The organism is Streptomyces sp. NPDC005574, from assembly GCF_040605435.1.
Taxonomy (GTDB): Bacteria; Actinomycetota; Actinomycetes; order Streptomycetales; family Streptomycetaceae; genus Streptomyces.
The window spans coordinates 1-57,671 of sequence record NZ_JBEXCW010000053.1 but is presented as its reverse complement, the minus strand read 5'-3'; the positions used below and the strand labels follow the sequence as shown (position 1 = coordinate 57,671).

The following is a 57,671-nucleotide window of genomic DNA, read 5'->3' as shown; positions in this document are numbered from 1 at the left end:
GAAGTTGCCCTGTTGCTCGCCGGTGTGGCTGATCTCCTCGGCGTACAGGCCCAGATGGTTGGCGTAGGTGAGCATCTTCTCGAAGGCCAGGCGGGCCTCGTCGACGCGGCCGGCGTGCACCATCGCCTCGACGTACCAGAACGAGCAGATGGAGAAGGTGCCTTCGTCGCCGCGCAGTCCGTCCGGGCTCGCCAGCGGGTCGTAGCGGTAGACCAGGGAGTCGGACACCAGCTCCTGGGTGAGCGCGTCCAGGGTGGACAGCCACTTGGGGTCGGTGGGCGCGATGAACTTGGTCAGCGGCATCATCAGGACGGCCGCGTCCAGCACGTCGCCGTCCTCGTGCTGGACGAACGCCTGGCGGCTCTCCGACCAGCCCCGGGTCATGATCCGCCGGTAGATCGTGTCGCGGGACTCCTGCCAGCGGGGCAGGTCGGCGGGCAGACCGCGCCGGTTGGCCATCCGGATGGCGCGCTCTATCGCCACCCAGCACATCAGGCGCGAGTACAGGAAGTTCTTACGGCCGCCCCGCGTCTCCCAGATGCCCTCGTCGGGCTGGTCCCAGTGCTCGCACACCCAGTCCACCAGCGCGCAGACGTCGTCCCACTGGTCGCTGGAGATGGGCTTGGCCCACTTGTCGTAGAGGTAGATCGAGTCGATCAGCGCGCCGTAGATGTCGAGTTGGAGCTGGTCGGCGGCCGCGTTGCCGATGCGTACCGGCGCGGAGCCCTGATGGCCCTCCAGATGGGGGAGTTCGCGTTCGGTGAGGTCGGTGCGGCCGTCGATGCCGTACATGATCTGCAGCGGGCCGGAGGGCTTGCCGTCGCCCGGACTGACGTGCCGGGTCACGAACTTCATGAACGCCTCGGCCTCGCCGGTGAAGCCGAGGCGCAGCAGGGCGTACACGCAGAACGCGGCGTCCCGCACCCACACGTAGCGGTAGTCCCAGTTGCGCTCGCCGCCGAGCTGCTCGGGCAGGCTCGTGGTCGGAGCCGCCACGATGGCGCCGGTCGGCGCGTAGGTGAGCAGCTTCAGGGTGAGGGCCGAGCGGTGCACCATCTCCCGCCAGCGGCCACGGTACTTGGACGCGGACAGCCAGTGCCGCCAGTACGCCACCGTCGTCGCGAACTGCTCCTCCGCCTCGGTCCTGGCGCACCGGCGCGGGGTCACCTCGCCCCCGACCTGGTCCAGCGCGAACACCGCCGACTCGCCCTCGGAGAGCTTGAAGTCGGCCCGTGCGTCGAGGCCGTCGGCCTCCACCGGCACGGTGGCGGTCAGCGCCAGCGACAGCTCCGCGGACTCGAACACCGCGACCTCGCCGTCCATCCGCACGATGTGCGGCCGGGTGCCGTAGTCGAACCGCGGTGCCACGCGGGTGCGGAACGGGATGGAGCCGCGCACGCACAGGACGCGCCGGATCAGCCGGTGGCGTTCGGACTCCGTCGACTCACCGTCGACGGGCATGAAGTCCTGCACCTCGCCGACACCGTCCTCGGTGAAGAAGCGGGTGATCAGGACGTTGGTGTCCGGGAAGTAGAACTGCTTGGTCTTCGCCGGGACGGTCGCCGCGAGCTCGAAGCGGCCGCCGCGCTCCGCGTCCAGGATCGACGCGAACACGCTCGGAGCGTCGAAGGACGGGCAGCAGTACCAGTCGATCGTGCCGTCGGTCCCGACCAGGGCCACGCTGCGCAGGTCGCCGATCAGGCCGTGCTCGGCGATCGGCAGATAACGGGAGGTATCCGGTTCGTCCCTGTCGTTCGGTGTTCCGCTCATGGCAGCCTCCCTGGTCCCCCGACGCCGGTCAGGACTCAGCCTAGGCCGGAACGGGGGCCGGGGCGCCAAAAACGCGATCAGTCCGTCACAACGCGGATTCCGGGGTCCGGGAAGGGGCGCGGCACCTCGGGTCCGCCGCGCTGTCGGTGCCCGGTGCGCGGGCCGTCCCGGTGGCGCACCCGCCTCGATCCTGGGTGATCCTGGCGCACATCCGTATCGGCCGAATGCTTGATTCTGCTCGAAAGTCGGCTCTATCTTGCAGGAACAAGCAACAGGGCGAGGGTGTCGCGAGGACACCCACAGGGAGGGGTCCGGTATGACCCATGTCGAGGACGAACTGGCCACCCAGCCCGACTGCTGGACGAGGGCCGCCGCGGAGGCGCACCGGCACCGTGCGGCGCTGCCGGCGCCGGGGGAGCGGGTCGCCGTCGTCGGCTGCGGCACCTCCCACTTCATGGCCCAGTCGGCTGCGGCGCTGCGTGAGGGCTCCGGCCAGGGGGAGACGGACGCCTTCGCCGCCTCGGAGTTCCCGCACGGCCGGCCCTACGACCGGGTCGTCGCCCTCACCCGCTCCGGCACCACCACCGAAGTGCTCGACCTGCTCGGCCGGTTGAGGGGCCGCACCCGGACGGCCGCCGTCACCGCCGACCCGGGCTCACCCGTCATGGCGGCGGCCGACGACCTCGTCGTACTGGACTACGCGGACGAACGCTCCGTCGTCCAGACCAGGTTCGCCACCACCGCGCTGACCCTGCTCCGAGCGCATCTGGGGCTGCACACCGACGACGCCGTCGCCGACGCCCGCACGGCGCTCACCTCCGACCTGCCCGAAGACCTCGTCACCCGCACGCAGTTCACCTTCCTCGGCCGCGGCTGGACGGTGGGCCTGGCCAACGAGGCGGGGCTGAAGATGCGCGAGGCGTCGCTCGCCTGGGCCGAGGCCTATCCGGCGATGGAGTACCGGCACGGACCGATCAGCGTGACGACTCGGGGGAGCGCCACCTGGATGTTCGGGCCGGCCCCGGACGGCCTGGCCCAACAGGTGCGCGACACCGGCGCGTTGTGGGTGGCGAGCGGTCTCGATCCGCTCGCCGAACTGGTCCGCGCGCAACGCCTCGCCGTCGCCCTCGCCGCCGCCCGCGGCCTCGACCCCGACCGCCCGCGCCACCTCACCCGCTCGGTGATCCTCACGCGGTGAGGCGTGCGACCACCACCGACCAGGCGTGCGATCGCCCGCCGACCTGGCCGGCACACCACCCGCCGACTCGGCTGGCACACCATCCGCCGACCTGCCTGACGCGCCACCCCGTCGACCTGGCCGGAGCACCCGCCCCGCGCGGGGCGGGGCCGCCCCTCCCTGACCGGGGAGGGCCGGGGCACCCCGTGCCCGCACCTCGTCAAGCCGCCCCGGCACCTGAGCGGGTCCCGATCCGGACCCGATCGGCGCCCGGTCCCGTCGTGGACCCGGGCTTCCGGAAAGGACAGCCATGCCCCTGGCGACCACCGGCGAACTCGTCACCCGTGCCGCCGCGGCCCGCTCCGCCGTCGCCGCGTTCAACATCATCACGCTGGAACACGTCGAGGCCGTCGTCGCCGGCGCCGAGAGCACCGGCACGCCCGTCGTCCTGCAAGTCAGCGAGAACGCGGTCGTGTTCCGGCAGGGGCGGCTGCTCCCGCTCGCCCGCGCGGCGGCCGCCGCCGCCGAACGCGCCGCCGTACCTGTCGCGTTGCACCTCGACCACGTGCGGAGCGAGTCCCTGCTGCGGCAGGCGGCGGACGCCGGGTTCAGCTCCGTGATGTACGACGCGTCCCGCCTCGCCTACGCGGACAACCTCGCGGCGACCCGGGCGGCCGTCGACCGGGCGCACGCCGAAGGGCTGTGGATCGAGGCCGAGTTGGGGAAGGTCGGCGGCAAACACGGGGAGCCGGCGCTCGACGCACACGCGGCCGGGGCCCGCACCGACCCGACCGAGGCCCGCGCGTTCGTCGCGGACTCCGGGGTGGACGCCCTCGCCGTGGCCATCGGCAGCGCCCACGCCATGACCACCCGTACCGCCGCCCTCGACCACGCTCTCCTGGCACGCCTCACCGCGGCCCTGGACGTGCCCCTCGTACTGCACGGCTCGTCCGGCGTCCCCGACGGCGAGCTGGCCGCCGCCGTCGCCAACGGCATCACCAAGGTGAACGTCGGCACCGCCCTGAACCTCGCCATGACCGGCGCCATCAGGGATTTCCTCACGGCCCATCCCGAGGCGGTCGACTCGCGCGCGTATCTCGGCGCGGGCCGGGAGGCGATGGTGCGGGCGGTGGCCGGCATCATCCGGGTGGTCCACCGCCCGGACGTGCGGCGCGGCGCGCCGGCTACTCCCTGACCGCCCTCAGCACCACGAACTTCGGGTCACCGGCGATCACTTGGCTGTTGCCGAACAGGCGCCGCAACTTCACGTGGTACCCGAGGTGCCGGTTGCCGACCACCCACAGCTCACCGCCCGGCGCGAGCGCCCGCCGGGCACCGGTGAACATCCGCCACGCCGTCGCGTCGGTCGTCGCCTGGTGCGAGTGGAACGGCGGGTTGTTGAGGACCAAATCGACACTGCCGTCCGGCACCCCCTCCAGCGCGTCCCCGACCCGGAACTCGGCGTGTCCGGGCGCACCGCTCGCCTTGTACGTGGCCTCGGCCGAGGCCACCGCCTGGAACGACTCGTCCACGAACAGCACCTCGGCGCCGGGGTCGGCCAGCGCCACGGCCGTACCGACGACTCCGTTGCCGCACCCCAGGTCCACGACCCGCCGGGCGCCCCCGCCGGCCGGCAGGTGGCGCAGGAAGAACCGGGTGCCGATGTCGAGCCGCTCGGCGCAGAAGACGCCCGCGTGGTTGACGACCGTGCGGCCCGAGACGGGACCGACGTCCTTCGGAAGCCGGTAGCTGTGCGGCCACGGGTTCGTCCCCCGAGGCCGCCGCGGGTCCGGGGCGCAGAAGATCAGCCGGGCCTTCTTCTCGGCGAGCGAGGTACGGGTCGGGCCGAGGATCCGCTCGAACAGCTTCAGCGTCGAGGTGTGGATCTCCTTCACCATCCCGGCGCCCACCACGACCGTGTCCGCGTGCACGGCGGGCGCCAGCCGCAGCAGCTGGTCCTCCAGCAGCGCCAGGCTCTTCGGCACCCGGACCAGGAGCACGTCGATCCGCTCGGGCGGCGGGTCCTGCGTGGTCAGCAGTGTCGCGGCGGCGTCCGCCCGGGCCCGCGCGAGGTTGGCGCGGGTCGCCTCCCGGGTGAGGTGGGAGTCGGTGATCTGTACCGGCCGGTGCGCGGCGAGTGCCGTGACCAGCGCGCCCCAGCGGTCGCCGAGCACCACGACCGTGCCGTCCAGCGACACCTCCTCGTCCGCGAGGTACCGGAGCAGGTACTCGTCGGAGGCGTCCCAGGCGCGCAGCCGCTCGCGCGGGTCCTCGGGGAAGCGGGTGGGCTCCAGCTCGCCCCAGGGCGTCGTCATTCGGTCGTTCATCGTGCGCCCAGGCTAGCCGAGCCGGGCCCACGGCCCCCGCCCGGCAGGTCGGGCAGGTCGGGCAGGATGGAAAGTGTGGAAGGCACGGAAGGCAGAAGCATGGACGCCGAGCTGTTCCCCCGCGCCCGCGCGCAGGTCGCGCCAGGCGCGGTGCACCTGCCGGACTGGCTGGACGCCGGCCGGCAACGGGAGCTGCTGGCGGCCTGCCGGAGGTGGGCGCTCCCGCCGGCCGGCCTGCGCACGGTCCGCACACCCGGCGGCGGCACGATGACCGCCCGCCAGGTCTGCCTGGGCCGCCACTGGTATCCCTACGGCTACGCCCTCACCGTGGTCGACGGCGACGGCGCCCCCGTCAAACCGTTCCCGCCGTGGCTGGACGAGCTGGGCCGCCGCGCGGTGAGCGACGCGCTCGGGGAAGGGGCGGCGCCGCCGGACCCGTACGACATCGCACTGATCAACTTCTACGACGGGGACGCCCGCATGGGCATGCACCGGGACAGCGACGAGAAGTCCCCCGCGCCGGTGGTGTCCCTGAGCCTGGGCGACACCTGCGTCTTCCGCTTCGGCAACCCCGAGACCCGCGGCCGGCCGTACACGGACGTCGAACTGCGCAGCGGGGACCTGTTCGTGTTCGGGGGCCCGTCCCGGCTCGCCCACCACGGCGTGCCGCGGGTGCACGCGGGCACCGCGCCGCCCGAGTTGGGGCTGACGGGACGGCTGAACATCACCCTCAGGGTGAGCGGGCTGTAGGACGCGGCGGCGGCCCCGGGAACTTCGGATCATGGGAGACTCGCCCTCATGAGCGGCAAGGCGGACCCCCGGACGCCGGGGGAAGGGACCACCTCGAGAGCGCGGTTGGACCGGGGGCGCGGTGCGCTCGGTCCCGCGTTGGAGCTCGTGCACACCGGGCGGGCGCCGACCCGTGCCGTCCTCACCGCCGAACTGGGGGTGACACGGGCGACGGCCGGCGCCGTGGCCGCCGAGCTGGAGGCGCTCGGCCTGATCCGGGTCGACGCCCGGCCCGGCGCGGCGGCGGGGTCGCAGGGGCGGCCCTCGCACCGGCTGGCCGTCGCCGAGGACGGCCCGGTCGTGCTCGCCGCGCAGGTGCACGCCGACGGGTTCCGGGCCGCGCTGGTCGGCCTTGGCGGCCGGATCGTGGCCACCGCGCCCGGCTGCGAGACCGTCGACCCCGACCCGGCGAAGGTCCTCGGGTCCGTCGTGGAGGCCGGCGCCGAACTGCTGCGCACGACCGGGCGGCGCTGCGTCGGCGCCGGCCTCGCCGTGCCGTCCGCCGTGGCCGAGCCCGACGGGCTGGCCCTCAACCCGCTGCACCTGGCCTGGCCGGTGGGGGCGCCGGTGCGCCGGATCTTCGCCGAGTGCGTGCGCGAGGCGGGGATCACGGGTCCGGCCTTCGCGGGCAACGACGTCAACCTCGCCGCGCTCGCCGAGCACCGGCACGGCGCGGGCCGAGGCGCCCGCGACCTGCTGTGCGTGGCCACCGGGCACCGCGGGGTGGGCGGCGCGCTGGTGCTGGACGGGCGCCTGCACACGGGCAGTTCGGGCCTGGCGCTGGAGGTCGGCCACCTCACCGTCAACCCCGAGGGCCGCCCCTGTCACTGCGGCAGCCGCGGCTGCCTGGACGTCGAGGCCGACCCACTGGCTCTCCTCACGGCCGCCGGACGCGACCCCGGCCCCGAACCGTCCCTGCTCCAGCAGGCCGACGACCTGATCCGCGACCGCTTCGACGACCCGGCCGTCCGTACGGCCGTCGAGGCCCTGATCGAACGGCTCGGCCTCGGACTCGCCGGCCTGGTCAACATCCTCAACCCCGACCGCATCATCCTCGGTGGGCTGCACCGCACGCTCCTGGACGCCGACCCGGACCGGCTGCGCGCGGTCGTCGCCGACCGAAGCCTGTGGGGGCAGAGCGGCGGCGTCCCCATCCTGGCGTGCACGCTGGACCACAACAGCCTGGTCGGCGCCGCCGAGTTGGCGTGGCAGCCGGCCCTGGACGACCCGCTGGGGGCACTGAGCGGTGCGTGAACACCTGCCGGTGCCAGGCGGTTTGGCCCTGCTGGAACCCGAACGGCTGCGTCTGGTCGAGGTGATGGCGCCCTCACTGCGGGCGGGGGAGCGGGCCGCCATGAACCGCGCGTGGGCGGACGCGGTCGCGGCCAACCCGAGCCTGTTCGACGGCCCGGTGGTGGTCTGCGCCGGCCTGGACAGCGAAGGGCCGGACGGCCTGGTCGTCTCCTGGTCCCGGACCACCTACCGGTACCTCGCCCTGCGCCGGGTACCGGGCGCCGCCCCGCTGCCGTCCCTCTTCGTGAGCGTCGTACAGCCCACGGACGACGGACGTGTCGTGGTGGGGCGGATGTCCTCGTCCACCGCCGCCCCCGGCCGCTGGCAGCTGCCCGGCGGGTCCGTCGAACCACCCACCGGCCGGGAGCCCCTGGACGAGGCCGCACTGCGCGGACACGCCGCCCTGGAGCTGGCCGAGGAGACGGGCCTCGACACCCCGCCCGCGGAACTCACCCGCTGCCTGGTCACCCACGCGGCGACCGGCCAGATCGGCGTCCACTACCTCGCGCCGCGCAGACCGGCGCCACTGCTGCGCGAACGGTTCGCGGCCCTGGTGGCCACCGAGACGGCCCTGGGACGGGACCCGGAGTTCGACGAGCTCGCCCTGATCGGCTCCCCGGCCGAACTACCAGGCCTCACCGGCCCTCACGTCGCCTACCTCGAAGCGGTCGTCAGCCGGCACACGGCCCCTCTCGGCGGTGGCCGTGACCGGCGTCGGGGGTGAGGCGGCGGTTCTCGTCGTGTCAGCGTGCGCGGCGCAGGGCGCGCGGCCGTTGTCAGCCGCCGCACGGCCTGGCGCGGGGCGTCCTCGGCGCACGCCGTCACATGCGTCCGGGGTGGGCGGTCCTGCCCGGTCCCGGGCGGGGCCGACGGGTGGGCCCGGACGGGGTCCTACGCCACGGGGTCGCCGTCCTACAGGACGGGGTCGCGGTCCACGCCGGACGCGGTCCCCCACCACGGGCTCATGGCCCCGAGCCGGGACGGCTGTGCGTCGCCCCGAGTACGCTCGCCCCATGCGGATCTCCGTTTCCTCGGACATGGACGAACCAGTGGCCCGCTCCCTGGTCGCCGAACTGCGCGACCGCGGTCACGAGGTGGCGGCGCACGGGGCGCTGAAGCCCGGCGACGACCCCGGGTGGGCCACCTGTTCCCGGGCCGCGGCCGCCGAGGTCGCCGCCGGGACCGCGGACCAGGCCGTCGTGTGCTGCTGGACCGGCACCGGCGCCTCGATCGCCGCCAACAAGGTGCCCGGAGTGCGCGCGGCCCTGTGCACGGACGCGTACACGGCGGACGGCGCCCGCCGCTGGAACGACGCCAACGTCCTGGCCCTCAGCCTGCGTCTGACGTCCGAGCCCCTGCTCAGGGAGATCCTCGACGCCTGGTTCGCCGCCGAGCCGAGCCAGGACACCGAGGACCGGGCGAACGTGGCGCACCTCGGACGGCACGACCTCACGCGCACCCTCCCGTGACCCACCGCCGGTGACCGACGGGTTCCGGAGCGACGGGGCGCGGCCTGCGCGTACCCGCAGGCCGCAGCAGCCGGGGCGGGGCGGGGAGCAGTCGCGGGAAGCCGCCGTACTCCCCGGGAGGTACGCGCACTGCCGCCGGACGCACGACGACCTGGACCCCGGTCCGGCGCGAGTCTCGAGACAGCACCAGAAGACCCACCTGGGAGATGACTCGAGATGCTGACACTTGCCCACTGGGGCGGCGGTCCCGGCCCGTGGATCCTCCTCTTCCCGCTGGTCTGGGCGGCGGCCGTGGCCGGCGTCGTGACCGTCCTGCGCCGAACCGGCCCGCGCGGCCGGCGCGGACCGTGGCGGACGCCCGACGACCCCCGCCCGACCGGCGACGCGCCCCTCGCCGTGCTCGGCCGCCGCTTCGCCTCCGGTGAGATCGACGAGGACGAGTACTGGCGCCGGCTGTCCGTCCTGGACGAGCAGTTCGGCCGTACGTCCAAAAAGGGCGGCGCGCTGTGACGACCACGACCACCACGCGCACGGCCGCCGGAGTCACCGACGCCGTGAAGGTGTACGGCACCGGTGACACCGCCGTGCGGGCCCTGGACGGGGTGAGCGTCGACTTCCCGGCCGGCCGCTTCACCGCGATCATGGGGCCCTCGGGCTCCGGCAAGTCCACCCTGATGCACTGCGCGGCCGGCCTCGACACCCTGACCTCGGGAACCGCCCGCATCGGGGACACCGACCTCGGCGGCCTGGACGACCGGCGCCTGACCCTTTTGCGCCGCGACCGCGTCGGTTTCGTGTTCCAGGCTTTCAACCTGGTGCCGACGCTGACCGTCGCGGAGAACATCACCCTGCCGCTCGACCTCGCGGGCCGCACCGGCGACGACGAGTGGATCGACGCCCTCGTCGACGCCGTCGGCCTGCGCGACCGGCTCCGTCACCAGCCCGCCGAACTCTCCGGCGGGCAGCAGCAACGGGTCGCGGTGGCGCGGGCGTTCGCCGGACGACCGGACGTCGTGTTCGCCGACGAACCCACCGGCAACCTCGACTCCCGCTCCGGCGGCGAGGTCCTCGGGCTGCTCGGCCGGACCGTCCGCGGCACGGCCCGCACGGTCGTCATGGTGACCCACGACCCGGTCGCCGCCGCCCACGCCGACGAGGTCGTCTTCCTCGCCGACGGACGGCTCGTCGACCGGATGGAGGCCCCGACCGCCGACCGCGTCCTGGACCGGATGAAGGCGTTCGAGGTGCGGTCATGAACACCGCCGTACGCCTGAGCGTGTCGTCCTTGCGCGCGCACGGACGGCGCTTCGCCGGCACGTTCCTCGCGGTGTTCCTGGGCGTCGCCTTCCTCGCCGGGACCCTCGTGATGGGCGACACCCTGCGCGCCGGCTTCGACACGATGTTCGGCGACGCGGCCCGGGGCACCGACGCCGTGGTCCGCGGCGCCGACGCCATCACCACGCCCGGCGAGAGCCAGGGCGTGCGGCAGCCGGTCCCTGCGGGCCTGGTCGGTGCCGTCGAGAAGGTCCCGGGGGTGGCGGCGGCCGCCCCCGACGTCGAGGGCGCGGGCCAGCTCGTCGGCGCCGACGGCGAGTCGATCGGCGGCCAGGGCCCGCCCACGCTGGCCGGCAACTGGATCACCGACCCCCTGCTCAACGCCTACCGGCTCGCCGAGGGCCGTGCCCCGCTGCGGTCCGGCGAGGTCGTCGTCAACCGGGGTGCGGCCAAAAAGGGCGGGCTGCGCGTCGGCGACACGACGACCCTGCGCACGCCCGATCCGGTGCGGGTGACGATCGTCGGCCTCGCGACCTTCGGCGGCGCGGACGGCATGGCGCAGGTGACCTTCACCGGCATGACCCGCGCCGACGCCGAGAAGTACCTGACCGCCACGCCGGGTCTCGCCGCGAGCATCCGGGTGCGTGCCGGTCCCGGGGTGAGCCAGCGGGAACTCGTCGACCGGCTGACTCCCGTACTGCCGAAGGGAGTCGAGGCCGTCACCGGCCAGGAGTCCGCCGCCGAGAACACCGACATGATCTCCAGCCGGTTCCTCACCCTCTTCACCACCTTTCTCCTGGTGTTCTCCGGCATCGCCCTGCTGGTGGCCACCTTCTCCATCCACAACACCTTCGCCATCGTCACGGCCCAACGCACCCGCGACAACGCCCTGTTGCGAGTTCTCGGCGCGTCCCGCAGGCAGGTCACCGCGACCTCGCTCGTCGAGGCGGGTGTCGTGGCGGTCACGGCCTCGGTCGCGGGACTGGTGGGCGGCATCGGTGTCGCCGCGGGACTCCAGGCGCTGTTCCCGGCCATCGGATTCCCCTTCCCCGAGGGCGATCTGGTGATCCGCTCGCTGTCCATGCTGCTGCCGCTCGCGGTCGGCGTTTTCGTCTGTCTCGGCTCCGCGCTGATGCCCGCCGTCCGCGCCGGCCGTATCGCGCCACTGGCCGCTCTGCGCGAGACGGCCGTCGACCGGTCGGGCGCCTCACGGCTGCGCGCGGTCACCGGCGCGGTGACGGCGGCCCTCTCGGTCGCCGTGACCCTGACCGGTGTCCTGGCGTCGCCGTCCCTGTGGCTCGCCGGACTGGGCGCGGTGCTGGCCCTGGCCGCGTTCGTGGTCCTCGGCCCGGTCGCCTCCTCGACGGCCGTACGCGTTCTCGGCGCACCTCTCGACAGGCTGCGCGGGGTTTCCGGCGGCCTGGCGCGACGCAACGCGCTGCGCGACCCGCGGCGCACGGCCGCCACGGCCGGCGCCCTGATGATCGGCGTCGCCGTGGTCTCGCTGTTCACGGTGTTCGGCGCCTCGCTGAAGGCGACCATGGACCAGACCGTGTCACGCTCGTTCGCGGGCGACGTCGTGGTGAGCACGCCGTCCTTCGGCGCGGGCGGCAGCGGACTCAGCCCCCGCCTCGCGGCGGCCGTCCAGCAGCTGCCCGAGGTGGACACGGCCGTCGGCCTCGGCCGCGGGGTCGCCGAAGTCGACGGTAGCGGGCGGGCGTTGACGGTGACCGACCCGGTCGCCCTGCAGCGCACCTTCGACCTCGGCACGGTCCGGGGCTCCCTGCGCGCCCTCGGCCCCGACGGCCTCGCCATCACGCGGCAGGAGGCCGAGGAGCGGGGGCTGACGACGGGGGACACGACCCGGCTGACCTTCACCGACGGCCGGACGGTGACCTTCACCGTCCGCGCGGTCTACGGCCGGTCCGAACTCGCCGGCGACTACGTCATCACCCGCGCCGCCTGGGCACCGCACCGTACGCAGGACTCCGACACCCTCCTCGCGGTGTCCTTCAAGGACGGCGTGGGCATCGACCGCGGCACGGCTGCCGTGCACAGGGTCGCGGAGCGCTACGGCAACCCCGAGGTGCAGACCCGCGCGGAGTACGCGCAGTCCTCGGCCGGTGGCATCGACATGATGCTGACCCTCGTCTACGCGCTGCTCGCCCTCGCGGTGCTGATCGCGCTGTTCGGTATCGCCAACACGCTGAGCCTGGCGGTCCACGAACGAACCCGGGAGCTGGGCCTGCTCCGGGCCGTCGGCCAGACCCGTTCGCAGCTGCGGGCCATGGTCCGCTGGGAATCGGTCCTGGTCGCGGCCTTCGGCACGGTCGGCGGACTCACGCTCGGCGTCTTCCTCGGCTGGGTGCTGGTCAAGGCGTCCGACGAAACCACCGACAGCGCATTCGCCTTCGCGCTGCCGCCCCTCCGGCTGGCGATCGTGGCCCTCGTGGGCCTGACCGCGGGCGCCCTGGCCGCCCTCCGCCCGGCCCGCCGCGCATCCCGCCTGAACATGCTGAGGGCGATCGCGACGGAGTGAGACGCAGATCCCGTCAACGGCGAGGGCGCCCGCCAACGGTGAGCCATGCGCCCCAACTTCGGAATGCGGCCGAGAGTGCCGCCCGTCAAAGGCGGGAGGCGGGCGCCCAATGGCGGGGGACACGCGGGCGCTTGGGGTGCTGCCCGTCGACGGCGGAGGCGAGCGCCAGTCTCGGTGGCGCGCCTTCGGGCGGCATGGGCTGCCCACAAACGGCGGGAGGCATGCGCCCTATGGCGGGGCGCGCCCGGGTGCTGCGGGTGCCGCCCGTAGAAGGCGGAGAGTGCCGCTTGCCAACGGCGGAACCTGCCCGCCGGCCGCGCGTGCCGCCCGCCAGCGGCGGAACGCGGCGGAACGTGCCCGCCGACCGCGCGATCCGCCCGCCAACGGCGGGAACCGTGCACCAGCCGTGAGGGGCGTGCGCTCGCCAGCCGCGCGCCCTCAACCGCACCCAGGCGCCCGCAGAAGGGCACGCGCCGCCGGGTGAGGGTGGCGCCCGTCAGCCGACCACGGCCGATCGGGCGGGAGCGTGTTCGGGCCGGCGCAGGTCGAGGTCGTGCTCGACCTCCGCGAAGACGTGCACCGGCTTCTCCGTGGTGACCCGGCGTGGCGGCCGGGCCGCGGCGGGCCGTGGGGCCGAGGGCGTCGGCAGCGTGAACCAGACGACCTTCCCGGACTCGCCGTCCGGTCGCACGCCCCAGCTCTCGCTGACCGCCGCGACCATCGCCAGCCCGCGTCCGCGGGTGGCGAGCGCGTCGGTGTCCGCCGCGTCCGCGAGGTCCTCCACGACCGGCAGACGCGGATCGTGGTCGTACACCGAGACCATCAGCCGGTCGAGCAGCAGCTCGATCTCCACGGTGCACGTCTTGTCGGGCTGGGCATGGCGGTGGACGTTGGTCAGCAGCTCTGTCACACCGAGCGCGGCCCGGTCGATCAGAGGGTCCAGATGCCAGTAGCGCAACTGCGCCGATACGATTCTGCGGACCTGGCCGATCCGCGCCGGCAGAGCTTGGAGCTCCACCGCGCAGTGCCTGTTCGGATGAGTGATCACGGCTGCGACTCCCCGACTGAAGAGGCCCGGAAGAACACGGAGTAGGGATCCAGCAGGACCTGTGCGTGGCATGGCCGCCTGCTGTCGTGGCCGGCGGGCTGGTTCGCAGCGTTATCGCCGGTAAACCCAGAGTGACGTGAGAACAGCGTGACGCAGGGGACGACACCCCGCAACTCGCGCCGTTCAGCCGCCCCGGCCGGCCGCCTTGCGTACGGCCTCGATGAACCGGCGGGCGGCGGGCGGGCCCGGTTCGCCGGGGGCCGGGTCGTGGTCGCCGAGGGTCAGCAGGTAGCGGTTGCCGTTCAGGTCGGCCTGTGCCCGGTCCTCGGTGGCGAACCAGGGCTTGGACGCGCGCACCGCCTGCACCGGCGCGCTGTCGATCTCGCTGCCGTAGCTGGTGAGCAACTCCAGCCTGCCGTCATTGATCCGGACCTGTCCGGCCCGGGTGAGTGACCGCAGCCGCTTGCCGATCCGTACGCCCGTGGCCGTGAACTCCGGCTCCGCCATGCCGTTGCGCCCCCTCGTGCCCGTCGCTCCGCCGGTGCCCCCGGCCGCGGGCCGGGATACGGCTCGCGGAGGGCCCGGTCGCGTGATCCGGTCTCCTGATCCAGTGTGCGCCCCCGTACGGGACCTTCGTCCCGCCGGGCAGTCTGCCCGCCCGGGAGGTCGAGCACCAGTGCGCACGGCGTCCCGGAGGCGGGCGCCCGGAGCACTCGCGCGAATGCGCCCCCCATCCGCGCGCCGTTCCGCCCCAGGGTCCGCTTTGGGCTGCCCAAAGGAGTGTTTATGCAGGTGAGAAGCGTGTGGCAGGTGTCTATGATCGGTATGTCGGCCACGCGACGCGTCGTCGGCGCGAAGCCTAAGGAGCCCCGCCGTGAGCACCACCCAGCAGACCCGGACCGGCGCCACCCTCGATGTCGACCGCAGTGACAGCGCCTACCGGGGCTGGCTGAAAGAGGCCGTCCGAAAGGTCCAGGCGGACGCCAACCGCTCGGCCGACACGCATCTGCTCCGGTTCCCCCTGCCGGACGACTGGGGCATCGACCTGTACCTGAAGGACGAGTCGACCCACCCCACCGGCAGCCTCAAGCACCGGCTCGCGCGCTCCCTGTTCCTCTACGGCCTGTGCAATGGCTGGATCAGGCCCGGCCGCCCGGTGATCGAGGCGTCCAGCGGCTCGACCGCCGTCTCCGAGGCGTACTTCGCGAAGCTGATCGGCGTGCCCTTCATCGCCGTGATGCCGCGCACGACGAGCGCCGAGAAATGCCGTCTCATCGAGTTCCACGGCGGACGGTGCCATTTCGTGGACGACCCGCGCAGGATGTACGAGGCGTCCGCCGCACTCGCGGCCGACACCGGCGGCCACTACATGGACCAGTTCACCTACGCCGAACGGGCCACGGACTGGCGCGGCAACAACAACATCGCCGAATCCGTCTTCAGGCAAATGGAGTTGGAACGTTTCCCGGAGCCCGCGTGGATCGTCGCCACGGCCGGCACCGGTGGCACCTCGGCGACCATCGCGCGGTATGTGCACTACATGCAGTACGACACCCGCATCTGTGTCGCCGACCCGGAGAACTCGTGTTTCTTCGAGGGCTGGACCACCGGCGATCCGGACGTCACGTGCGACTGCGGCTCACGCATCGAGGGCATCGGCCGGCCGCGGATGGAGCCCAGCTTCGTGCCCGGCGCCGTCGACCGCATGATGAAGGTCCCCGACGCGGCGAGCGTCGCCGCCGTGCGGGCCCTGGAGCAGGCCATCGGCCGCAAGGCGGGCGGCTCCACGGGCACCGGGCTGTGGAGCGCGCTGAAGATCGTCGCCGAGATGGTGGCCGAGGGGCGCACCGGGAGCGTGGTGACCCTGCTGTGCGACCCGGGGGACCGGTACCTCGACAAGTACTACTCCGACGCCTGGCTCGCCGAACAGGGTCTGGACATCGAGCCGTACACGGCGGCGATCCGCTCCCTGCTGAGGACCGGCGTCTGGCCCGCCTGACTCACCCGGCGGCCAGCCGCCGCTCCAGCGCCGCCACCGCGCCCCGGAAGGTCCGCCCCATGCCGCCGCGCGCGAGCCGCAGGACGAGCCGCACCGGGGCCGGCGCGTCGGCCGCGAACGTCCACCGTAGAAGCGTGCCGGTGTCCGCCGGGGTGAGCCGCCACTCCTCGACCAGGGCCCGCAGGCCGGGTGCGTTGGTGGCGTCCACGCGGTAGGCGTACACCTCCGCCTCCTTCGCCACGAGAACCGTCTCCTCGAAGCGGGTGCCGCCCCGCAGCCGGATCTCCCGCCGGCCGCCGTCACCGAGCGGCCGGGCGAGCGTCACCGCCGAGAACCACTCGGCCCAGCCGGGCACGTCCTCGGCGAGGGCGCGGAAGACGGCCGCGGGGGAGGCGGAGACCTCCCGGGCGAAGACGAGCCGCAGGGGAGCGTGCTCGAGGAACTCGGTTCCCACCGGTCGCAGCGGACGAGCCATGGACACAACCCCCTGGTGTGCGGCCCGGCGCAGGACGGGCGGGGCGGACACGGGCGGTACCCCGCCGGCGCCCGTCACCCTAGCTGACGGTCAGTCAGCTGTCTGCTCCTCGTCGGTCTCTCCCGCCACCACCAGCCGTCGCAGATGCTCGGAGACCTCCGCGCGCGCCCCGGCCGGCAGTCCGGCATCCGTCACCAGGGTGTCGACCTGCTCCAGGGCCGCGAACGAACTCAGCCCCACCGTGCCCCACTTCGTGTGGTCCGCGACCACCACGACCCGCCGCGCCGACTGCACCAGACGCCGGTTGGTCTCGGCCTCCGCGAGGTTCGGCGTCGACAGGCCGGCCTCGACCGATATCCCGTGCACGCCGAGGAACAGCACGTCGAAGTGGAGCGCGGCGATCGCCTGGTCGGCCACCGGACCCACCAGCGAGTCGGACGGGGTGCGCACGCCACCGGTCAGCACGACCGTGGCCGCGCCCTGCCGGGGGCCCGAGGTGCGCTGCGCCGCGTGGAACACGTCGGCCACCCGGACCGAATTGGTCACGACGGTGAGGTCCGGCACCTCCAGCAGGTGATGGGCCAGCGCGTAGGTCGTCGTACCGCCCGACAGAGCGATCGCGCTGCCCGGCGCGACCAGTTCGGACGCCGCCTGCGCGATGTCCTCCTTGGCGGTCAGCTCAAGACCCGACTTCGCCTCGAAGCCCGGCTCGTGCGTGCTCGCCTCGACCACGGGCACGGCGCCGCCGTGCACCTTCTCCAGAACGCCCTGCCGGGCGAGCGCGTCCAGATCGCGCCGCACCGTCATGTCCGACACGCCGAGCTTGCGGGTCAGCTCGTTGACGCGGACACCGCCACGGCGCCGGACCTCGTCCAGGATCAGGGCGCGCCGCTGCTCCGCGAGGAGGTTCTGATTCTCACTCACGTACGCTCCGGTCCTTTCGCCTCAAGCCGTCCGACACGCTCCGCGCACCCCCTGCGACAAGGACATTCCTCCCGCTTCCGGTGCGCGGGCGTCCCATCCTTGCACGGGTCGCCGCCGGTGGCGCCACCGACTGCCGGACGCGCGCATGTCATCTACGCGTCATCCTCGGCCCGCGTGTCGCACGGATCGGGGAGATTCCGTGACGGGAGGTGTGTGCCCCCGCCCCGATGGAGATCCTTGTGCCCGCGCGGCAGATGCCGACGGAGCGTCACGGGGGAAGTGCGAACAGTGGAACGTGCACGCGAACATGGCCCGACCGGACCCGGTGACCACGCCGAGCCGCCCGGGGAGACCGGAGCCGCCCTGGAACTGCTGGTCCACGGCGTGGGCGGCGCCACGCCCGGGAAGATGCTCGGTGATCCGCGCACCGTGCGGATCACCGGTGACGACACGGCGGCCGTCTTCCGGCGCGCCGGGGACGCCGACGCGGAGTCCAGGCCGGGCGCCCACCGCGGCGGCCCGGTGCCCGAGGCGTACGTCTGGTGCAACCTCACCTCCGGCAACGGCAGCCGCGCCCTGTGGCTGGTGCTGCTGCCCTTCATGGTCGTCAACCTCGCCCACTGGATGCGCCCCACCGCGCGCGGCAGCACCCGGACGGTGCGTCTGTACGGACTGCTCGTGCGGCTCGCCGCCCTGACCCTGACCGTGCTGCTGGTCGCCGCCGTCTGCGAGGTCGCCCTCGACCTGACCGCCTGGCAGTGCGCGGGCACCCGCGCCTGCGCCGGACGCCACTCCTGGCTGGGCTTCCTGTCGCCCGAATCCTCCGCCGGCGGCTGGTGGAGCCGCCCCGGCCGCCGGCTCGCCCTCGCCGCCCTGCTGCCCGCCGGGCTCACCGGCCTGCTGTGGTACCTCTCGCACCGCACCTGGAGCGCCTACGAGTCCCAGCGGCCGCTGCCCCGCCGGCCCGAACCCGACGAGGAGACCGTCCGCACCGCACTGAGCAGGCCCGGCTTCTGGTACGGCCGCCGTCTGGTGGCCGGCTGCGCGCCGCCCACACCGCCGCGGGCCTGCTCACGGTCGCGGCGGCGGTCGGCTCCGCGGCGGCCCGCTTCGACCGCCGGCCCGGTGGCCCCGCCCTGCTCGACATCGTGGGCCGTCTCCTGGAGGCGGGCCTGGTCGCGGGCGCCCTGGCCGTGGTGTGGGTCGTCTGCCGCCGCGGCCGCAGCGAGCGGCGCCCCGACCAGAAGGTCGACCGGCACCTCGTACGGCTGCTGCCGCTCGCCGCCGTCGTCCTGCTCGCCTGCTCCCTGGTGTACGCCGGCTGGGAGCGCCCGGGCTGGGAATCGACCGGCCGGCTGCCGGGGGACGCCACCTTCGGCGCCCTCGCCCTGGCCCAGGGTGCAGTGGTCCTCGCCCTCGCCGTGGTGGCCCGCCTGCTGCACCGCACCCACCCCGACTCCCGGGCGGCGCTGCGCGGCCTGGGCGGACCCGCCGTCGCGCTGCTGGCCTGCGCGCTGGGCGGCGTGATGTCCGCGGGCGTCGCGCAGCGGACGTCGGACTGGCTGGACGGCACCGGCACCTCCATCGACGGCCCACCGGTCCTGCTGACCTGGCAGGCGTCCGTCATTCCGCCGCTGCTCGCGGTGCTGCTGGTCCTCTGCGGCCGGCTGGCCCGGCGGACCTGGCTGCTGCGCCGCGCGGAACTGCCTCTGGTGGGCCGCGACCATCCCGGCGAACCCGGGGATCCGCAACGCACCCGCCGCATCGCCAGAACGCGCGCGACGGCCACCCTGACCGACCGGGCGCCGCTCATCACGGCCGTCACGTCCACCGCCACGCTGATCCTGGGCGCCGGCGCGCTCGTGGGCGCCCTGACGACCGGCCGGGCACCCGCGAGCGCCGCCCGGCACGCCCACCCCTTCGTGCACGGCGCCGCCGCGACCGCGCAGGCCCTGGGCTCCTGGCTGATCGGCGTCGGCTTCGTCCTGTTCGTCACCTGGGGCCGGCGCGCCTACAAGGACCCCGCCGCCCGGCGCACCATCGGCATCCTCTGGGACGTCGGCACCTTCTGGCCGCGCGCCGCCCACCCGTTCGCGCCGCCCTGCTACGCCGAGCGCGCGGTGCCCGACCTGACCTGGCGGATCGACACCTGGACGCGGGCCACCGGCGGGCGGCTCGTCCTCTCCGGCCACTCGTAGGGCAGCGTCCTCGCCGCCGCGGCGGCCTGGCAACTGCACCCCTCGGTCCGCAGACGGGTCGCGCTGCTGACCTACGGCTCCCCGCTGGAACGCCTCTACGGCCGCTGGTTCCCGGCCCACTTCGGCCCGGCCGCCCTCAGTTCGCTGCACCACGAGGTCGACTGCTGGCGCAACCTCTACCGCCTCACCGACCCGATCGGCGGCCCCGTCCGTCTGCCCGGCGACTGCGGACCCGAGGTGGACCGCGAGGCCCTCAAGGACCCCCTCGCCCATGGCCGCACCGCGCTGCACCCCCTGCCGGCACCGATCCTCGGCCACTCCGACTACCAGGCCGACCCGGCGTTCGCCGAGGAACGCGCACGCCTGCTCGCCCGGCTCCGCCCGGACCTGCCGGGCCCCCGCCACCGGGCGGTTCCCGACGGCGGTACGGGCGAGGGGACTCAGGGAAGCTCGGGCAGGTCCTCGGCGTAGAGGAGCGTCAGGTCGTCCGTGCTCGGGTCCTCGAACTGCGCGACCCGGCTCGCGTGCCGCTCCACCATCGCCTCGAAGGTCTGGCGGGCGGTGCGGCCGTTGCCGAACGCGGGGCCCTTGGGCAGCGTCGTGAAGTACTTCAGCAGGCCCTCGCCGGCGCCGGGTGCCAGCCGGTACTCGTGCTCCTCGGCCTGCTGCTCCACGATCCGCAGCAGTTCCTCGGGCCGGTAGTCACTGAACGTGATCGTCCGTGAGAAGCGGGAGGCCACACCCGGGTTGATCGAAAGGAACCGCTCCATCTCGGCCGTGTAGCCCGCGACGATCACCACGACCGCGTCGCGGTGGTCCTCCATCAGCTTCACGAGCGTGTCGATGGCCTCCTTGCCGAAGTCGCGGCCGGAGTCCTCCGGGGACAGCGCGTACGCCTCGTCGATGAACAGCACCCCGCCACGCGCCCGGTCGAAGGCCTCCTGGGTGCGGATCGCGGTGGAGCCGATGTGCTCGCCGACCAGGTCGACGCGGGACACCTCGACGAGATGACCCTTGTCCAGCACGCCGAGCGAGGCCAGGATCTCGCCGTAGAGACGGGCGACGGTCGTCTTGCCGGTGCCGGGGGAGCCGGTGAAGACCAGGTGGCGCTTGACCGAGGCCGCCTTGAGCCCGGCCTGCTGGCGGCGCCGCCCGACCTCGATCATGTCGGTGAGCGCCCGCACCTCGCGCTTGACGCTGTCCAGCCCCACCAGCGCGTCCAGCTCACCGAGGACGTCCTTCGAGCTGCGCGCCGCCGGCTCGGGACCGGCCGGTGCCACGAGCGGTTCCTGCTCGGTGGTGCGCTGGCCGGGGATCGCGCCCAGCAGCCCGGGCGTCTGCGCGGTCGTCTGTACGGCGGTCTGCGGCGTCGCCGGGGGCCGTGGGCCCGCGCTCTCGTCGCTCGTGCAGTCCTCCACGACCGGGCCCACGCCGGACGCGCCGTCCGGGCCGGCCTCCGCGAACTCGTACCCGCCGCGCGCGCAGCGCTCGGTGCGGCACTTCTTCAGCGTCGTACGGCAGCCGTCCAGGACGTGGAAGCCGTACCCGCCGCTGCCGGTGACCCGGCAGTTCAGGAAGCTGCCGCGGCCGCCGGCGGAGACGTAGAAACCCGCTTCCGCGGGGGCGTCGACCGTGCACCGCTCGATCGTCGGGTCGGCGCCCTTGGTGACGATCACTCCGGTCTGGGTGCCGTCGACACTGCAGTTGCTCAGGGTGCCGCCACTGCCGTGGTCGCGGAACCAGGCGCCCGTGGCCGCGTCCCGGATCCGGCAGTCGTCCAGCTGGACGGTGGCGCCGTCGCTCACCGACACGGCCGTGTTGCGCACCTGGGACAGGTCGCTGTCGACGACGTCGACACGGGAGCCGCGGTCCAGGACGAACAGGGCGTCCGGCACGTCGTGCACCCGGCAGGACTCCAGGACCGCCGTGGCGCCGTCGCTGACCCACACCGCGGGGTAGTCGCCCGTGCTGTCGAAGATCTCGCACTGGTTGGCGTCCACGCGGGTGCCCGGGTCCCACACCGACAGCCCGTTGCGGCCGAACTGACGCACCGTCGTCCTGGTCAGCGTGAGCACCGAGCGGGAACGCAGGTCGACCGCGTTCTCCGGGATGTCGTGGATGCGGCAGTCGGCCAGCGTGAGGACCGCGTCGGTGTCGAGCGTGACGCCGTCGGCGGTGGTGCGGTGCACGTCGCAGTCGGTGAGGTGCGCGGTGGCCCGGCCGGTGATCTGGACGCCACTGCCCTTGACCTCGTAGACCTCGCAACCCACCGCTTCCAGCGCCGAGTTCTCGCCGGTCACCGTGAGCCCCGCGCCCGAGGTGTGGTGGACACGGCAGCGCTCCAGACGGGGATGCGCGCCGCCTCGCACCGCGACACCCGACTGGCCGGCCGCGACCACCTCGCACTCCTCGAACACCCCGCCGCCGCCGTCGAGTACGGCGATGCCGATGCCGGCCGGATTGTCGACCGTGCACCGCCGCACCGTCGGCCGGGCGCCCGACCGCACCTCGATGCCGGCCGCCGAGCGCGTGACGATCCGCACGTCCAGCAGCTCCGGTGTGCCCGCCTCCACCAGCAGCGCGGGGGCGGCCGAGTCCTGGCCCTCCACGTGCAGGTCCTGCACCACCGCGGAGGCGCACACGGTCAGCGGCACCCCGTCCAGGGGCGCGATCCGCACCGAACCGGCGGAACCCTCGGGGCCGCGCAGGGTGACCGCACGCTCCACCACGAGGTTCTCGCGATAGGTGCCGGGCGCGACGGTGAGGATGTCGCCGTCGGCCGCGGCCTCCAGGGCGGCGGCGAGCGAAGCGTACTCACCTGTGCGGCGGCGCCACCGCGATGTGCCGGTGTGCGTCACCTGGACCGTGCCCTGTGCCATGGCGTTGCCGTGCCCCCACCTCGTGGTACGCGGGTTGATGCCGAAGAAGTCGGCCGGTCCACCGTAGCGTGCGCGCGGGCGGTGGGTTGACCAGAGCGGGAAGGCCGTCAGCTGCCGGTGCCGGTCCTGCCCCAGTCGGGGCCCGCCCGCTCCCAGGCCTGGTCCCAACGGGCGTACCGGCGGCGGACCATGTGCCACAGGACCAGCCGTCTGCACCCCTCGACCAGGGCCACCACCAGCAGGGCCGTGCCGACCCCGGCGAGGACGGCGTGGGTCGTGGCCGTGGCCGAGTCCAGCGGGCGGGCCACCAGTCGGCCGTGCGGGTCGGTCCACAGCGTGAAGTGGTCGCCGCGGTGCGGGGACTTGAGCTCGGCCATGGCCGGTCCGTGCTGCCTGGTGCCGTCCGGCGCGGTCCACGCGGCGAGGACCCGGCTGCGCACGTCCCGCCCGGAGGACGTCTCCGGGTCCGCCTCCAGCGGGGAGCGGTCGAGCCCGCGCAGGACGGTGGCGGTGACCAGGTGGCGGGAGTGGGTCTGCTCGCGCACGGACCGCTGCAGGACGCCCTGGGCGACGGTGCCCACCAGGGAGCCCAGCACCGGCGCCACGACCAGGATCAGCAGCAGGGCGAGCAGCGCGACCCAGGCCTCGGCCAGGTCGGTCCCACGGCGCAGCGGATTGTGCCGCCAGCGCCAGAGTCCGCTGATCGCTCGCACCGGCCCGCACCCCCTTCCCCCTCCGTGACACACCGTCGCGGAGCCCTTCAGCCATGGGTCCGGTCGTGGAGAGAGCGGCAGCACCGGACCGGGACCGTGGCGGACCCCGCACGGATCCCAACGAGCGGGCCCCCGAAAGGGGTTCCCGCCACCCGGCCCGGAGTAGGACAGCCGGCCGAAAGCGGGAGAGCGCCCCCGGCCGTGTCGCATTCCCGCCGGGCGGGAATGCGACACGGCATCTCGCCGCGTCGGCGGGCGACCCGAGTACGCCCCGTACGCGGGTTGTCCTCCGTCGTGCGGCGCACAGCGCCGCACCGGTCGCCGGCCGCCGATCCGACGCCCATGGCCGGACGCGGCCCGGTCGACGCCTCAGCCCAGGACGGTGACCGGATCGCCTACGCGGATGGTGCCGGGGGACTCGGGGACGAGGTTCTGCCCGAAGACCAGCATGCTTCCGAAGCGGCGGTGCCGCCCCAGGGTGCGCAGGGGTTCCCTGCCGCGTTCGGCGGTGGTCTGGTCGGTCGTGGTGACGACGCAGCGGCCGCACATCTTGGGAACCCGGAAGGTGACCTCGCCGACGGCGACCCGCGACCAGTCGTCCTCGGCCCAGGGGTCGGTGCCCGCCACGACCACGTTCGGCCGGAACCGGTTCATGGGCAGCGGGCCCTCCTCGGCGTGGTCGCCCTGCGCGATCAGGGAGTTGAGCGCGTCGAGCGAGGCGGCCGTGGTGAGCAGCAGCGGATAGCCGTCCGCGAAGGAGACGGTCTCACCGGGCAGCGCGTGCTCGGGATCGACGGGCCGTCGCGTGGCGGGGTCGTCCATGTGCACCAGGCGCACCTCGGCGCCGACGTACTCGCTGCACCAGGCGTGCGCGGCGGCGTCCTGTGCGGGCACTCCCTCGACCTTGTCGCCGAAGATGTCCACCCACACCGTGGCGGCCGGTCCCGGCACGGGCACGGCGAGCGGCTGCATGCCGGGCGCGGACAGACCAAGGCCGCCGTCGGGCAGAAGCTCGGCGGCGGCCAGTGCCAGATGCGCCTTCTGACGTTGTGTGACGACCTTTCCCCCGTCGTCGATCAGTACCCAGCGCCGGTCTCCGGCCAGCCCCCAGGGCTCCACGACGGCCTCCCGGGGCGCCAGGCCCCGGAACGCCTTGACCGGGTGAAGATGAATCGACTGCAGTCGCGCGTTCCCCATGGCTCCATCGTGCCAGGCGGCACCGTCGATGCCGAGGGCCGATCAGTAGCCGCGATACTGCTGCTGGTTGCCGTACGGATCCTGGTAAGGGGCCGGAGCGGGCCGGGGAGCCGCGGGGCGCATCGCCTCGTAGCCCGTGCCGGGACCCGGCTGGCGCGGCTGCTGTTGCTGCGGGCCGGGGTAACCGCGCGGTGCGGCGGCCTGCTGCGGGATGTACGCGGCGGGCGCCTGCTGGAGCGGGGCGACCTGCTGCGCCTGCTGGTAGCCGTAGGAGGGCTGGGAGGGAGCCGCCGGGAGGGCGGGCAGTGCCGACGGCAGCGCGGGCAGATAACCACCCGTGTCGTACGCGGCGGGGACCCGGATCGGAGCGATCTGCGGGGTGCCCCGCTCGGCCACGAGCGAGTCGTAGATCGGGGTGTCCGGGAAGGAGGCGGAGTAGTAGCCGCCGCCATAAGTGGAGCGGGGGGAGGTCATGGCACATAAGTTAAGCCCACGATGTGCTGGTTGGGGAGACCGATAAGAGGGTTGTTTTCCGTGTCCGGCGTGACGTGGGATCCCCAATGCGAGCGAACTTGGCAAAAAGGGGCGCTGAGCTGCGTTCGGATCATGTAAATGCCTGGTTCCCGAGTGGTTACCGGCGGTTGACCACCGGTTCCTCCGCGTTCTCTTTGCGCCTCTCATGGGAGTTCGCCGTCGCTGCGAATAGGTTGGGCGCCGGAAGTAAACCGAAGGACAGCCGTCACCGGGCCGGCCCGGTGACCCGTGATGGGGGCGGACATGTCAATGCCGAAAGGATCCAACGCTCCGGTGCCGACGACGGCACTGCGAGTCGAAATGGGCTGGCGCACCGCACCGGGCGTGCCCGACGCCGATGCCTCGGCCCTGGTCCTGGCCGGGGGGAAGGTCCGCTCCGACGGTGACTTCGTCTTCTACAACCAGCCCGCGCACTCCTCCGGCGCGGTCCGGCACGAGGGCAAGCGCGTCGACGGCGGCAGGGTGACCGACACCCTCCTCGTCGACCTCGCGCGCGTAGAGCCCGCCGTCGAGACGGTGGTCCTCGCCGCCTCCGCCGACGGCGGTACGTTCGCGCAGATCCCCGAGCTGTACATCGAGGTCCGGGACGCCGCGCGGGACACGGTCGCCGCACGCTTCGACAGCTCCGGCGCCACGGTCGAGACGGCCTTCGTGCTCGGCGAGTTCTACCGCCGCCAGGGCACCTGGAAGTTCCGCGCCGTGGGCCAGGGCTACGACAGCGGACTGGAGGGCCTGGCCAGGGACTTCGGGATCACGGTGGACGAACCGCAGCACGCCGCCCCGCCCGCAGCGGCGCCCCCGGCCCCCCTCCCGGCGACCGTACCGCCCCCGGTCGCGCCCCCGGCGACCGTGCCGCCCCCGGTGACCATGCGGCCGCCCGTGGCACCGCCGCCCCCGCCGCCCGCACCCCCCACTGCACCCGTACGGCTGACCAAGGTCACGCTCACCAAGGCCGCGCCCTCCGTGTCGCTGACCAAACAGGGCGGCACCTCGGGCGCCCTGCGCGTGAACCTCAACTGGGAGGTGCGCAAGCAGTTCTCGGGGTGGGGCAGCAAACGCGGCCGGGCCGTCGCCATGCACGCCGACCTCGACCTCGACCTGTGCGCGCTGTACGAACTCGCCGACGGCCGCAAGGGAGTCGTACAGGCACTCGGCAACGCCTTCGGGTCGCTCCAGCACCCGCCGTACATCCACCTCGACGGCGACGACCGCACCGGAGCGGTGACCAGCGGCGAGAACCTGACCGTCAACCTCGACCGCACCCGGGACTTCCGCCGCATCCTCGTCTTCGTGACCATCTACGAGGGCGCCCGCTCCTTCGCCGACCTGCACGCCACGGTCACGCTCCAGCCGCAGTTCGGCGCCCCGGTCGACTTCTCGCTCGACGAGTGCACGGTTCCCTCGACCGTCTGCGCGCTCGCCCTGATCACCAACACCGGCAGCGACCTGGTCGTACAGCGGGAGGCCCGCTACCTGGTACCCGAGCGCGGGGTGAGCCCGCAGCGCACCGTCGACCACGTCTACGGCTGGGGCATGAACTGGACACCCGGCAGGAAGTGAGCGCTCAGACCTCGTCGCCGGCGACCGCGTCCGGGCGGGCGTAGGTGCGGCCCTTCCAGGCCGCCCCGCGCCCCCGGTGGTGCTGCACCGCGGAATCCACCGTCATCAGGAGGTAGAGGAACGCCGTGAACGGCAGCAGGGGCGCGAGCCACAGCGGCTGCCGGTAGTAGCGGAGCATCGGGACGTACGTCGCCGTCATCACCAGCCAGGCCGACCCCCCGACCGCGGCCGCCGTCACGTCCCCGGCGGCCGCACCGGCCACCAGCGTCACCGGCGGCGCCAGGTAGACCAGCGCCAGCCCGGCGACCGTCCCGGCCAGCAGCAGGGGGCTGTGCCGCAACTGCGCGTACGCGCTGCGCGACACCATCCGCCACAGGTCGACCAGTCGCGGGTAGGGCCGCACACTGTCGACGCGCTCGGCCAGCCCCAGCCACACCCGGCCACCGCCGCCCTTCACGGCCCGCGCGAGCGCCACGTCGTCGATCACGGCCTGCCGGATGGCGTCGGGGATCCGCGCGCGCTCGGCCGCCCGCGCGCTGAGCAGTACGCAGCCGCCCGCGGCGGCCGCCGTGCGGGTCCCCACCCTGCCGATCCGCCGGAACGGATACAGCTGGGCGAAGAAGTAGACGAACGCCGGCACGACCAGCCGTTCCCAGCCGCTCTCCACCCGCAGCCGGGCCATCTGGGAGACGACGTCGAAGCCGCCGGTGTCCGCCGCCGCGACCAGTTCCCGCAGGCTGTCGGGCGCGTGCGCGATGTCGGCGTCCGTCAGCAGCAGGTACTCGGGCTCCCGCGCGCGTGCGAGGCCCATGCCGTGCCGCACCGCCCAGAGCTTCCCGGTCCAGCCCGCGGGCGGCTCGCCCGCAGAGGTCACGGTCAGCGGCAGCCCGCCGGCGCGCCGCGCCAGTTCCCGCGCCAGGTCGCCGGTGCCGTCGGCGCTGCCGTCGTCGACGAGGAGGACCTCCGCCCGCCCCGGGTAGTCCTGTGCCAGCAGCGAGGGCAGCGAGGCAGGCAGCACCTCCGCCTCGTCGCGGGCCGGTACGACCACACAGACCGAGGGCCACCGCGCGGGCTCCCGGCGGGGTGGCAGCCTGACGTCCGTGCGCCAGAAGAAGCCCTGGCAGAGCAGCAGCCACAGCCAGGCGGCGAGTGATCCGGCGGCGATCCACACGATGGCGCTCACCCGCGCAGTCTGCCCCACCAGGGCTGCCCGGAAAGGCCCATCGTCTATGGTGGCCGGGTGAAGATCGCGCTCATGGACTCCGGAATCGGTCTGCTGGCGGCCACCGCCGCCGTTCGGCGCCTGCGCCCCGACGCCGATCTGGTGCTCTCCCTGGACCCCGACGGGATGCCCTGGGGGCCGCGCACTCCGCAGGACCTGACCCGGCGCGCCCTGGCCGTCGCCGAGGCAGCCGCCGCCCACGGCCCGGACGCCCTGATCATCGGCTGCAACACCGCGACCGTGCACGCCCTGTCCACCCTGCGCGACCACCTGGAACCCGCACTGCCGGTCATCGGCACGGTCCCGGCGATCAAGCCGGCCGCCGCCGGCGGCGGCCCGTTCGCGATCTGGGCGACACCCGCCACCACGGGCAGCCCCTACCAGCGCAACCTCATCGACGAGTTCGCCGACGGCGTGCCGGTCACCGAGGTGCCCTGCCACGGGCTGGCCGAGGCCGTGGAGCACGCGGACGAGGCGGCGATCACCGCCGCCGTCGCCGCGGCCGCCGCGCTGACCCCCGAGGACGTGACGACCGTCGTCCTGGGCTGCACCCACTACGAGCTGGTCGCCGAACGCATCCGCGCCGCCGTGCAGCGCCCCGGCTTCCCGCCGCTCGTCCTGCACGGCTCGGCGGGCGCGGTGGCCGCCCAGGCGCTGCGCCGGCTCGGCGAGCCGGCCACCCGCCGGAGCGCCGCCGACGGCGGACTGACCGTCCTGCTGAGCGGCCGCGAGGGCGCGCTGCCCGCCGCCGCCCTGGCGTACGAGGAGGGCCGGCTCCTCCAGGCGGTCACCCCCGCCCACTGAGGCATCGGGGACCGCCGCGGTGCCCCGGAAGCGTCACTCTCCGCGAGGTACTGCCCGCACAGCGAAACCTGAGTACTGTCGTAGCCATGAGGGACCACCCCCACGGCGAGCACCTCCATGGCACCCACCCCCACGGTGAGCACGCCTCCCACCCCGATGTCTGGACCGGCCGCGCCACGAACCGGGTCCAGTGGCTGCTCGCGCTCGTCGGCGCCGCCTGCCTGGCGCTCGGCGTCGAGCTGGCCGTCGACTCCACCTGGACGTCCGGCATCGCCCCCCTGGTCATGTCCGTCGTCGGCTGCATCGCGGCCGGAGTTCTGGTGCTGTTCGGCACCCTCGCCTTCGTCCACGTCGCGCTCAAGGTCGACCGGGACTCCCTGGAGGTGCGCTGCGGGCACATCGGTGTCCCGCGCCGCCGCATCCCGCTCGCCCAGGTGACCGGCGCCGAGTTCGTCGCGCTCGTCACCCCCCGCCACTGGGGCGGCTGGGGCTACCGCTGGCTGCCCGAGAAAGGCACCGCGGTCGTCGTACGGCGGGGCGAGGGCCTGATGCTGAGCCTGTGGGACGGGCACACGTTCACGATCACCGTGGACGACGCGGAGGCCGCCGTACGCGTCATCAGGGACCGGCTGCGGCCGAACACACCCGGCGCCACGCACTGACCGAGCCGGGCCGCCGCGGCTCCCCCCGGCTCCTCCGGCTCCCCCCGGCTCCCCCCGGCTCCTCCGGCTCAGAGGGTCGGACGATCACCGTACGGCCGTGGATCCGCGACCGGCTCCGGTGGTCCCTCGGCCAGCGGACGCGCGGTGGCGAGGCCCAGCAGCAGCCCCGCGCCCGCCGACACCGTCGTGAAACTCAGCGCGTTGCCCACCGCCGCGATCGCCGCCAGGGCTGTCAGGGCCGCGCCCGCGGTGAGCGCCACGGGCGTCGGGCGGGGCGACCGCCACAGGGTGTACAGCACCCAGCAGAACACCGCGGCCAGCAGAGCCGCACCGACGACGCCCTGCTCCGCCGCCTGCTGGAGCACCGCCGAGTGAGGTTTGCCGTCCGAGGGGACCGGAGCGGTGGCCGCCGTGCTCAGTTCGGCGAAGCGTCCCGGCCCCACGCCCAGACCGGCGTCCGCACGCGCCAGGTGCAGGGCGTCCCGCCACAGCCCGACCCGGTGGGGGGTCAGCCGGCCCGCCAGGGACGCGGACAGTCCGCCGGGAATCGCCCCCGCGGCGACCGCCCAGGTCAGACCGGTGACCGAGGCCGCGACCAGGCCCAGCGCGACGATGCCCACGCCGCGGTGGCGCACCCGGCCCGCGGTGAGCGAGCACAGCAGTACGGCCAGGCAGCCGACCAACCCGGTGACCGAGCCGAGCACGGCCGCGGTCACCGCCGTACCGGCGGCCAGCGCGCGCAGGGCCAGCCGCGGGGCCGCGGTCGGGGCGGCCCAGGCGGCGCAGCAGGCCGCCCCGGCGGCCAGGGTCAGCAGGGCGGCGGTCGCGCCCGCGTGTCCCAGTGGCGCGAGAGCCTGCGGTTCACGGGCCAGGTGTGGGAGGACCACCGCCAGGCCCAACCCGGCCAGGGCCCCCGCGCCGAGCGCGGCGACCGGCAGCAGCGCCCCGCAGATCCGCCCCGCGGCATGGCCGGCGGCCACCGCGAGGACCGCGAGCAGCACGCCCTCGGGCCGCCCGTCGTGCACGGTCGCCGTGATCAGGGACCAGGTGACGAAGGCCCCCAGTGCCACCACGCCCGCCGCGTCGGAAACGTTTCGTCTGTCGCCGTCCTCGTCCTGACCGGCCAGGGACGTCATCCCCGTGGAACCCACCCTGCCCCCCGACCCCGGTCCCCCGACCTGTGACGGGCCCCGGCCGCGCGGACCGCTGCGGTCGGGCGACTGGGACTCCGGCGCACACCGTAACCGCTGATGGGCGGTTTGTGGATGAGTTGGACCGGGTCGCGAGGCGACGACGGCGGCACGGACGGAGGTGACCGTCTCACCGGTGGACGTCGCTGTCGGCCCCGAGGTCACCGGCCGTACACTCCCGGAGTGACCGTCACCGCAACCTCCGTGGACGAATCGGACCAGCTGGAACCGTCGAGCGGGCCCGCGACACGCGGGTCCCGGCTCACGCGACTCGTCCCGGCCGCCGTCGCGGCGCTCTCCGGAGTGCTGCTCTACGTCAGTTTCCCGCCCCGCACCCTCTGGTGGCTGGCCGTGCCGGCCTTCGCCGCCTTCGGCTGGGTGCTGCGCGGCCGGAGCTGGAAGGCGGGCCTCGGTCTCGGCTACCTCTTCGGCCTCGGCTTCCTGCTGCCGCTGCTGGTGTGGACCGGGGTCGAGGTCGGCTCCGGCCCCTGGCTGGCGCTGGTGGCGGCGGAGGCGGTCTTCGTCGCGCTGGTCGGCGCGGGCATCACGGCCGTCTCGAAGCTGCCCGCCTGGCCGGTGTGGGCGGCCGCGGTGTGGATCGCCGGCGAGGCGGCACGCGCGCGGGCGCCCTTCAACGGCTTCCCCTGGGGCAAGATCGCGTTCGGCCAGGCCGACGGCGTCTTCCTGCCGCTCGCCGCGGTGGGCGGTACCCCCGTGCTCGGCTTCGCGGTCGTCCTGTGCGGGTTCGGCCTGTACGAGCTGGTCCGGCTGGCCGTGGGGGCGCGCCGCACCCGCGTCGTGCGGCGCTCGGCCGCGGCGGTCGCCCTGCTGAGTGTCGCCCTGCCGGTGGTGGGGGCCGTGGCCGCCCGCGGCCTGGTCAGCGACCAGGCCGAGGACGGCACCGTGACCGTCGCGGTCGTCCAGGGCAACGTGCCCCGCTCCGGGCTGGAGTTCAACGCCCAGCGGCGGGCCGTGCTCGACTACCACGCGCGGGAGACGCGGCGACTGGCCGCCGAGGTCGCCGCGGGCCGGGTCGCCCGGCCCGACATCGTGCTGTGGCCCGAGAACTCCTCCGACATCGACCCCTTCGCCTACCCCGACGCGCGCGCGGTCATCGACGGCGCGGCGAAGGCGATCGGCGCCCCGGTCTCGGTCGGCGGAGTCGTCCAGAAGCACGGCAAGCTGTACAACGAGCAGATCCTGTGGGACCCGGTGAAGGGGCCCGTGGACACCTACGACAAGCGGCAGATCCAGCCCTTCGGCGAGTACCTCCCGCTGCGCTCCCTGCTCGGCGCGATCAACAAGAACTGGACCTCGATGGTCCGCCAGGACTTCAGCCGGGGCACCGAGCCGGGCGTCTTCGACATGGACGGCGCCAAGGTCGGCCTCGTCACCTGCTACGAGGCCGCCTTCGACTGGGCCGTGCGCTCCGAGGTCACCGACGGCGCGCAGCTGATCTCCGTGCCGAGCAACAACGCGACCTTCGACCGCAGTGAGATGACCTACCAGCAGCTCGCCATGTCCCGGGTGCGGGCGGTCGAGCACAGCCGGACCGTGACGGTCCCGGTGACCAGCGGCGTCAGCGCGATCATCATGCCGGACGGCAGGATCACACAGCGGACCGGCATGTTCGTCGCGGACTCGCTGGTGCAGAAGGTGCCGCTGCGGTCGTCACAGACGCCGGCCACCCGGCTCGGGATCCTGCCGGAGATCGCCCTGGTCCTGGTCGCCGCCGGCGGGCTGGGCTGGGGCATCGCCTCCGGAGTGCGCGGGCGGCGCGCCCGCGACGCGTAGCCGTACGCCGGTCGGACGCCCCCGGGCTGTGCCGGGGACGGCCCGACCGGCCGGTTAGGGTCGGGGGATGGCTACCCCCGACTTCATCCAGACGCTCCGCGCCTACGCCGGGCATCAGCTTCTCTGGCTCCCCGGCGTCAGCGTCGTCGTCTTCGACGACGAGGGCCGCGTGCTGCTGAACCGCCGTTCCGACACCGGCAAGTGGGCACTCATCGGCGGCATTCCGGAGCCGGGGGAGCAGCCGGCGGCCTGCGCCGTGCGCGAGATCCACGAAGAGACCGGGGTGCGGGCCGTCGTCGAGCGGGTGATCGTCGTCCAGGCGCTCAAGCCCGTCACCTACGACAACGGCGACATGTGCCAGTACATGGACATCTCGTTCCGCTGCCGGGCCGTCGGCGGGGAGACCCGGGTCAACGACGACGAGTCGCTGGAGGTGGGCTGGTTCGACGTGGACGCGCTGCCGGACCTCAACGACTTCGCGCACCTGCGGATCAAGCAGGCCCTGTCTGAAGCACCCACATGGTTCGACCCTACGAGTTCCAGCTGAAGTATGGGCTCTGACCACATGTGGTCCCGGCGGGGCGCTGCCTAGGCTCGAGACATGACCCCGAGCAGCCCCCACCCGGCCCCGCACCCCCTCTCGCTCGACCTTCAGGGCCGTACCGCCCTGGTCACCGGAGCCGCCGGCGGCATCGGCCGGGCCTGCGTACTGCGGCTCGCGGCCGCCGGCGCCACGGTGAGAGCGGTCGACCGGGACGCGGCGGGCCTGGCGGAACTCGTCGACAGCGCCGACGGCCTCGCGGGCGTCGTCGAGCCGCAGGTGCTCGACCTGACCGACCTGGACGCCGCCGAACGCGCCGCCGCGGGCACCGACGTCCTCGTCAACAACGCCGGGCTGCAGCTGGTGCGCCCCATCGAGGAGTTCCCGCCCGAGGTCTTCCACACGGTGCTCACCGTGATGCTGGAGGCGCCGTTCCGCCTCATCCGCGGCGCCCTGCCCCACATGTACGGCCAGAAGTGGGGCCGCATCGTCAACGTGTCCTCCGTCCACGGGCTCCGCGCCTCGGCCTACAAGGCGGCCTATGTGGCGGCCAAACACGGGCTGGAGGGGCTGTCGAAGACGGCCGCCCTCGAAGGCGCCCCCCACGGCGTCACGTCGAACTGTGTGAACCCCGCCTATGTGCGCACCCCCCTGGTCGAGAAGCAGCTCGCCGACCAGGCCCGCACCCACGGCATCCCGGAGGAACGGGTGCTGACCGAGGTACTGCTCCAGGACAGCGCCCTCAAGCGGCTCATCGAACCGGAGGAGGTCGCCGAGGCCGTGGCCTACCTGTGCGGTCCGCACGCCTCCTTCGTGACCGGCACCTCCCTCGTCCTCGACGGGGGCTGGACCGCCCACTGAGGCGGCCGTCGCGGTGGCCCGCCGAAGTTGTCCACAGGGCTGACGGGCCGAGCGAGGGATGGGGAATCCTGTGAGCATGTCCAGCGATCACGTGCAGTCCGCCGAGCGTCCCACCGCCCGTGCCGCGGCCCCCGTCCCGCCGCCGGCGGCCCCGGACGCCCCGGTCCGCGTGCCGGCCGGCGCCGAACCGGTGTCCGGGGGCGCCGAGACGCCGTTCCTCGAACTGCTGGCCCGCGGCGCGTCAGCCGAGGCCTACGAGCAGCCGGTGCTGCTGGCCCGCGCCGAGGGCCGGCCCGCCGAACGGATCGCCGCGCTGGAACACGCCAAGCTGCTCGCGCTGCGCGTCCGCGCCGAGCTGGAGGGGCGGCGCCGACGGGAGGCGGAACTGTCCGCGCTGTTCGAGACCGCCCACGACCTGGCCGGCCTGCGCGACCTGGACGCCGTGCTCCAGGCGATCGTGCAGCGGGCCCGCTCCCTGCTCGGCACGGACGTCGCCTACCTCAGCCTCAACGACCCGGCGCGCGGCGACACCTACATGCGGGTGACCGAGGGCTCGGTCGCCGCCCGCTTCCAGCAGCTGCGGCTCGGCATGGGCGAGGGGCTCGGCGGTCTCGTCGCGCAGACGGCCCGTCCGTACGTCACCGACGACTACTTCAAGGACGACCGCTTCCGGCACACCCTGCCCATCGACGCGGGCGTACGGGACGAGGGACTGGTCGCCATCCTCGGTGTGCCGCTGACGCTGGGGCACCACGTCATCGGCGTCCTGTTCGCGGCGGACCGGCGGGCCCGGGTCTTCGAACGCGAACAGATCGCCCTGCTCGGTTCCTTCGCCGCGCTGGCCGCGGCCGCCATCGACACCGCCAACCTGCTGACCGAGACCCGCTCCGCCCTGGCCGGCCTGGAACGGGCCAACGAGATCATCCGGGACCGCAGCGGTGTCATCGAACGCGCCTCCGACGTCCACGACCGGCTCGCCGAACTCGTCCTGCGCGGCGGCGGCGTGCGGGACGTGGCCGCCGCGGTCTCCGCGGTCCTGGACAGCAGGGTCGAGTTCACCGAGGCGGACACCGCGCCCGCGCGGGCCCTGGAGGCGTCCCGCGCCGAAGGACACGCCGTGCGGCACGGCGACGACTGGATCGCCGCCGTGGCGGCGGGCGGGGAACTGCTCGGCGCGCTGGTGCTGCGCGGTCACCCCGGGCTCGACCCCGTCGACCAGCGCACGCTGGAGCGGGCCGCGATGGTCACCTCGCTCCTCCTGCTCGCCAGGCGGTCCGCGGCCGAGGCCGAACAGCGCGTGCGCGGTGAGCTGTTGGACGACCTGCTGGACGCCCGCGACCGGGACCCGCGCCTGCTGCGCGAACGTGCCTCCCGGCTGCGCGCCGACCTCGACGCCACGCATGTGGTGCTTGCCGCCCGGCTCGACGGCGCCGCCGCGGACGCCGACCAGGAGGCGGCGGCCCGCAGACGCCTGTGGTCGGCCGCCTCCCACCTGGCCGCGACCCGGCGGGGCCTGGCCGCCGCGCGGGACGGCGGCACCGTCCTGCTGCTGCCCCTGACCGCGGGCGACAGCGCGACGGACCTGGCGCGCGGCACGGCCCGCCGGCTCGGCACCGCCGTCCACGAGCCGGTCACCGTCGGCGCCTCGGCCCCCGTCGCAGGACTCGCCGACCGGCCCGACGCCGTGGCCGCCGCCTACCAGGAGGGCCGGCGCTGTCTGGACGCCCTGCGCCTGCTGGGCCGCTCCGGGGACGGGGCCGCCGCCGAGGACTTCGGCTTCCTGGGGCTCCTGCTGGCCGGCGACCGGGACATCTCCGGCTTCGTCGGCCGCACGATCGGACAGGTCGTCGCCTACGACGAGCGGCGCGGCACCGACCTGGTCCGCACCCTCGACGCGTACTTCGCGTGCGGGATGAGCCCCGCCCGCACCAAGGACGAACTGCACGTCCACGTCAACACCGTCGCGCAGCGCCTGGAGCGGGTGGGGCGCCTCCTCGGTGACGACTGGCAGAGCCCGGCACGCGCCCTGGAAATCCAACTCGCCCTGCGTCTGCACCTGTTGTCGGACCGACCGCGACACTGACCCCCGTACGCGCGGGCGTACGGGGGCCGGCCGGGCGCTGGGCCGTGGGGTCAGACGGGGCGCGCGTCCGCCGTTCGGGCCTGCGCGGGCTCCGGGTCGGCGGCGGGCTCGATGCCGGCCAGGTCCCGGTGGCGGGTCTCCCTGGCCACCGCGACGGCCACGACCGTCACGACGGCGGCGGCGATGACGTACAGGGCGATGGGTGTGGAGCTGTCGTAGTCGGCCAGCAGGGCGGTCGCGATCAGCGGCGCGGGCGCGCCGGCCGCCACGGAGGCGAACTGGGCCCCGATGGAGGCGCCGGAGTAGCGCATCCGGGTCGCGAACATCTCCGAGAAGAAGGCGGCCTGGGGCGCGTACATCGCCCCGTGCAGCACCAGGCCGACGGTCACGGCCAGGATCAGCCGGCCGAAGCCGCCGGTGTCGACGAGGGAGAAGAAGGGGAACATCCACAGCCCGATGCCCACGGCGCCCAGCAGGTAGACGGGGCGGCGGCCGACCCGGTCCGACAGCGCGCCCCAGGCCGGGATGACCGCGAAGTGCACGGCCGAGGCGATCAGCACGGCGTTCAGCGCGGTCTGCTTGGACACTCCGGCCGACGTGGTGGCGTAGACGAGGATGAAGGCCGTGATGACGTAGTAGCTGATGTTCTCCGCCATACGGGCGCCCATCGCGACCAGGATGTCGCGCCAGTGGTGCCGCAGGACCGAGACGAGCGGCAGCTTCTCCGTCTCGTTCGGCCGGGCCGCCTTGCGGGCCTCCGCCTGCGCCAACGCCTCCTTGAAGACCGGCGATTCGTCGACGGACAGGCGGATCCACAGACCGACGGCCACCAGCACACCGGAGAGCAGGAACGGTATCCGCCACCCCCAGGAGACGAAGGCGGCGTCGGACAGCACGGCGGTGAGGAAGGACAGCACGCCGGTCGCGAGGAGCTGTCCCGCCGGTGCGCCCGTCTGCGGCCAGGAGGCCCAGAAGCCCCGTCGCCGGGCGTCGCCGTGTTCGGACACCAGCAGGACGGCCCCGCCCCACTCGCCGCCGAGCGCGAAGCCCTGCACCAGACGCAGGGCCGTCAGCAGGACGGGAGCGGCCGCCCCGACCGTGGCGTGGGTCGGCAGCAGCCCGATCGCGAAGGTGGCCGCGCCCATCAGCAGCAGGCTCAGCACCAGCAGTTTCTTGCGGCCCAGCCGGTCACCGTAGTGCCCGAAGACGAGCGCGCCGAGCGGACGCGCGGCGAACCCGACCGCGTACGTGAGGAACGACAGCAGGGTGCCGACGAGCGGGTCGGAGCCGGGGAAGAACAGCTTGTTGAAGACGAGGGCGGCGGCGGAGCCGTAGAGGAAGAAGTCGTACCACTCGACGGTGGTGCCGATGAGACTGGCGGCGACGATGCGCTTGAGGCCGGCGGGGACGGGGGGCGTCGGTGGAGCGGTTGCTGCGGAGGCCATGTGCGCCACTTCCTCGTGTGCGGTGGGGACGGGTGGGTGTCGGCACACCGTAGGAAGACGCACGTCACGGGCACATGTGGTGGGGCACCATACTTCGGGGGCAGGGTGTGCGTGCCGACCCCATGACTCACCTCGGCTCACGGAGACGGGGGCCGACCTGGGGACGGGGACGGACAGGGCGAGGGGCCCGGCGTTCCGTGCGCACGCCGAGGGGCGAACCGGTGGCCGCTCCGCATTTCGGCGACGGGGTCGGGGAGTCCGACCGGGGCCGAGCCATCCGGCCGTGCCCGACGAGTCCCACCGGGCCTGAGGGGGAGTGCCGTTGGGCGGCCGGTCCCGTCAGCCGGTCGGCGCGACCGGGGTGTTGGCGACGCCGTGCAGAGCAGCGCCCTCGGTCCGTGCTTCGAGGGCGTGCAGTACGGCCACCATGTCCTCGCCCCCGTGGCCCCGCGCCACTGTCTCGCCGAACAGGGCGTGGCAGACGTCGAGAAGGGGTGAGGCCACACCGGCGCCGCGGGCGGCCTCCGCGATCAGCCGGTTGCTGTTCAGGACGTCGGCGGCGCTCGCCTGGACGGCGAAGTCGCGGGCCAGGAGTTTGGGCGCCTTCACCCGGGAGACGGCGCTGGCCATCGGACCCGCGTCCAGGACGTCGAGGAACCGGCGCCGGTCCAGTCCGTGCCGGTCGGCGAAGTGGAACGCCTCGGCCAGTCCGGTGACCAGCGTGATCAGGAACAGGTTCACCGATAGCTTCGTCAACAGGGCGTCGGGCACGGGCCCGCAGGTGAAGCTCTGCCGGCACATCGGGGCCAGCAGGGGGCGTACGGCAGCCACCGTCTCGTCGTCGCCCGCCAGCATCGCCACCAACTCGCCCTGTTCCGCCGGGATTCGGGAACCGGAGACCGGGGCCTCGACGTAACTCCCGCCCGCGGCGCGGACATCGGTCTGAAGACTCGCGGAGTACTCGGGAGAGGTCGTGCCCATCGGGACGACCATGCGGCCGGCGACCCGGGCGGCGAAGTCCGGTGTCCCGCGTCCCAGTACGGCGTCGAGGGCGGACTCGTCGGCCTGCATGAGGATCACGGTGCCGGCCCGTTCGAAGACCTCGGCCGGGCTGTCCGCGATCTCGGCCCCGGCGGCGCGCAGGGGTGCGCACCTGGCCGGGGTGCGGTTCCAGACGACCAGGGGCGTTCCCGCCCGGGCCAGGTTCAGAGCCATGGGCTGACCCATGACCCCGAGGCCGACGAAACCCACGTACGCCATGCTGCACCGCCGTTTCTGTCCGCGACCGTGCCCGCGCGCTGCCGCTCCCCGGCACGGTCACGGGCCCGGACCGGATCGTCCGTCGCCCACCGGTTATGACAGCGGTCATAGTAGCCGTCTCTATGACGGCGGTCATAGGGTGCGGGCAGGTGGTTCACGAACGGTTGCGGGAGGTCGGCATGGCGGTGCCCGAGCGGGGGCCACGCGAACGGATGGTCTTCAGCGCGGCCCAGCTCATCCGGCGCGAAGGCGTCGCCGCCACCGGTATGCGCGAGGTCGCGGAACACGCCGGCGCACCGCGCGGCTCGCTCCAGCACTACTTCCCGGGCGGCAAGGAACAGCTGGTCAACGAGGCCGTGGGCTGGGCGGGACGGTACGCGGGCAACCGGATCGCCCGCTTCCTCGCCGCACTGCCCGTGCCGACACCCGGCGGGCTGTTCGCCGAGATGGTGCGCCAGTGGACCGACGAGTACCTCGCGGGCGGCTTCGCGGGCGGCTGCCCGGTCGCGGCCGCGACGGTCGACTGCGCGGAGTCCACCGCTTCCACGCGGGAGGCGGCGGCCGGCGCCTTCGCCGTCTGGACCGCCTCGGTGGCCGGCGCCCTGACGGACATGGGCGTGCCAAAGGAGCGGGCCCACCCGCTCGCGACCCTCATGATCAGCTCGCTTGAAGGGGCGATCCTGCTGGCCCGCGCCGAGCACGACGTCCGCGCCCTCACGGCCGTGGCGCGGGAACTGGGTCCGCTACTCGACGCGGCGGTGAGCCTGCCGGCAGCGGACTGACCGTCCCCCCGGAGTCGGTCCGGACCGGCGCCGAGGGCGCAGTGAAGCGGGGGCGGTCGTGTGGTGGGTCGGCGTGGCAGCCGGGCCGGTGCGTACGCGGGTCATCCGGATGCGGGTCCCGCTCCTCCGTTCGTCGCCCGCCACGCCGTGTCCGTCGGCCCGTCTGTGGCTACCGTTGGTGACAGCAGGTGCACCTCTCCATCGACGGTGCGCCCGCGGGACCGCGTCCTCGTGGTCCGACCTCGGTACTCGGCAGGAGGCGAGGGTGGCGGCAGAGCATGCTGGACACACGGGCCACGCCGACGGGCCGGAGGCGGTGCGGCGGGAACTGCTGGCGTCCGCCGGCGAGGGCATGACCGGCGCCGAGGCGCTGACGCTCGCCGTGCAGCAGGCCACGGCAGCTCTCGGTGGCCTCGGCGGCCTTGCACACCGACGCGACCCCAAGACCGGCCTGCTGCGCCTGGCGGCGGTCTGCGGACTGACACGGGAGAGCACCGCACGGTGGGTCACACTCCGCGACGAAGGGGAGGTCCTTGACAATCACGACGCCGGTGACACCGGTGACGCGCGTGATCTCCGTGGCCTCCCTGACTCGCGCGATGCCCGGGGCTCATGCGGCCCGCGTGACGCCCGTGACCAAAACGGCGGACCCGGCGAACGCCCGCTCCCGGGGCCTGCAACGTGGCCTGCTGCCAAGGGAGTTGCCGTCCCTCGCCAGGGTGTCGGCCGCCGCCCGCTATCTGCCGGCGGGCCGGGGCGACGAGGTGGGCGGCGACTGGTACGACGTGATCCCGCTCTCCGCCGACCGGGTCGCCCTGGTCATCGGCGACGTCATGGGGCGCGGCATCGCCGAGGCAGCCACCATGGGCCGGCTGCGCACGGCGGTCCGTACCCTCGCCGACCTGGAACTCGACCCGGACGAACTGCTGGGCCACCTGAACGAACTCGTCGGCGACCTGGGCCACGACTACTACGCCACCTGTCTGTACGCCGTGTTCGACCCGGTCGGCCGGACCTGCTCGTTCTCCCTGGCCGGGCATCCGCCGCCGCTCGTCGTGCACCCCGACGGCACGGTCCACACCCCCGACCTACCGGTGAACCCGCCGCTCGGCGCCGCGGAACCGCCCTTCGACGTACACGAGTTGATGCTCCCGGAGGAGTGTCTCCTGGTGCTGTGCACGGACGGTCTCGTGGAGTCCCCGGACCGGGACATCGACCAGGGGCTGGCGCTGCTCCGCCGGACCGTGGCCTCGGCGGTGGCCCGCACGCCGTACGTCTCGGACGAGGGCACGGCGCGCCTCGACGACCTGTGTGACATCGTCGTCTCCGCGCTGCTCCCCGATCGCGAGGAGACCACCGACGACGCGGCGCTGCTCATCGCCCGGACCCGGTGCACCCCCGCCCGCGACATCGCCTCGTGCCGCCTCCCCGAGGACCCTCGGGCCGCCGGGCAGGCCCGTGAGTACGTCCGGCGGCAGCTCGGCGTCTGGGGGCTGGACGAGCTCGCCATGACCACGGAGCTCCTGGTCAGCGAACTCGTCGGCAACGTGGTCCGGCACGCCAGGGGCCCCGTCTTGCTCCGCCTGCTGCGCAGTCGGTCGTTGATCTGCGAGGTCTACGACGGAAGCCTCACCACTCCGCGCATCCGGCGCGCGGGGCAGACCGACGAGGGCGGCCGGGGTCTGCAGCTGGTGGCAGCCGTCTCGCAGCGGTGGGGCACACGGTTCCAGGGCGACGGCAAGTGCATCTGGGCCGAGCAGGACATTCCAGTGGGGGACCGTCAACTGCCCACGACCACAAGGGCGTCGTAGAAGCGAGGCCGTGGAGGCCGGGTTCGCCGGGCGGGTATCAGGTCAACCGTCCCGGACCCTTGACTCGGACCGCGCCAGTGGCGATCCTCGACCCATATCTTGCGCCGGTCATGACAAGTCAGGCCCCCGGTGTCCTCGTCGGACTCCGGACGGCGGCCCGGGCTCGTCGGCCGCGCGATCCGCCGACCGAGGGACGTGGGCCGTGACCGTGACCGTGACCGGACGCCCGTACCGCCGACGCAGGAACGTCACCGTCGTGTCGCTGCTGCTGCTCGTGCTGGCCATGGCCCTCGGCCCGGCGCCGAGTTCGGCGGCCGCGACCGACTGGTGGGTGCCGACCGCGCGGCCCGCGCCGGACTCGCAGATCAACGTGACGGGCGAGCCGTTCACCGGCACCGACGCCGCCGGCGACGTGCGCGGGTTCGTCGACGCGCACAACCACCTCTTCGCCAACGAGGGCTTCGGCGGCCGGCTCATCTGCGGCAAGACGTTCTCCGAGGCCGGCATCGCCGACGCGCTCAAGGACTGCCCCGAGCACTACCCCGACGGCTCGCTCGCGATCTTCGACTACATCACCCGCGGCGGGGACGGCAAGCACGACCCGGTGGGCTGGCCCACCTTCAAGGACTGGCCGGCACACGACTCCCTGACGCACCAACAGAACTACTACGCCTGGGTGGAGCGGGCCTGGCGCGGCGGGCAGCGCGTGCTTGTCAACGACCTCGTCACCAACGGCGTGATCTGCTCGGTGTACTTCTTCAAGGACCGCAGCTGCGACGAGATGACCTCCATCCGCCTTCAGGCCAGGCTGAGTTACGACCTCCAGGACTACATCGACCGGATGTACGGCGGCACCGGCAAGGGCTGGTTCCGCATCGTCACCGACAGTGCGCAGGCCCGACAGGTCATCGAACAGGGCAAGTTGGCGGTGATCCTGGGGGTGGAGACCTCGGAGCCGTTCGGCTGCAAGCAGGTCCTGGACATCGCGCAGTGCAGCAAGGCCGACATCGACGCGGGACTGGACGAGCTGTACTCGCTGGGCGTGCGCAGCATGTTCCTGTGCCACAAGTTCGACAACGCGCTGTGCGGCGTCCGCTTCGACGAGGGCGGCCTCGGAACGGCCATCAACGTCGGCCAGTTCCTGTCGACGGGCACGTTCTGGAAGACGGAGAAGTGCTCCGGCCCCCAGCACGACAACCCCATCGGCACCGCGGCCTCCGCGGCCGAGGCGGACCTGCCCGCGGGCGTGGACGTCCCCTCCTACGACACGGACGCCCAGTGCAACACCCGCGGCCTCACCGACCTCGGTGAGTACGCCGTACGCGGCATGATGAAACGCAAGATGATGCTGGAGATCGACCACATGAGCGTCAAGGCCGCCGGCCGCGCGCTCGACATCTTCGAGTCGGCGTCCTACCCGGGTGTGCTGTCCTCGCACAGCTGGATGGACCTGAACTGGACCGAGCGGGTCTACGGCCTCGGCGGCTTCGTCGCCCAGTACATGCACGGCTCCGAGGAGTTCGCCGCCGAGGCCAAGCGCACCGACGCCCTGCGCGACAAGTACCAAGTGGGCTACGGCTACGGCACCGACATGAACGGCGTCGGCGGCTGGCCGGCCCCGCGCGGCGCGGACGCTGCCCACAAGGTCACCTACCCCTTCAAGAGCGTCGACGGCGGTTCCGTCATCGACCGCCAGACCACCGGCCTGCGCACCTGGGACCTCAACACCGACGGTGCCGCGCACTACGGACTCGTCCCGGACTGGATCGAGGACATCCGGCTCGTCGGCGGCCAGGACGTGGTGGACGACCTCTTCCGGGGCGCCGAGTCCTACCTCGACACCTGGGGCGCCACCGAACGACACCAGGCCGGCGTCAACCTCGCCAAGGGTGCCTCGGCGAGCGCCAGTTCGGCCGAGTGGAACCCGTTCACCAGTTACGCGCCCGGCCGCGCAGTGGACGGTGACACGGGCACCCGCTGGGCCAGCGACTGGAGCGACGACCAGTGGCTGCGGATCGACCTGGGGGCCACGAACCTGGTCAAGCGGGTCACCCTCGACTGGGAACGCGCGTACGGGAAGTCGTACCGCGTCGATCTGTCCACCGACGGCGCGAACTGGCGGACCGTCTGGTCCACCGGCTCCGGAGACGGCGGACTGGACACCGCGGTGTTCACCGCCACTCCTGCCCGCTACGTCCGGGTGCAGGGCCTGGGCCGCGGTACCGAATGGGGATACTCGCTGCGCGAACTGGGCGTCTACAGCAACTGACGGCCGCGCGCGAACCGGCCTGCCCCCACCTTCGCGGGCAGGCCGGTACGAGCACGAAGGGCACGCAAATGGCGCGGATGCCGTCGGCCGAACGGCGCCGGCAGCTCACGGAGGCGGCGATCAGGGCGATGGCCCGGGACGGCGTCGCCGCGACGACGACCCGGTCCATCGCGGCCGAGGCGGGCGTGTCCCTGAGCGTCTTCCACTACTGCTTCGACTCCAAGCAGGAACTGGTCGAGTCCGTCATCACGACGATCACCGACCACTCGGTGACGATGGTCCGCGAGGCGCTGCGGCCCAGGGACACCCTGGAGGAGGCCGTCCGGGCCGGCTTCCAGGCGTACTGGGACCACGTCCGCGCCCACCCCGACGAGCACATGCTGACCTACGAACTCACCCAGTACGCCCTGCGCCGGCCCGGGTTCGAGCACCTCGCGCGACGGCAGTACGAGCTGTACGGCGAGGCGTACGGCGAGCTCATCGAGCAGCTGCGGCGCGACATGGACCTCCGGCTGGGGGTGCCGGTGTCCGTGCTGGCCCGCTATCTGGCCGCCATGACGGACGGGCTGACCCTCAACTACCTGGTGCTCGGCGACGCGGCCGCCTGGACCGACATCCTCGACACGGTCACCGCTCACATCGCCGGACTCGTCCACCACGACGACGCCCCCACACCCCACCCGCGGCCCCCACAGGCGCCCACCCCATAGCCACGGCCCCATCCACTGGCGCCTACCCCATAGCCGCGCCTCCACCTATAGGCGCTCACCCCACAGCCGCGACCCCAACTCCAGGCACCCACGCCACCGCCGCGATCCCACCCGCAGGCGCCCACCGCACCGCCGCGGCCCCCTCCAGGGGCGCCCGCCCCATAGGTGCGTATGGGCGGCCCGGCGCGCGCTTTCGGATGACCTCGCAGCCTGTCGCCGGGGTGCCCCGGCCGGTGTGACCGACGATCGGGTGCCCGCCGGGTCACCGCGCCCGCCCCTTCGCACGCCGGGAGGCAGCCGTGCGCATCCTGCTCGTGGCCAGCGCGTTCAACAGCCTCACCCAACGCGTCCACGCCGAACTGCGCGACCGCGGCCACACCGTGGCGGTGGAACTCGCGCTGCCCGGCCACGACCTCGCCGAGGCCGTACGGCGGCACGCCCCGCAGCTCGTCCTGGCGCCCATGCTGAAGACGGCCATCCCCCGGGAGGTGTGGTCCGCACACACGTGCCTGATCGTCCACCCGGGCCCGGTCGGTGACCGCGGGCCGTCCTCCCTGGACTGGGCGATCCACGAGGAGGCCGACCGGTGGGGGGTGACGGTGCTCCAGGCGGACGAGGAGATGGACGCGGGAGACGTGTGGGCGTCCACCACCTGCCGCGTGCCTCCGGTGTCGAAGAGCGACCTGTACCGGGGTGAGATCGCCGACGCCGCGCTGGAGGCCGTCCTGTGCGCCGTGGACCGCTTCGCCGCCGGAACCCACCGGCCGCTCGCCCAGGACGCGGCGGCCCGGGCCGGTGCCACGCCCCGCGTCCGCCCGTATCTCGACCAGAGCGTCCGGCGGATCGACTGGGCCGAGGACTCCACGCGGACCGTCGTCCGCAAGCTGCGCGCCGCCGACTCGCAGCCGGGGGTGCTGGACGAGCTGCTCGGCAGCGAGTGGTACCTCCACGGCGGCCACCCCGACAGCGGGCTGCGGGGCCGCCCGGGCGACCTGCTGGCCACCCGCAACGGCGCGATCTGCCGGGCGACCACGGACGGCGCCGTGTGGATCCCCGAGCTGCGGGCCAGGCGCCGGCCGGGCGGACCGGCCACCTTCAGGCTGCCGGCCGCGCAGGCCCTCGGCGACCGGCTGCCCGCGCTGCCCGAACTCGCCCTGCCACCGCTGCCCGAAGCCGGGGATGCCACCTGGACGGACATCCACTACCGGGAGGACGGGTACGTTGGCCTCCTGTCGTTCTCCTTCCCCGGCGGCGCCATGAGCACGGCACAGTGCCGGCGCCTGCTCGACGCCTACCGCGAGGCATGCACCCGCCCCACCGCGGTCCTGGTGCTGGGCGGCCGACGGGACTTCTTCTCCAACGGCATCCACCTCAACGTCATCGAGGCCGCCGACGACCCCGGCGCCGAGTCCTGGGCGAACATCAACGCCATCGACGACCTGGTCGAGGCGGTCCTCACGACGACCGACCGGCTGGTGGTCTCGGCGATCGGGGGCAACGCCGCCGCCGGCGGGGTCATGCTGGCCCTGGCCGCCGACGAGGTGTGGTGCCGTTCCGGCGCCGTACTGAACCCCCACTACCGGCTCATGGGCCTGTACGGCTCGGAGTACTGGACGTACACGCTCCCGCGCCGGGTGGGGGGCCCGACGGCCGAGCGCCTCACGCGCGAGGCCCTCCCGGTGAGCTCGGCGGGCGCCCTGCGCCTGGGGCTCGTCGACCGGGTCGTGGACTGCGGCCCGCAGGACTTCACCGCGCGGACCGGCGCCCTGGCCGCCCGGCTCGCGGCGCTGCCGGCGACGGCCTCCCGCATCGCGGCGAAGAAGACCGCCCTGGACGGGCGCGGCGAGGCCCCGGCCGCCTTCCGGGAGCGGGAGCTGGCCCGGATGCGCCGCACCTTCCAGGACCCGGACGCTCCGTACCACGCCCTGCGCCGGGCCTTCGTCCGCAAGGAGACACCGCACCGCACGCCACCCCACCTCGCTCCCGTCACCGGAACGGCCCAACATGGCGTCCCATCGGACGCGGGCGACTGGTACCAAGAAGGCTGATGGCCCGAAATGAAGACCTTCATCCCATACCTCCCCAGGAGGCGGTCCCATGACTGAGGCGAGGCCGGACACGGTCGGCGCTGCGGACGCCGGAGACGCGCCCGCCGACGAGACACCCACGATCCACATTCTCTGGATCAACGCGGGGCTGAGCTGCGACGGCGACTCCGTCTCGCTGACGGCGGCCATGCAGCCGAGCATCGAGGAGATCGTGCTCGGTGTGCTGCCGGGGCTGCCGAAGATCGCCGTCCACTGGCCGCTCATCGACTTCGAGTGCGGTCCGATCGGCGGCTCGGACACGTTCATCGAGTGGTTCTTCAAGGGCGAGCGAGGCGAGATCGACCCGTTCGTGCTGGTCGTCGAAGGCTCCATCCCCAACGAGGCGATCAAGCCGGAGGGCTACTGGTGCGGCTTCGGGGACAACCCGGAGACCGGCCAGCCGATCACGACCAGCGAGTGGATCGACCGGCTCGCGCCCAAGGCGCTCGCGGTCGTCGCCATCGGCACCTGTGCCACGTACGGCGGTATCCACGCCATGGCCGGCAACCCGACCGGAGCCATGGGCCTGCCGGACTACCTCGGCTGGGACTGGAAGTCCCACGCCGGGATCCCGATCGTGTGCGTCCCCGGCTGCCCGATCCAGCCCGACAACTTCTCCGAGACGCTCACGTACCTGCTCTACCAGGCCTCCGGGCAGGCCCCGATGATCCCGCTGGACGACAAACTGCGTCCGACCTGGCTGTTCGGAGCCACCGTCCACGAGGGCTGCGACCGCGCCGGCTACTACGAACAGGGCCAGTTCGCCCTGACGTACGACTCGCCGAAATGCCTGGTCAAGCTCGGCTGCTGGGGGCCCGTCGTCAAGTGCAACGTGCCCAAGCGCGGCTGGATGAACGGAATCGGCGGCTGTCCGAACGTCGGCGGCATCTGCATCGCCTGCACCATGCCCGGCTTCCCCGACAAGTTCATGCCGTTCATGGACGAGCCCCCCGGCGCACGGGTGTCCAGCAGCGCCAGCGGCGCCTACGGCGCGGTCGTGCGCAGGCTGCGGACCATCACGGCCCGCACCGTGGACAAGGAGCCCAAGTGGCGCCACACCGGCGACAAGATCGCCACCGGCTACCGCCCGCCGTGGTGACGCCCCGCCCCGCGTGACCCGCGCCGGCTGATCACCCCGAGTGAACACCGGGGCGTCCCGCCCCGCGGCCGTCCGGCCGCGGGGCGGCCACCCCCGCACCACAAGCGCACCACCGCAACACGAGCGCACCCCGATGCGTGCACCCCCCACCTCCTCGCGCAACGAAGGGCACGGCATACACGATGGCACCGACGACGAAGGCGGCCGGCGACGGCAGCGGCCTGGTGGAGATGGCCTGGGACCCGATCACCCGGATCGTGGGCAGCCTCGGCATCCACACGAAGATCGACTTCAAGCAGAAGCGGGTCGCCGAGTGCTACAGCACCTCGTCGGTCTTCCGCGGCTACAGCGTCTTCATGCGCGGCAAGGACCCCCGCGACGCCCACTTCATCACCAGCCGCATCTGCGGGATCTGCGGCGACAACCACGCGACCTGCTCGGTGTACGCGCAGAACATGGCGTACGGCGTGAAGCCCCCGAACCTCGCCGAGTGGATCATCAACCTGGGTGAGTCCGCGGAGTACATGTTCGACCACAACATCTTCCAGGAGAACCTGGTGGGGGTCGACTACTGCGAGAAGATGGTCAAGGAGACCAACCCGGGCGTCCTCGAACTGGCCGAACGCACCGAGGCGCCGCACGCCGGGGAGCACGGCTACCGCACCATCGCCGACATCATGCGGTCGCTGAACCCGCTCGAGGGCGAGTTCTACCGCGAGGCCCTCCAGGTCAGCCGCTACACGCGGGAGATGTTCTGCCTCATGGAGGGCCGCCATGTGCACCCCTCCACGCTCTACCCGGGCGGCGTCGGCACCATCGCCTCCGTGCAGCTGTTCACCGACTACCTCAGCCGCCTCATGCGGTACGTGGAGTTCATGAAGCGGGTCGTGCCGCTGCACGACGACCTCTTCGACTTCTTCTACGAGGCGCTGCCGGGCTACGAGGAGGTCGGCCGGCGCCGCGTGCTGCTCGGCTGCTGGGGTGCGCTCAACGACCCCGAGTACTGCGACTTCACGTACGCCAACATGACCGACTGGGGCCGGCGGATGTTCGTCACGCCCGGCATCGTCGTCGACGGCAAGCTGGTCACCAACGACCTCACCGAGATCAACCTCGGCATCCGCATCCTGCTGGGCAGCTCGTACTACGAGGACTGGCAGGGGCAGGAGCAGTTCGTCACCCACGACCCGCTCGGCAACCCGGTGGACCCGCGCCACCCGTGGAACCAGCACACCATCCCCGCCCCGCAGAAGCGGAACTTCGACGACAAGTACAGCTGGGTGATGTCTCCGCGCTGGTTCGACGGGAAGGACCACCTTGCCCTGGACACCGGCGGTGGCCCCATCGCCCGCCTGTGGTCCACGGCCCTGTCCGGGCTCGTCGACACCGGCTACGTCAAGGCCACCGGCCACAGTGTCGTCATCAACCTGCCCCGCACGATGACCAAGCCCGAGACGACCTTCGAGTGGAAGATCCCGCGCTGGAGCAACGCGCTGGAGCGCAACCGGGCCCGCACCTACTTCCAGGCGTACACGGCCGCCATCGCCCTGCACTTCGCGGAGAAGGGCCTGGAGGAGGTCAGGGCCGGACGCACCCAGACCTGGGAGAAGTTCGAGGTGCCCGACGAGGGGCTCGGTGTCGGCTTCACCGAGGCGGTCCGGGGCGTGCTCTCCCACCACATGGTGATCCGCGACGGCAAGATCGCCAACTACCACCCGTACCCGCCCACCCCCTGGAACGCCAGCACCCGGGACACCTACGGCACCCCCGGCCCGTACGAGGACGCCGTGCAGAACACGCCGATCTTCGAGGAGAACGCCCCGGAGAACTTCAAGGGCATCGACATCATGCGCGCCGTGCGCAGCTTCGACCCCTGTCTGCCGTGCGGTGTCCACATGTACGTCGGCGGCGGCAAGACCGTGCAGAAGATGCATGTGCCCACCGGCCTGAGCGGACTGGGCGGATGAGCGCGGCGCCGGCCGGGCGGCCGGTGAGCGCGCAGGAGACCGGCCGCCGGGTCGAGGAGATCCTCGACCGGCTGGCCGCCGCCGGCGACCCGGCGGCGGCCACCGCGGCGGAGGAACTGGTCCGCTCCCTGATGGACTTCTACGGCGCCGGGCTGGCCCGCGTCCTCCAGCTCCTGTCCGGCCCCGGTGAGGGGCGGACGCCCGGTGACCCGCTCGCGCGGCTGCTCGGCGACGACCTGGTCGCCGGCCTGCTCGTCCTGCACGACCTCCACCCCGAGGACCGCGACAGCCGTATCGCCCGGGCCCTCGACAGCGTCCGGGACCACGACCTGGAGGTCGTCGGCTTCGACGAGCGCAGCGGCACCCTGCGCCTGCGGGCCGCCGCGGGCGGTGGCTGCGGCTGCGCCGGTTCGGGTGCGGGCGCCCGGCAGGCCGCCGAGGAGGCGCTCGCCTGCTTCGCACCGGAGGTCACGGGCGTCGACGTACAGGCCACCGCCGGTGAGCCCGCCCTGCTGCAGATCGGTACCGGCCCGAGGACGGCCGCGGCGGCCGGCCCGGCGACGGCGAAGACACGATGAGCGGCCCGCCGCTGCCGCTGCGGGCACCCGGCGCCCGGCCGGGTGCCCCCGGCCTGCGCCGGTTCCTCGACGAGCGGCCGCCCGCGCGCGAGCGGTGCGAACTGTGCGCGGTGACGCTGACCGGCACGGACCACCGCCACCTCGTCGACGTCGACCGACGCGCCCTCGTCTGCGCCTGCGTGCCCTGCGCCCTGCTGATGGAACAGCCGGGCGCAGCCTCGGCGGGCCGCTTCCGCGCGGTACCCGCCCGCTACCTCACCGACCCGGACCACCACCTCGACGAGGGCGCGTGGGAACGGCTCCAGATCCCGGTCGGCGTCGCCTTCTTCTTCCACAACGCGGCGCTCGACCGGCTCGTCGCGCTCTACCCGAGCCCCGCCGGAGCCACCGAGAGCGAGCTCGACCCCGCCACCTGGACCGACGTCCTCGGTGACAGCCGGCTCGCCGCAATGCTGGAGTCCGACGTGGAGGCGCTGCTGCTGCGCCGCGTCGACGGCCGCTGCGTCTGCTACCTCGTGCCGATCGACGTCTGCTACGAACTCGTGGGCCGTATGCGCCTGTTGTGGCAGGGCTTCGACGGCGGCGCCGAGGCCCGAGCCGCCCTCGACACGTTCTTCGACAACGTCGTACGGCAGGCCCGGCCCGTCCGCGAGGCGGAGGCGCCGTGACGGAGCTGTCGTTCACCTGCACCGGCGTCCGCGCCGACCGCTACGCGGCCGGACCCACCCTCGTCTTCCGGCTGCGGGTCACCGCGGCCGGTGACGCCCGCGTGCACGCGCTCGCGCTGCGCTGCCAGCTCCGCATCGAACCCGCCCGCCGCGGCTACGAGAACGCCGAGGCCGACGGTCTGACGGACCTCTTCGGCGAACGCTCCCGCTGGGGCAGCACCCTCCAGCCCGTGCAGTTCGCCCAAGTGTCGCTCATGGTCCCGGGGTTCACCGGCGAGACCGAGACCGACCTCGTCGTGCCCTGCACCTACGACCTGGACGTCGCCGCCGCCCGCTACCTGGACGCCCTGCGCGACGGCGAGGTCCCCCTGCTGATGCTCTTCTCCGGTACGGCCTTCACCGGAGCGGGCGGCTTCCAGGTCGAGCCCGTGCCCTGGGACCGAGAGGCCGCCTTCCGCATGCCGGTCGCCGTGTGGCGGGAGATGGTCGAACAGCACTTCCCCGGCTGCGGCTGGATCCGGCTGCCCCGCGACACCATGGACGCCCTCCTCGCCTACCGCTCACGGCGCGCGCTGCCCTCCTGGGAGGCCACTCTGCGCGCCCTGCTCGACGACAGCTCGGCCGCCGGGCCGCCCGGGACGGACCCGTTCCTCGCGCTCACCGGCACCCACCCGACCTCCGCCGGAAGGACCGATCAGTGACCGTGACCGCGTTCGCCCCGGAGACGGAGGCACGGTTCGACCTGGCCCGGCAGGTGGCGGACGCCGTCCTGTTCGAGGGCTATGTGCTCTACCCGTACCGGGCCTCGGCCGCCAAGAACCGGATGCGCTGGCAGTTCGGAGTGCTCGTGCCGCCGGCCTGGGGAGCCGAGTGCGAGGAGCACGACTTCCAGCACACCGAGTGCCTGATGGAACCGAAGGCCGGCGCGACCCTGTCGGTCGAGCTGCGTTTCCTGCACGCCCGGCGGCGGACCGTGGAGCGGGTCCGTCCCGACGGCGCCTTCGAGACGGTGCGCGAACTGCACCTCGACGACCGGGTCCTGGTGCCCTGGGACGAGGGCGCGGAGGAACGGGTCGAGGTCGTCACCGCGGTGGACGCACTGCTGGGCGACGGCATCACGGTCCCCTTCGAACGCCCCGCACGCGAGGATGTCGCCCCGGTGCTGGACGCGGCCGGCCGCGCCGTCGGCCGTACGGTCCGCCGCTCCGAGCCGATCACCGGCGCGGTACGCCTGTCGGCCCGCGAACTCGACGGCCCCTACCGGGCGTTGAGGCTGACCGCCGTGGTCGAGAACACCACCGCGTGGACACCCCCCGAGGGCCACGCCGCCGACCGGGACGCGGCTCTGCCGTACTCCCTGGTGGCCTCGCACCTGCTCATGGCGCTCGACGCGGGCTCGTTCCTGTCGATGACCGATCCCCCCGAGTGGGCGAAGGGCGCCGTCGCCACCTGCCGGAACCTGCACACCTGGCCCGTCCTCGCGGGTGAACCCGGCCGCGCCGACCTGGTGCTGTCCTCGCCGATCATCCTGGAGGACCACCCGGCCATCGCACCGGAGAGCCCGGGCGCGCTCTACGACTCGCTGGAGATCGACGAGATCCTCGCCCTGCGGACCGCCGCCCTCACCGACGAGGAGAAACGCGAGGCCCGCGGCACCGACGAGCGGGCCGCCGCGGTGATCGACCTCGCGGACTCGATGCCGCCGGAGGTGCTGGAGCGACTCCACGGGGCGGTACGGAGCCTGCGCGAGGTGACCGGCGGGGCGAGCGCCCCGGGGCCCGCCCCCGACACCTTCCCCGACGAGTTCGGCGTGCCCCGCCCCGACACCCCGTGGTGGGACCCGGCGAGCGACGCCGGCTTCGACCCCGCACAGGACCGCGTCGTCGTGGACGGCCGGTCGCTGGGGGCCGGCGACCGGGTCCTGCTGCGGCCGGGCCTGCGGCGCTCCGACGCCCAGGACCTGTTCCTCCAGGGGCGCAGCGCGAAGGTGGAGGCGGTCCTGCACGACGTCGACGGCGCGGTGCATCTGGCCGTCACCGTCGAGGGCGACCCGGGCGCCGACATCCGCCGCGAACAGGGCCGCTTCCTCTACTTCCAGCCGGACGAGGTCACCCCGCTGGACGACGGGGAGGGCGACGCGTGAGCCCGCCCGCGCCCGCCATGAGAACCCTCGTCGCAGGGATCGGCAACATCTTCCTCGGCGACGACGGCTTCGGCGTGGAGACCGCGCTCCGCCTCGCGGAGCGGCAACTGCCCGACGGTGTCGAGGTGGTGGACATCGGCGTGCGCGGCGTGCACCTCGCCTACCAGCTCCTCGACGGCTACGACACCCTCGTCCTGGCGGACGCCACCGCACGCGGCGAGGACCCCGGCACGCTGTACGTGATCGAGTACGACGGGCCCGCCCAACCGGCCGACGGCGCCCCCGCGCTCGACGGCCACCGGATGACTCCCGACACCGTCCTGGCGCTGCTCGGCGCGCTCTGCGCCGGCACCGGCGCCCAGCCGCCCCGGCGCACGCTGATCGTCGGCTGCGAACCGGCCTCGGTGGAGGAGGGCATCGGGCTCAGCCCGCCGGTCTCCGACGCCGTACCGCGGGCCGTACAGCTGATCGAGGAGCTGCTGCGGGACGGCCGGCCGGCACCGGCCGAGACACCACCGCCCATCCAGACCGTCCCACCGGCCGTCACCCGGCCCCTGTCACCGGCCGCGGCCGGTGAGGGCCTGTCGGCCGGCGGGTCGAACCGGCCCAGCACATGAGGAGACACGGCATGAAGAAGACGCTCGTGAGTGGCGCGGCGCTGGTCGCAGCGGCCGCCCTCTTCGCACAGATCCTGCCCGACCTCAGGCGCTACCTGCGCATCCGAAGGATGTGAACCCGGCGCGTCCGGAGGGGGCGGACCGGACCCCGGCCGCCCGGCGCACGGGGTTGCGTCGAACGGCGTACCCGGCGGCGCGCGACGGCGTGCCGGGCCGGGGGGCCGGCACCCCTCGCCTCTAATGGGACCGCCGAGGCCGGCGCGGGCCGGCCCTGGGAGGACTGAGACCCATGCACGAGATGTCCGTGGCGCTGGCCGTGATCGACCAGGTCGAGCAGGCCGCCGCACAGGCCGGTGACGTCACGGCGGTCCGCTCGGTGCGGCTCCAGGTGGGTGAACTGGCCGGTGTGGTGGCCGACTCCCTCGCCTTCTGCTTCGAACTCGCCTGCGCCGGAACCGTGCTGGAAGGCGCCGAACTGGTCACCGAGACGGTGCCGGGACGGGCCCGCTGCACCGACTGCGCGCACGAGTGGGCCGTCGGCATGCCGCCCCGGCTGAGCTGCCCCGCGTGCGACGGGACCAGCACCGACCTGCTCGCGGGCCGGGAACTGCAGATCGTCAGCGTGCACTGGGAGGACGGCCGGAGGCACGCGCACACCCGCGAACCGATCCCCGAGGAGTACTGAACCATGTGCCGTGTCGTCGACCTGCAACAGGCCGTACTCGCCAAGAACGACGCGACCGCGCACACCCTGCGCGCCGAACTGGCCGCCCGGGGCACCGCGATCGTCAACCTGCTGTCCAGCCCCGGCAGCGGCAAGACCGCGCTGCTGGAACGCGAACTGCTGCTGGCGCGCCGGCGGTCGGTGCCCGTGGCCGCGCTCACCGCCGACCTCGCCACCGAGAACGACGCGACACGCCTGGCCCGTTCGGGTGTCCCGGTCAAGCAGGTCCTCACCGACGGGCTGTGTCACCTGGAGGCCGGCATGCTCGGCGGGCACCTCCGGGGCTGGCTGCCCGACGACACCCGGCTGCTGTTCGTGGAGAACGTCGGCAACCTCGTCTGCCCGGCCTCCTACGACCTGGGGGAGACCCTGAGAGTCGTCCTGGCGTCCGTGACCGAGGGCGAGGACAAGCCGCTGAAGTACCCCACCGCCTTCGGCCTCGCCCACCTCGTCCTGGTCACCAAGACCGACATCGCCGAGGCCGTCGAGTTCGACGAGGCGGCGTTCCGCGCCAACGTCGAGCGGATCAACCCGGGGGTCGAGATCGTGCACACCTCGGCGCGCCGGGGAGAGGGGATCGGCGAACTGCTCGACCGGGCCCTGGCGGCCGCGGACGGCGCGCCGGTCCACACCCCCGTCATGGCCCGCCGTCCGGCCGCGCCCGGTCCCGGGCACGGACATCCGCACCCGCACGGGCCCGACCACGAACACGACCACGCGCACGGGCCCGACGAGGTGGGCACCTCTCACCACGACGACGGGGCCGCCCGCCCGGACGGCGCCGGCGCGATGGCCCGCACCCGCTCGTGAGCGGTCCACCACCGGCCGCCGTCGCCGACGACACACCGTCACGCCGCCGCGTCACCGTCCGGGGCGTCGTCCAGGGCGTCGGGTTCCGGCCCTACGTGTACGGCCTCGCCACCGAACTCGCCCTGGCCGGACACGTGACGAACACCCCGGAGGGTGTCGTCGCCGAGGTCGAGGGGTCCTGCTCCGCCGTCGACCGGTTCTGCGACCGGATCGCCGCGCAGGCACCCCCGCTGGCCCGCGTGGAGTCCGTGCACCAGGTGGAGCTGCCCGCCGTGGGAGACGGCCGGTTCACCATCCTCGCCTCCCGGACCGACGGGCCGGTGCGCACCCTGGTCTCGCCGGACACCGCCACCTGCGCCGACTGCCTCGCCGAACTCGCCGACCCGGCCGACCGGCGACACCGCCACCCCTTCGTCAACTGCACCCACTGCGGCCCGCGCTTCACCATCGTCACCGGCGTGCCCTACGACCGGGCGCACACCACCATGGCCGGCTTCCCGATGTGCGCCGAGTGCGCCCGGGAGTACGCCGATCCGGCCGACCGGCGCTTCCACGCGCAGCCGGTCGCCTGTCCCGCCTGCGGGCCCCGGCTGCGACTGCTGGGACCGCGAGGTCCCGAGGGGGCGCTGGAGGGCGTCGCCGGCGCGGACGCGGTCGGCGCCGCCCGCGCGCTCCTCGCCCGCGGGGCGATCGTCGCCGTCAAGGGCCTGGGCGGCTACCACCTGGCCTGCGACGCCGGCGACCCCGCGGCCGTCGCACTGCTGCGCCGCCGCAAGCGCCGGGGCGACAAGCCGTTCGCCGTCATGGCCCGGACCGCCGACGACATCGCACACCTCGTCCGGCTGGACCCGGAGGAGCGGGGCCTGCTGGAGAGCGGCGTCCGGCCCGTCGTACTGCTGCGACGCCGGACGGACCCCGTGCACGGGGCCGGCGCCGCGCGTCCGGCCGCCGCGGTCGCGCCCGGCAGCCCCGACCTCGGCGTCATGCTGCCGTACACGCCCGTGCACCACCTGCTGCTCGGGCTGCCGGGCGACCCCGAGGGCCCCTCGCTGCTCGTCATGACCAGCGGCAACCTGGCCGGTGAGCCGATCGTGACCGACGACGCCGACGCGCTGGAGCGGCTGGCGCCCCTCGCCGACGCCTGGCTCACGCACGACCGGGCGATCCACGTCCCCTGCGACGACTCCGTGGTGCGCGTCCTGGACGGGAAGCCGCTGATCATCCGCCGGGCCCGCGGCTACGCCCCGCTGCCTCTCACCCTGCCGTTTCCGGTGGGCCCGGCGCTCGCCGTCGGCGGCGACCTGAAGAACGCGTTCTGCCTGGGGGAGGGCCGGCGGGCCTGGCTGTCCGCGCACATCGGTGACATGGACGACCTCGGCACCCAGCGGGCCTTCGAACGCGCCGAGGGGCAACTGGAGTCCATCACCGGAGTACGGCCCGCGACCCTGGTCGCCGACCGCCACCCCGGTTACCGCTCGGCCGGCTGGGCCGAACGCAACGCGGCCGGCCGGCCCGTGGTCCGCGTCCAGCACCATCACGCCCACATCGCCGCCGCGATGGCCGAAGGCGGCCTGGACGGCAGCCGGCCGGTGATCGGTGTCGCCTTCGACGGCACCGGGCACGGCGACGACGGCGCCGTGTGGGGCGGCGAGTTCCTGCTCGCCGACTACGACGGCTTCACCCGGTTCGGGCACCTCGCGTACGTCCCGCTGCCCGGCGGTGACGCGGCCGTACGCCGGCCGTACCGGATGGCGCTCGCCCACCTGCGCGCGGCCGGGATCGACTGGGCGGCCGACCTCCCCTGTACCGCCGCCTGCCCGCCCGAGGAACAGCGGGTGCTGGCACGGCAGTTGGAGCGGAACCTGAACTGTGTCCCCACCTCCAGCATGGGCCGGCTCTTCGACGCCGTGTCGTCGCTCGCCGGCGTCTGCCACCGGGTGGGGTACGAGGCACAGGCGGCCGTCGAACTGGAGGCGGCCGCACTGGCCGCGCCCGCCGGCGAGGAAGGCACCTACCCGTTCGCCCTCCGCACCCAGGGGCCGGACGGTGACGGAGCGGTACGGGCCGATCCGGCACCCGTCCTCGCGGCGATCGCCCGGGACCTGCGGGCCGGGACCCGGCCGGCCGTGATCGCGGCCCGCTTCCACCGGGCCGTCACCGGCCTGGTGCACGGCCTGTGCGTGCGGGCCCGCGAACGCCACGGGCTGGACACGGTCGCCCTGACGGGCGGCGTGTTCGCCAACACCCTGCTCTCCTCGGCCTGCGCCACGGCCCTGCGCGAGGACGGCTTCACCGTTGTGCGGCACCACCTGGTCCCGCCCAACGACGGCGGCCTGGCCCTCGGCCAGCTCATGATCGCCGCCCGTGCCACGACGGCCCCGACCGAGGCCGCCGACCGATGACTGTCCCGGCAGCACCGGGCAACGCGCGACCACAGCGAGGAGAGGCACATGTGCCTGGCGGTACCCGGCAGAGTGCTGGACATCGAGGAACGTGACGGCACCCGCATGGCCACCGTCGATTTCGGCGGCGTGGTCAAGGAGGTGTGCCTGGAGTACCTGCCCGACCTCCGGGTCGGCGAGTACGCGATCGTGCACGTCGGGTTCGCGCTGCAGCGCCTGGACGAGGAGTCGGCGAAGCAGACGCTCGAACTCTTCGCCGAACTCGGCCTGCTCCAGGAGGAGTTCGGTGACGAATGGAATGCGGCCGCCGAGGCCGGGGGCGGTCAGGTGTCCCCGTTCGCGGACGAGGACGCCGTAGAGGAGGCACGGAAGTGAAGTACATCGACGAGTTCCAGGACCCCGAGCTGGCCCGCCGGCTCCTCGACGACATCCACGCCACGGTGACCAGGCCCTGGGCGCTGATGGAGGTGTGCGGCGGACAGACGCACAGCATCATCCGGCACGGCATCGACCAACTGCTGCCCGAACAGGTCGAGTTGATCCACGGACCGGGCTGCCCGGTCTGCGTGACCCCGCTCGAGGTCATCGACAAGGCCCTGGAGATCGCCTCCCGGCCGGGCGTGATCTTCTGTTCGTTCGGCGACATGCTGCGCGTGCCCGGCACCGGGCGGGACCTGTTCCAGGTCCGGAGCGAGGGCGGCGACGTACGGGTCGTCTACTCACCGCTCGACGCCCTGCGGATCGCGCAGCAGAACCCGGACCGCGAGGTGGTGTTCTTCGGCATCGGCTTCGAGACGACCGCACCGCCCAACGCCATGACGGTCCATCAGGCACGCCGGCTCGGCATCAAGAACTTCAGTCTGCTGGTGTCGCACGTGCGCGTCCCCCCGGCCATCGAGGCCATCATGAGCTCGCCGAGCTGCCGGGTGCAGGGCTTCCTCGCGGCCGGGCACGTGTGCAGCGTGATGGGCGTGGG

47 protein-coding genes and 2 pseudogenes (1 of these 49 running past the window's edge) are annotated in these 57,671 nt (G+C 73.5%); 35 read left to right on the top strand and 14 right to left on the bottom strand.

The features are described from left to right. Positions 1 to 1,770, bottom strand: partial view of a glycoside hydrolase family 15 protein gene (locus ABZT03_RS28185; RefSeq protein ID WP_356044219.1) — the 5' portion only. 66 nt of this gene lie to the left of the window's left edge; 1,770 of the gene's 1,836 nt are visible here — the first part of the coding sequence; the start codon lies at positions 1,768 to 1,770; the stop codon falls past the left edge of the window. A gap of 316 nt (positions 1,771 to 2,086) precedes the next feature. Here ABZT03_RS28185 and ABZT03_RS28180 point away from each other — a divergent pair, with 316 nt between their 5' ends. Both ABZT03_RS28180 and ABZT03_RS28175 read left to right on the top strand, forming a co-directional pair. After that, entirely contained in the window at positions 2,087 to 2,968 is an 882-nt protein-coding gene (locus ABZT03_RS28180; RefSeq protein ID WP_356044217.1) for a sugar isomerase, read from the top strand. Between the two features lie 289 nt (positions 2,969 to 3,257). Continuing rightward, entirely contained in the window at positions 3,258 to 4,142 is an 885-nt protein-coding gene (locus tag ABZT03_RS28175; RefSeq protein WP_356044215.1) for a ketose-bisphosphate aldolase, read from the top strand. Here ABZT03_RS28175 and ABZT03_RS28170 read toward each other — a convergent pair. Continuing rightward, the gene (locus ABZT03_RS28170) at positions 4,132 to 5,274 is read right to left on the bottom strand and encodes a methyltransferase (RefSeq protein WP_356044212.1); all 1,143 of its coding nucleotides are present in this window, start codon (positions 5,272 to 5,274) and stop codon (positions 4,132 to 4,134) included. The genes ABZT03_RS28175 and ABZT03_RS28170 overlap by 11 nt on opposite strands. A gap of 99 nt (positions 5,275 to 5,373) precedes the next feature. Between ABZT03_RS28170 and ABZT03_RS28165 the strand changes: the two genes are divergently transcribed. From ABZT03_RS28165 to ABZT03_RS28135, 7 genes are all read left to right on the top strand, one after another. Further along, entirely contained in the window at positions 5,374 to 6,024 is a 651-nt protein-coding gene (locus ABZT03_RS28165) for an alpha-ketoglutarate-dependent dioxygenase AlkB (protein WP_356044209.1), read from the top strand. A gap of 48 nt (positions 6,025 to 6,072) precedes the next feature. After that, the gene (locus ABZT03_RS28160; RefSeq protein ID WP_356044207.1) at positions 6,073 to 7,317 is read left to right on the top strand and encodes an ROK family protein; all 1,245 of its coding nucleotides are present in this window, start codon (positions 6,073 to 6,075) and stop codon (positions 7,315 to 7,317) included. Positions 7,318 to 7,381: 64 nt separating this feature from the next. Then, positions 7,382 to 8,080, top strand: a complete 699-nt coding sequence (locus ABZT03_RS28155) for an NUDIX domain-containing protein (protein ID WP_356044234.1) — start codon at positions 7,382 to 7,384, stop codon at positions 8,078 to 8,080. A 289-nt stretch (positions 8,081 to 8,369) separates the two neighbouring features. Next, on the top strand, positions 8,370 to 8,825 hold the full coding sequence (locus ABZT03_RS28150) for an RpiB/LacA/LacB family sugar-phosphate isomerase (protein WP_356044205.1): 456 nt from the start codon (positions 8,370 to 8,372) through the stop codon (positions 8,823 to 8,825). A gap of 216 nt (positions 8,826 to 9,041) precedes the next feature. Continuing rightward, positions 9,042 to 9,335: an SHOCT domain-containing protein gene (locus ABZT03_RS28145; RefSeq protein ID WP_356044201.1), complete on the top strand. Its 294-nt coding sequence runs from the start codon at positions 9,042 to 9,044 to the stop codon at positions 9,333 to 9,335. Then, on the top strand, positions 9,332 to 10,081 hold the full coding sequence (locus tag ABZT03_RS28140) for an ABC transporter ATP-binding protein (protein ID WP_356044198.1): 750 nt from the start codon (positions 9,332 to 9,334) through the stop codon (positions 10,079 to 10,081). The genes ABZT03_RS28145 and ABZT03_RS28140 overlap by 4 nt, the downstream gene beginning before the upstream one ends. Further along, on the top strand, positions 10,078 to 12,639 hold the full coding sequence (locus ABZT03_RS28135) for an FtsX-like permease family protein (RefSeq protein ID WP_356044195.1): 2,562 nt from the start codon (positions 10,078 to 10,080) through the stop codon (positions 12,637 to 12,639). The genes ABZT03_RS28140 and ABZT03_RS28135 overlap by 4 nt, the downstream gene beginning before the upstream one ends. Before the next feature lie 496 nt (positions 12,640 to 13,135). Here ABZT03_RS28135 and ABZT03_RS28130 read toward each other — a convergent pair whose 3' ends face one another. Together ABZT03_RS28130 and ABZT03_RS28125 are read right to left on the bottom strand one after the other, a co-directional pair. Further along, positions 13,136 to 13,687, bottom strand: a complete 552-nt coding sequence (locus ABZT03_RS28130) for an ATP-binding protein (protein WP_356044193.1) — start codon at positions 13,685 to 13,687, stop codon at positions 13,136 to 13,138. 183 nt (positions 13,688 to 13,870) lie between these two features. After that, on the bottom strand, positions 13,871 to 14,194 hold the full coding sequence (locus ABZT03_RS28125) for a hypothetical protein (RefSeq protein ID WP_356044191.1): 324 nt from the start codon (positions 14,192 to 14,194) through the stop codon (positions 13,871 to 13,873). A 367-nt stretch (positions 14,195 to 14,561) separates the two neighbouring features. Between ABZT03_RS28125 and ABZT03_RS28120 the strand changes: the two genes are divergently transcribed. Further along, entirely contained in the window at positions 14,562 to 15,686 is a 1,125-nt protein-coding gene (locus ABZT03_RS28120) for a PLP-dependent cysteine synthase family protein (protein ID WP_356044188.1), read from the top strand. A gap of 1 nt (position 15,687) precedes the next feature. On the opposite strand, the gene ABZT03_RS28115 is transcribed toward ABZT03_RS28120, so the two are convergent. Continuing rightward, positions 15,688 to 16,161, bottom strand: a complete 474-nt coding sequence (locus tag ABZT03_RS28115; protein ID WP_356044185.1) for an SRPBCC family protein — start codon at positions 16,159 to 16,161, stop codon at positions 15,688 to 15,690. 90 nt (positions 16,162 to 16,251) lie between these two features. After that, on the bottom strand, positions 16,252 to 17,085 hold the full coding sequence (locus ABZT03_RS28110; protein WP_356044183.1) for a DeoR/GlpR family DNA-binding transcription regulator: 834 nt from the start codon (positions 17,083 to 17,085) through the stop codon (positions 16,252 to 16,254). A 408-nt stretch (positions 17,086 to 17,493) separates the two neighbouring features. Here ABZT03_RS28110 and ABZT03_RS28105 point away from each other — a divergent pair. Continuing rightward, a pseudogene (locus tag ABZT03_RS28105) lies at positions 17,494 to 19,754 on the top strand (hypothetical protein). Here the strand turns inward: ABZT03_RS28105 and ABZT03_RS28100 are convergent. The 4 genes from ABZT03_RS28100 to ABZT03_RS28085 form a co-directional block, all read right to left on the bottom strand. Continuing rightward, positions 19,724 to 22,162, bottom strand: a complete 2,439-nt coding sequence (locus ABZT03_RS28100) for a right-handed parallel beta-helix repeat-containing protein (RefSeq protein WP_356044180.1) — start codon at positions 22,160 to 22,162, stop codon at positions 19,724 to 19,726. The pseudogene ABZT03_RS28105 and the gene ABZT03_RS28100 sit on opposite strands and share 31 nt — an antisense overlap. A 107-nt stretch (positions 22,163 to 22,269) precedes the next feature. Further along, the gene (locus tag ABZT03_RS28095; protein ID WP_356044177.1) at positions 22,270 to 22,875 is read right to left on the bottom strand and encodes a hypothetical protein; all 606 of its coding nucleotides are present in this window, start codon (positions 22,873 to 22,875) and stop codon (positions 22,270 to 22,272) included. A 369-nt stretch (positions 22,876 to 23,244) separates the two neighbouring features. Beyond that, positions 23,245 to 24,072, bottom strand: coding sequence for an MOSC N-terminal beta barrel domain-containing protein (locus ABZT03_RS28090; RefSeq protein ID WP_356044176.1), 828 nt, complete (start codon positions 24,070 to 24,072; stop codon positions 23,245 to 23,247). A gap of 42 nt (positions 24,073 to 24,114) precedes the next feature. Continuing rightward, positions 24,115 to 24,546 carry a DUF6643 family protein gene (locus tag ABZT03_RS28085; RefSeq protein WP_356044174.1) on the bottom strand — a complete coding sequence of 144 codons (432 nt, stop codon included), beginning with the start codon at positions 24,544 to 24,546 and terminating at the stop codon, positions 24,115 to 24,117. A 309-nt stretch (positions 24,547 to 24,855) separates the two neighbouring features. Here ABZT03_RS28085 and ABZT03_RS28080 point away from each other — a divergent pair, with 309 nt between their 5' ends. Next, positions 24,856 to 26,166: a TerD family protein gene (locus ABZT03_RS28080; RefSeq protein ID WP_356044171.1), complete on the top strand. Its 1,311-nt coding sequence runs from the start codon at positions 24,856 to 24,858 to the stop codon at positions 26,164 to 26,166. Positions 26,167 to 26,170: 4 nt separating this feature from the next. Here ABZT03_RS28080 and ABZT03_RS28075 read toward each other — a convergent pair whose 3' ends face one another. Further along, on the bottom strand, positions 26,171 to 27,349 hold the full coding sequence (locus ABZT03_RS28075) for a glycosyltransferase (RefSeq protein ID WP_356044169.1): 1,179 nt from the start codon (positions 27,347 to 27,349) through the stop codon (positions 26,171 to 26,173). Between the two features lie 57 nt (positions 27,350 to 27,406). Here ABZT03_RS28075 and ABZT03_RS28070 point away from each other — a divergent pair, with 57 nt between their 5' ends. Both ABZT03_RS28070 and ABZT03_RS28065 read left to right on the top strand, forming a co-directional pair. Then, positions 27,407 to 28,192: an aspartate/glutamate racemase family protein gene (locus ABZT03_RS28070; RefSeq protein ID WP_356044167.1), complete on the top strand. Its 786-nt coding sequence runs from the start codon at positions 27,407 to 27,409 to the stop codon at positions 28,190 to 28,192. An 86-nt stretch (positions 28,193 to 28,278) separates the two neighbouring features. Next, complete coding sequence (locus ABZT03_RS28065) at positions 28,279 to 28,854, top strand: hypothetical protein (RefSeq protein ID WP_356044164.1); 576 nt, start codon at positions 28,279 to 28,281, stop codon at positions 28,852 to 28,854. 68 nt (positions 28,855 to 28,922) lie between these two features. Here ABZT03_RS28065 and ABZT03_RS28060 read toward each other — a convergent pair whose 3' ends face one another. Beyond that, positions 28,923 to 29,990 carry an O-antigen ligase family protein gene (locus ABZT03_RS28060; RefSeq protein WP_356044163.1) on the bottom strand — a complete coding sequence of 356 codons (1,068 nt, stop codon included), beginning with the start codon at positions 29,988 to 29,990 and terminating at the stop codon, positions 28,923 to 28,925. Between the two features lie 237 nt (positions 29,991 to 30,227). Here ABZT03_RS28060 and lnt point away from each other — a divergent pair, with 237 nt between their 5' ends. From lnt to ABZT03_RS28040, 4 genes are all read left to right on the top strand, one after another. Beyond that, positions 30,228 to 31,838 (top strand): apolipoprotein N-acyltransferase, encoded by a 1,611-nt coding sequence (gene lnt / locus ABZT03_RS28055; RefSeq protein ID WP_356044162.1) that lies wholly within the window; start codon positions 30,228 to 30,230, stop codon positions 31,836 to 31,838. Between the two features lie 67 nt (positions 31,839 to 31,905). Then, positions 31,906 to 32,385, top strand: coding sequence for an NUDIX domain-containing protein (locus tag ABZT03_RS28050; protein WP_356044161.1), 480 nt, complete (start codon positions 31,906 to 31,908; stop codon positions 32,383 to 32,385). Between the two features lie 54 nt (positions 32,386 to 32,439). Beyond that, positions 32,440 to 33,240: a 3-hydroxybutyrate dehydrogenase gene (locus ABZT03_RS28045; RefSeq protein WP_356044158.1), complete on the top strand. Its 801-nt coding sequence runs from the start codon at positions 32,440 to 32,442 to the stop codon at positions 33,238 to 33,240. A 76-nt stretch (positions 33,241 to 33,316) separates the two neighbouring features. Next, entirely contained in the window at positions 33,317 to 35,323 is a 2,007-nt protein-coding gene (locus ABZT03_RS28040; RefSeq protein ID WP_356044155.1) for a GAF domain-containing protein, read from the top strand. Positions 35,324 to 35,373: 50 nt separating this feature from the next. On the opposite strand, the gene ABZT03_RS28035 is transcribed toward ABZT03_RS28040, so the two are convergent. Further along, positions 35,374 to 36,768 carry an MFS transporter gene (locus ABZT03_RS28035; RefSeq protein ID WP_356044153.1) on the bottom strand — a complete coding sequence of 465 codons (1,395 nt, stop codon included), beginning with the start codon at positions 36,766 to 36,768 and terminating at the stop codon, positions 35,374 to 35,376. A 339-nt stretch (positions 36,769 to 37,107) separates the two neighbouring features. Continuing rightward, positions 37,108 to 38,028 carry an NAD(P)-dependent oxidoreductase gene (locus ABZT03_RS28030; protein ID WP_356044150.1) on the bottom strand — a complete coding sequence of 307 codons (921 nt, stop codon included), beginning with the start codon at positions 38,026 to 38,028 and terminating at the stop codon, positions 37,108 to 37,110. 179 nt (positions 38,029 to 38,207) lie between these two features. On the opposite strand from ABZT03_RS28030, the gene ABZT03_RS28025 reads away from it, so the two are divergent. From ABZT03_RS28025 to hypD, 17 genes and pseudogenes are all read left to right on the top strand, one after another. Continuing rightward, on the top strand, positions 38,208 to 38,810 hold the full coding sequence (locus tag ABZT03_RS28025; RefSeq protein WP_356044232.1) for a TetR/AcrR family transcriptional regulator: 603 nt from the start codon (positions 38,208 to 38,210) through the stop codon (positions 38,808 to 38,810). Positions 38,811 to 39,466: 656 nt separating this feature from the next. Further along, positions 39,467 to 40,621: pseudogene (locus ABZT03_RS28020) on the top strand (ATP-binding SpoIIE family protein phosphatase); the annotation flags it as partial. A gap of 208 nt (positions 40,622 to 40,829) precedes the next feature. After that, positions 40,830 to 42,890 (top strand): discoidin domain-containing protein, encoded by a 2,061-nt coding sequence (locus tag ABZT03_RS28015; RefSeq protein WP_356044230.1) that lies wholly within the window; start codon positions 40,830 to 40,832, stop codon positions 42,888 to 42,890. Between the two features lie 68 nt (positions 42,891 to 42,958). Beyond that, complete coding sequence (locus ABZT03_RS28010) at positions 42,959 to 43,600, top strand: TetR/AcrR family transcriptional regulator (RefSeq protein ID WP_356044148.1); 642 nt, start codon at positions 42,959 to 42,961, stop codon at positions 43,598 to 43,600. 299 nt (positions 43,601 to 43,899) lie between these two features. Then, complete coding sequence (locus tag ABZT03_RS28005) at positions 43,900 to 45,648, top strand: hydrogenase maturation protein (RefSeq protein WP_356044146.1); 1,749 nt, start codon at positions 43,900 to 43,902, stop codon at positions 45,646 to 45,648. 49 nt (positions 45,649 to 45,697) lie between these two features. Next, a complete protein-coding gene (locus tag ABZT03_RS28000) occupies positions 45,698 to 46,786 on the top strand; it encodes a hydrogenase expression protein HypE (RefSeq protein WP_356044145.1) in 1,089 nt (362 codons plus the stop codon). 182 nt (positions 46,787 to 46,968) lie between these two features. After that, positions 46,969 to 48,753 carry a nickel-dependent hydrogenase large subunit gene (locus tag ABZT03_RS27995; protein WP_356044143.1) on the top strand — a complete coding sequence of 595 codons (1,785 nt, stop codon included), beginning with the start codon at positions 46,969 to 46,971 and terminating at the stop codon, positions 48,751 to 48,753. After that, complete coding sequence (locus ABZT03_RS27990; RefSeq protein ID WP_356044141.1) at positions 48,750 to 49,331, top strand: hypothetical protein; 582 nt, start codon at positions 48,750 to 48,752, stop codon at positions 49,329 to 49,331. The genes ABZT03_RS27995 and ABZT03_RS27990 overlap by 4 nt, the downstream gene beginning before the upstream one ends. Then, positions 49,328 to 49,999, top strand: a complete 672-nt coding sequence (locus ABZT03_RS27985) for a DUF5947 family protein (RefSeq protein ID WP_356044139.1) — start codon at positions 49,328 to 49,330, stop codon at positions 49,997 to 49,999. Before ABZT03_RS27990 ends, ABZT03_RS27985 begins: the two co-directional genes overlap by 4 nt. Beyond that, positions 49,996 to 50,700, top strand: a complete 705-nt coding sequence (locus ABZT03_RS27980; RefSeq protein ID WP_356044138.1) for a DUF6084 family protein — start codon at positions 49,996 to 49,998, stop codon at positions 50,698 to 50,700. Before ABZT03_RS27985 ends, ABZT03_RS27980 begins: the two co-directional genes overlap by 4 nt. Then, a complete protein-coding gene (locus ABZT03_RS27975) occupies positions 50,697 to 52,142 on the top strand; it encodes a hypothetical protein (RefSeq protein WP_356044136.1) in 1,446 nt (481 codons plus the stop codon). The genes ABZT03_RS27980 and ABZT03_RS27975 overlap by 4 nt, the downstream gene beginning before the upstream one ends. A gap of 17 nt (positions 52,143 to 52,159) precedes the next feature. Next, on the top strand, positions 52,160 to 52,759 hold the full coding sequence (locus ABZT03_RS27970; protein ID WP_356044227.1) for a hydrogenase maturation protease: 600 nt from the start codon (positions 52,160 to 52,162) through the stop codon (positions 52,757 to 52,759). A 289-nt stretch (positions 52,760 to 53,048) separates the two neighbouring features. Further along, on the top strand, positions 53,049 to 53,444 hold the full coding sequence (hypA, locus tag ABZT03_RS27965) for a hydrogenase maturation nickel metallochaperone HypA (protein ID WP_356044134.1): 396 nt from the start codon (positions 53,049 to 53,051) through the stop codon (positions 53,442 to 53,444). Between the two features lie 3 nt (positions 53,445 to 53,447). Beyond that, a complete protein-coding gene (gene hypB / locus ABZT03_RS27960) occupies positions 53,448 to 54,293 on the top strand; it encodes a hydrogenase nickel incorporation protein HypB (RefSeq protein ID WP_356044132.1) in 846 nt (281 codons plus the stop codon). Next, positions 54,290 to 56,695: a carbamoyltransferase HypF gene (gene hypF / locus ABZT03_RS27955; protein WP_356044130.1), complete on the top strand. Its 2,406-nt coding sequence runs from the start codon at positions 54,290 to 54,292 to the stop codon at positions 56,693 to 56,695. The genes hypB and hypF overlap by 4 nt, the downstream gene beginning before the upstream one ends. 48 nt (positions 56,696 to 56,743) lie before the next feature. Continuing rightward, positions 56,744 to 57,070 (top strand): HypC/HybG/HupF family hydrogenase formation chaperone, encoded by a 327-nt coding sequence (locus ABZT03_RS27950; protein ID WP_356044128.1) that lies wholly within the window; start codon positions 56,744 to 56,746, stop codon positions 57,068 to 57,070. Continuing rightward, on the top strand, positions 57,067 to 57,671 hold a 605-nt coding region (gene hypD, locus ABZT03_RS27945), incomplete at its 3' end, for a hydrogenase formation protein HypD (protein WP_356044126.1). The genes ABZT03_RS27950 and hypD, both read left to right, overlap by 4 nt.

Coding starts and splice junctions, on each gene's coding strand:
- ABZT03_RS28180 (WP_356044217.1), top strand. CDS start 2,087: ATGACCCATGTCGAGGACGAACTGGCCACCCAGCCCGACTGCTGGACG.
- ABZT03_RS28175 (WP_356044215.1), top strand. CDS start 3,258: ATGCCCCTGGCGACCACCGGCGAACTCGTCACCCGTGCCGCCGCGGCC.
- ABZT03_RS28170 (WP_356044212.1), bottom strand. CDS start 5,274: ATGAACGACCGAATGACGACGCCCTGGGGCGAGCTGGAGCCCACCCGC.
- ABZT03_RS28165 (WP_356044209.1), top strand. CDS start 5,374: ATGGACGCCGAGCTGTTCCCCCGCGCCCGCGCGCAGGTCGCGCCAGGC.
- ABZT03_RS28160 (WP_356044207.1), top strand. CDS start 6,073: ATGAGCGGCAAGGCGGACCCCCGGACGCCGGGGGAAGGGACCACCTCG.
- ABZT03_RS28155 (WP_356044234.1), top strand. CDS start 7,382: ATGGCGCCCTCACTGCGGGCGGGGGAGCGGGCCGCCATGAACCGCGCG.
- ABZT03_RS28150 (WP_356044205.1), top strand. CDS start 8,370: ATGCGGATCTCCGTTTCCTCGGACATGGACGAACCAGTGGCCCGCTCC.
- ABZT03_RS28145 (WP_356044201.1), top strand. CDS start 9,042: ATGCTGACACTTGCCCACTGGGGCGGCGGTCCCGGCCCGTGGATCCTC.
- ABZT03_RS28135 (WP_356044195.1), top strand. CDS start 10,078: ATGAACACCGCCGTACGCCTGAGCGTGTCGTCCTTGCGCGCGCACGGA.
- ABZT03_RS28125 (WP_356044191.1), bottom strand. CDS start 14,194: ATGGCGGAGCCGGAGTTCACGGCCACGGGCGTACGGATCGGCAAGCGG.
- ABZT03_RS28115 (WP_356044185.1), bottom strand. CDS start 16,161: ATGGCTCGTCCGCTGCGACCGGTGGGAACCGAGTTCCTCGAGCACGCT.
- ABZT03_RS28100 (WP_356044180.1), bottom strand. CDS start 22,162: ATGGCACAGGGCACGGTCCAGGTGACGCACACCGGCACATCGCGGTGG.
- ABZT03_RS28090 (WP_356044176.1), bottom strand. CDS start 24,072: ATGGGGAACGCGCGACTGCAGTCGATTCATCTTCACCCGGTCAAGGCG.
- ABZT03_RS28085 (WP_356044174.1), bottom strand. CDS start 24,546: ATGACCTCCCCCCGCTCCACTTATGGCGGCGGCTACTACTCCGCCTCC.
- ABZT03_RS28080 (WP_356044171.1), top strand. CDS start 24,856: ATGCCGAAAGGATCCAACGCTCCGGTGCCGACGACGGCACTGCGAGTC.
- ABZT03_RS28065 (WP_356044164.1), top strand. CDS start 28,279: ATGAGGGACCACCCCCACGGCGAGCACCTCCATGGCACCCACCCCCAC.
- ABZT03_RS28060 (WP_356044163.1), bottom strand. CDS start 29,990: ATGACGTCCCTGGCCGGTCAGGACGAGGACGGCGACAGACGAAACGTT.
- ABZT03_RS28050 (WP_356044161.1), top strand. CDS start 31,906: ATGGCTACCCCCGACTTCATCCAGACGCTCCGCGCCTACGCCGGGCAT.
- ABZT03_RS28045 (WP_356044158.1), top strand. CDS start 32,440: ATGACCCCGAGCAGCCCCCACCCGGCCCCGCACCCCCTCTCGCTCGAC.
- ABZT03_RS28040 (WP_356044155.1), top strand. CDS start 33,317: ATGTCCAGCGATCACGTGCAGTCCGCCGAGCGTCCCACCGCCCGTGCC.
- ABZT03_RS28035 (WP_356044153.1), bottom strand. CDS start 36,768: ATGGCCTCCGCAGCAACCGCTCCACCGACGCCCCCCGTCCCCGCCGGC.
- ABZT03_RS28030 (WP_356044150.1), bottom strand. CDS start 38,028: ATGGCGTACGTGGGTTTCGTCGGCCTCGGGGTCATGGGTCAGCCCATG.
- ABZT03_RS28025 (WP_356044232.1), top strand. CDS start 38,208: ATGGCGGTGCCCGAGCGGGGGCCACGCGAACGGATGGTCTTCAGCGCG.
- ABZT03_RS28010 (WP_356044148.1), top strand. CDS start 42,959: ATGGCGCGGATGCCGTCGGCCGAACGGCGCCGGCAGCTCACGGAGGCG.
- ABZT03_RS28000 (WP_356044145.1), top strand. CDS start 45,698: ATGACTGAGGCGAGGCCGGACACGGTCGGCGCTGCGGACGCCGGAGAC.
- ABZT03_RS27995 (WP_356044143.1), top strand. CDS start 46,969: ATGGCACCGACGACGAAGGCGGCCGGCGACGGCAGCGGCCTGGTGGAG.
- ABZT03_RS27990 (WP_356044141.1), top strand. CDS start 48,750: ATGAGCGCGGCGCCGGCCGGGCGGCCGGTGAGCGCGCAGGAGACCGGC.
- ABZT03_RS27985 (WP_356044139.1), top strand. CDS start 49,328: ATGAGCGGCCCGCCGCTGCCGCTGCGGGCACCCGGCGCCCGGCCGGGT.
- ABZT03_RS27970 (WP_356044227.1), top strand. CDS start 52,160: ATGAGAACCCTCGTCGCAGGGATCGGCAACATCTTCCTCGGCGACGAC.
- hypA (WP_356044134.1), top strand. CDS start 53,049: ATGCACGAGATGTCCGTGGCGCTGGCCGTGATCGACCAGGTCGAGCAG.
- hypB (WP_356044132.1), top strand. CDS start 53,448: ATGTGCCGTGTCGTCGACCTGCAACAGGCCGTACTCGCCAAGAACGAC.
- ABZT03_RS27950 (WP_356044128.1), top strand. CDS start 56,744: ATGTGCCTGGCGGTACCCGGCAGAGTGCTGGACATCGAGGAACGTGAC.